The 57,671-nt window shown below is 35.3% G+C and carries 47 protein-coding genes, 1 tRNA gene and 3 rRNA genes (2 of these 51 only partly in view); 31 read left to right on the forward strand and 20 right to left on the reverse strand.

Translation table 11 applies throughout. The annotated features are described in order from the left end of the window. A protein-coding gene (locus WKK_RS03670) for a cation:proton antiporter (RefSeq protein WP_013989508.1) crosses the window boundary here: on the reverse strand, positions 1–615 show its beginning. 960 nt of this gene lie to the left of the window's left edge; 615 of the gene's 1,575 nt are visible here — the first part of the coding sequence; the start codon lies at positions 613–615; its stop codon lies beyond the left edge, outside the window. Between the two features lie 115 nt (positions 616–730). On the opposite strand from WKK_RS03670, the gene WKK_RS03675 reads away from it, so the two are divergent. After that, the gene (locus tag WKK_RS03675) at positions 731–1,627 is read left to right on the forward strand and encodes a LysR family transcriptional regulator (protein ID WP_006846177.1); all 897 of its coding nucleotides are present in this window, start codon (positions 731–733) and stop codon (positions 1,625–1,627) included. 125 nt (positions 1,628–1,752) lie between these two features. On the opposite strand, the gene WKK_RS03680 is transcribed toward WKK_RS03675, so the two are convergent. The 8 genes from WKK_RS03680 to WKK_RS03715 form a co-directional block, all read right to left on the reverse strand. Further along, positions 1,753–2,697: a DMT family transporter gene (locus tag WKK_RS03680; protein WP_013989509.1), complete on the reverse strand. Its 945-nt coding sequence runs from the start codon at positions 2,695–2,697 to the stop codon at positions 1,753–1,755. 431 nt (positions 2,698–3,128) lie between these two features. Beyond that, positions 3,129–6,986 carry a Cna B-type domain-containing protein gene (locus WKK_RS03685; protein ID WP_013989510.1) on the reverse strand — a complete coding sequence of 1,286 codons (3,858 nt, stop codon included), beginning with the start codon at positions 6,984–6,986 and terminating at the stop codon, positions 3,129–3,131. 304 nt (positions 6,987–7,290) lie between these two features. Then, positions 7,291–7,731 carry a MarR family winged helix-turn-helix transcriptional regulator gene (locus tag WKK_RS03690; RefSeq protein WP_013989511.1) on the reverse strand — a complete coding sequence of 147 codons (441 nt, stop codon included), beginning with the start codon at positions 7,729–7,731 and terminating at the stop codon, positions 7,291–7,293. Between the two features lie 3 nt (positions 7,732–7,734). Beyond that, complete coding sequence (locus WKK_RS03695) at positions 7,735–8,691, reverse strand: quinone oxidoreductase family protein (RefSeq protein WP_013989512.1); 957 nt, start codon at positions 8,689–8,691, stop codon at positions 7,735–7,737. 180 nt (positions 8,692–8,871) lie between these two features. After that, positions 8,872–9,987, reverse strand: a complete 1,116-nt coding sequence (locus WKK_RS03700; RefSeq protein WP_013989513.1) for an oxidoreductase — start codon at positions 9,985–9,987, stop codon at positions 8,872–8,874. A gap of 68 nt (positions 9,988–10,055) precedes the next feature. Then, positions 10,056–10,418, reverse strand: a complete 363-nt coding sequence (locus WKK_RS03705) for a DUF2255 family protein (RefSeq protein WP_006846183.1) — start codon at positions 10,416–10,418, stop codon at positions 10,056–10,058. A 5-nt stretch (positions 10,419–10,423) separates the two neighbouring features. Further along, complete coding sequence (locus tag WKK_RS03710) at positions 10,424–10,816, reverse strand: MerR family transcriptional regulator (RefSeq protein ID WP_006846184.1); 393 nt, start codon at positions 10,814–10,816, stop codon at positions 10,424–10,426. A 127-nt stretch (positions 10,817–10,943) separates the two neighbouring features. Then, positions 10,944–11,834, reverse strand: coding sequence for a LysR family transcriptional regulator (locus tag WKK_RS03715; RefSeq protein ID WP_013989514.1), 891 nt, complete (start codon positions 11,832–11,834; stop codon positions 10,944–10,946). Positions 11,835–11,940: 106 nt separating this feature from the next. Between WKK_RS03715 and WKK_RS03720 the strand changes: the two genes are divergently transcribed. Both WKK_RS03720 and WKK_RS03725 read left to right on the forward strand, forming a co-directional pair. Continuing rightward, complete coding sequence (locus WKK_RS03720; protein ID WP_006846186.1) at positions 11,941–12,900, forward strand: NmrA family NAD(P)-binding protein; 960 nt, start codon at positions 11,941–11,943, stop codon at positions 12,898–12,900. Positions 12,901–13,192: 292 nt separating this feature from the next. After that, positions 13,193–13,852 carry an MgtC/SapB family protein gene (locus WKK_RS03725; RefSeq protein ID WP_006846187.1) on the forward strand — a complete coding sequence of 220 codons (660 nt, stop codon included), beginning with the start codon at positions 13,193–13,195 and terminating at the stop codon, positions 13,850–13,852. Positions 13,853–13,930: 78 nt separating this feature from the next. Here WKK_RS03725 and WKK_RS03730 read toward each other — a convergent pair whose 3' ends face one another. The 3 genes from WKK_RS03730 to WKK_RS03740 form a co-directional block, all read right to left on the reverse strand. Next, positions 13,931–14,938, reverse strand: a complete 1,008-nt coding sequence (locus tag WKK_RS03730; RefSeq protein WP_013989515.1) for an NADP-dependent oxidoreductase — start codon at positions 14,936–14,938, stop codon at positions 13,931–13,933. A 2-nt stretch (positions 14,939–14,940) separates the two neighbouring features. Next, positions 14,941–15,531 (reverse strand): TetR/AcrR family transcriptional regulator, encoded by a 591-nt coding sequence (locus WKK_RS03735; RefSeq protein ID WP_013989516.1) that lies wholly within the window; start codon positions 15,529–15,531, stop codon positions 14,941–14,943. A gap of 187 nt (positions 15,532–15,718) precedes the next feature. Next, on the reverse strand, positions 15,719–17,041 hold the full coding sequence (locus WKK_RS03740; protein WP_013989517.1) for a replication-associated recombination protein A: 1,323 nt from the start codon (positions 17,039–17,041) through the stop codon (positions 15,719–15,721). A gap of 90 nt (positions 17,042–17,131) precedes the next feature. Between WKK_RS03740 and WKK_RS03745 the strand changes: the two genes are divergently transcribed. Together WKK_RS03745 and WKK_RS03750 are read left to right on the forward strand one after the other, a co-directional pair. Further along, a complete protein-coding gene (locus WKK_RS03745; protein ID WP_006846191.1) occupies positions 17,132–17,518 on the forward strand; it encodes a MerR family transcriptional regulator in 387 nt (128 codons plus the stop codon). Between the two features lie 84 nt (positions 17,519–17,602). Beyond that, the gene (locus WKK_RS03750; RefSeq protein WP_006846192.1) at positions 17,603–17,950 is read left to right on the forward strand and encodes a hypothetical protein; all 348 of its coding nucleotides are present in this window, start codon (positions 17,603–17,605) and stop codon (positions 17,948–17,950) included. A 41-nt stretch (positions 17,951–17,991) separates the two neighbouring features. Here the strand turns inward: WKK_RS03750 and WKK_RS03755 are convergent, their stop codons facing one another. Further along, positions 17,992–20,640: an adhesive domain-containing protein gene (locus WKK_RS03755; RefSeq protein ID WP_013989519.1), complete on the reverse strand. Its 2,649-nt coding sequence runs from the start codon at positions 20,638–20,640 to the stop codon at positions 17,992–17,994. Positions 20,641–20,903: 263 nt separating this feature from the next. Continuing rightward, positions 20,904–21,659, reverse strand: a complete 756-nt coding sequence (locus WKK_RS03760) for an ankyrin repeat domain-containing protein (protein ID WP_013989520.1) — start codon at positions 21,657–21,659, stop codon at positions 20,904–20,906. Between the two features lie 144 nt (positions 21,660–21,803). Here WKK_RS03760 and WKK_RS03765 point away from each other — a divergent pair, with 144 nt between their 5' ends. Both WKK_RS03765 and WKK_RS07210 read left to right on the forward strand, forming a co-directional pair. Then, positions 21,804–22,700 (forward strand): linear amide C-N hydrolase, encoded by an 897-nt coding sequence (locus tag WKK_RS03765; RefSeq protein WP_013989521.1) that lies wholly within the window; start codon positions 21,804–21,806, stop codon positions 22,698–22,700. A gap of 165 nt (positions 22,701–22,865) precedes the next feature. Next, on the forward strand, positions 22,866–23,033 hold the full coding sequence (locus tag WKK_RS07210) for a hypothetical protein (protein ID WP_013989522.1): 168 nt from the start codon (positions 22,866–22,868) through the stop codon (positions 23,031–23,033). A 118-nt stretch (positions 23,034–23,151) separates the two neighbouring features. Here WKK_RS07210 and WKK_RS03770 read toward each other — a convergent pair whose 3' ends face one another. The 3 genes from WKK_RS03770 to WKK_RS03780 form a co-directional block, all read right to left on the reverse strand. Then, positions 23,152–23,559, reverse strand: a complete 408-nt coding sequence (locus WKK_RS03770; protein ID WP_006846197.1) for a cupin domain-containing protein — start codon at positions 23,557–23,559, stop codon at positions 23,152–23,154. Between the two features lies 1 nt (position 23,560). Beyond that, the gene (locus tag WKK_RS03775; protein WP_006846198.1) at positions 23,561–23,887 is read right to left on the reverse strand and encodes a carboxymuconolactone decarboxylase family protein; all 327 of its coding nucleotides are present in this window, start codon (positions 23,885–23,887) and stop codon (positions 23,561–23,563) included. Positions 23,888–23,969: 82 nt separating this feature from the next. Further along, complete coding sequence (locus WKK_RS03780) at positions 23,970–24,353, reverse strand: DUF2255 family protein (RefSeq protein WP_006846199.1); 384 nt, start codon at positions 24,351–24,353, stop codon at positions 23,970–23,972. Between the two features lie 102 nt (positions 24,354–24,455). Between WKK_RS03780 and WKK_RS03785 the strand changes: the two genes are divergently transcribed. The 5 genes from WKK_RS03785 to lepB all read left to right on the forward strand — a co-directional run bounded on the left by WKK_RS03785 (position 24,456) and on the right by lepB (position 29,604). Beyond that, positions 24,456–25,334 carry a LysR family transcriptional regulator gene (locus tag WKK_RS03785; RefSeq protein ID WP_013989523.1) on the forward strand — a complete coding sequence of 293 codons (879 nt, stop codon included), beginning with the start codon at positions 24,456–24,458 and terminating at the stop codon, positions 25,332–25,334. A gap of 98 nt (positions 25,335–25,432) precedes the next feature. After that, positions 25,433–26,263, forward strand: a complete 831-nt coding sequence (locus WKK_RS03790) for a glycosyltransferase family 8 protein (RefSeq protein ID WP_006846201.1) — start codon at positions 25,433–25,435, stop codon at positions 26,261–26,263. Between the two features lie 233 nt (positions 26,264–26,496). After that, the gene (locus WKK_RS03795) at positions 26,497–27,168 is read left to right on the forward strand and encodes a potassium channel family protein (protein WP_006846202.1); all 672 of its coding nucleotides are present in this window, start codon (positions 26,497–26,499) and stop codon (positions 27,166–27,168) included. A gap of 336 nt (positions 27,169–27,504) precedes the next feature. Continuing rightward, a complete protein-coding gene (locus WKK_RS03800) occupies positions 27,505–28,860 on the forward strand; it encodes an amino acid permease (RefSeq protein ID WP_013989524.1) in 1,356 nt (451 codons plus the stop codon). Positions 28,861–28,977: 117 nt separating this feature from the next. Beyond that, positions 28,978–29,604, forward strand: coding sequence for a signal peptidase I (lepB, locus tag WKK_RS03805; protein WP_013989525.1), 627 nt, complete (start codon positions 28,978–28,980; stop codon positions 29,602–29,604). 90 nt (positions 29,605–29,694) lie between these two features. Here the strand turns inward: lepB and WKK_RS03810 are convergent, their stop codons facing one another. From WKK_RS03810 to rpmH, 3 genes are all read right to left on the reverse strand, one after another. Next, entirely contained in the window at positions 29,695–30,546 is an 852-nt protein-coding gene (locus WKK_RS03810; RefSeq protein ID WP_006846205.1) for a YidC/Oxa1 family membrane protein insertase, read from the reverse strand. A gap of 14 nt (positions 30,547–30,560) precedes the next feature. After that, positions 30,561–30,935, reverse strand: a complete 375-nt coding sequence (gene rnpA, locus WKK_RS03815; RefSeq protein WP_006846206.1) for a ribonuclease P protein component — start codon at positions 30,933–30,935, stop codon at positions 30,561–30,563. 169 nt (positions 30,936–31,104) lie between these two features. Next, positions 31,105–31,239 (reverse strand): 50S ribosomal protein L34, encoded by a 135-nt coding sequence (gene rpmH, locus WKK_RS07090; RefSeq protein WP_002828338.1) that lies wholly within the window; start codon positions 31,237–31,239, stop codon positions 31,105–31,107. A gap of 633 nt (positions 31,240–31,872) precedes the next feature. Here rpmH and dnaA point away from each other — a divergent pair. From dnaA to WKK_RS03910, 19 genes are all read left to right on the forward strand, one after another. Beyond that, positions 31,873–33,267, forward strand: a complete 1,395-nt coding sequence (dnaA, locus tag WKK_RS03820) for a chromosomal replication initiator protein DnaA (protein ID WP_013989526.1) — start codon at positions 31,873–31,875, stop codon at positions 33,265–33,267. A 201-nt stretch (positions 33,268–33,468) separates the two neighbouring features. Beyond that, positions 33,469–34,599 (forward strand): DNA polymerase III subunit beta, encoded by a 1,131-nt coding sequence (gene dnaN / locus WKK_RS03825; RefSeq protein WP_013989527.1) that lies wholly within the window; start codon positions 33,469–33,471, stop codon positions 34,597–34,599. Positions 34,600–34,806: 207 nt separating this feature from the next. Then, complete coding sequence (yaaA, locus tag WKK_RS03830; protein ID WP_006846209.1) at positions 34,807–35,046, forward strand: S4 domain-containing protein YaaA; 240 nt, start codon at positions 34,807–34,809, stop codon at positions 35,044–35,046. Then, a complete protein-coding gene (recF, locus tag WKK_RS03835; protein ID WP_013989528.1) occupies positions 35,046–36,188 on the forward strand; it encodes a DNA replication/repair protein RecF in 1,143 nt (380 codons plus the stop codon). The genes yaaA and recF overlap by 1 nt, the downstream gene beginning before the upstream one ends. Positions 36,189–36,234: 46 nt before the next feature. Then, the gene (gene gyrB, locus WKK_RS03840; RefSeq protein WP_006846211.1) at positions 36,235–38,211 is read left to right on the forward strand and encodes a DNA topoisomerase (ATP-hydrolyzing) subunit B; all 1,977 of its coding nucleotides are present in this window, start codon (positions 36,235–36,237) and stop codon (positions 38,209–38,211) included. 29 nt (positions 38,212–38,240) lie between these two features. Continuing rightward, positions 38,241–40,808 carry a DNA gyrase subunit A gene (gyrA, locus tag WKK_RS03845; RefSeq protein WP_013989530.1) on the forward strand — a complete coding sequence of 856 codons (2,568 nt, stop codon included), beginning with the start codon at positions 38,241–38,243 and terminating at the stop codon, positions 40,806–40,808. 356 nt (positions 40,809–41,164) lie between these two features. Continuing rightward, complete coding sequence (locus tag WKK_RS03850; RefSeq protein WP_013989531.1) at positions 41,165–43,339, forward strand: LTA synthase family protein; 2,175 nt, start codon at positions 41,165–41,167, stop codon at positions 43,337–43,339. 261 nt (positions 43,340–43,600) lie between these two features. Continuing rightward, the gene (locus WKK_RS03855; RefSeq protein WP_006846214.1) at positions 43,601–44,080 is read left to right on the forward strand and encodes a MerR family transcriptional regulator; all 480 of its coding nucleotides are present in this window, start codon (positions 43,601–43,603) and stop codon (positions 44,078–44,080) included. Further along, the gene (locus WKK_RS03860; protein ID WP_013989532.1) at positions 44,073–45,326 is read left to right on the forward strand and encodes a hydroxymethylglutaryl-CoA reductase, degradative; all 1,254 of its coding nucleotides are present in this window, start codon (positions 44,073–44,075) and stop codon (positions 45,324–45,326) included. The genes WKK_RS03855 and WKK_RS03860 overlap by 8 nt, the downstream gene beginning before the upstream one ends. A 2-nt stretch (positions 45,327–45,328) precedes the next feature. After that, positions 45,329–46,285 (forward strand): hypothetical protein, encoded by a 957-nt coding sequence (locus tag WKK_RS03865; protein ID WP_006846216.1) that lies wholly within the window; start codon positions 45,329–45,331, stop codon positions 46,283–46,285. A 495-nt stretch (positions 46,286–46,780) separates the two neighbouring features. Further along, positions 46,781–48,361: ribosomal RNA gene (locus WKK_RS03870) — 16S ribosomal RNA — on the forward strand. A gap of 78 nt (positions 48,362–48,439) precedes the next feature. Then, a tRNA-Ala gene (locus tag WKK_RS03875) sits at positions 48,440–48,512 on the forward strand. A gap of 256 nt (positions 48,513–48,768) precedes the next feature. Further along, positions 48,769–51,683, forward strand: a 23S ribosomal RNA gene (locus WKK_RS03880). Between the two features lie 95 nt (positions 51,684–51,778). Continuing rightward, positions 51,779–51,895: ribosomal RNA gene (gene rrf, locus WKK_RS03885) — 5S ribosomal RNA — on the forward strand. Together the 16S, 23S and 5S rRNA genes with 1 tRNA gene alongside form the textbook arrangement of a ribosomal RNA operon. Before the next feature lie 228 nt (positions 51,896–52,123). Then, complete coding sequence (gene metG, locus WKK_RS03890; RefSeq protein ID WP_013989533.1) at positions 52,124–54,148, forward strand: methionine--tRNA ligase; 2,025 nt, start codon at positions 52,124–52,126, stop codon at positions 54,146–54,148. 512 nt (positions 54,149–54,660) lie between these two features. Continuing rightward, the gene (locus WKK_RS03895) at positions 54,661–55,473 is read left to right on the forward strand and encodes a TatD family hydrolase (RefSeq protein WP_006846218.1); all 813 of its coding nucleotides are present in this window, start codon (positions 54,661–54,663) and stop codon (positions 55,471–55,473) included. After that, positions 55,463–56,011 (forward strand): ribonuclease M5, encoded by a 549-nt coding sequence (gene rnmV, locus WKK_RS03900; protein WP_006846219.1) that lies wholly within the window; start codon positions 55,463–55,465, stop codon positions 56,009–56,011. The genes WKK_RS03895 and rnmV overlap by 11 nt, the downstream gene beginning before the upstream one ends. 23 nt (positions 56,012–56,034) lie before the next feature. After that, on the forward strand, positions 56,035–56,928 hold the full coding sequence (gene rsmA / locus WKK_RS03905; protein WP_013989534.1) for a 16S rRNA (adenine(1518)-N(6)/adenine(1519)-N(6))-dimethyltransferase RsmA: 894 nt from the start codon (positions 56,035–56,037) through the stop codon (positions 56,926–56,928). 163 nt (positions 56,929–57,091) lie between these two features. Beyond that, positions 57,092–57,671, forward strand: partial view of a hemolysin family protein gene (locus WKK_RS03910; RefSeq protein ID WP_013989535.1) — the 5' portion only. Its footprint extends 797 nt past the window's final position; the window shows 580 of its 1,377 coding nt (coding positions 1–580); the start codon lies at positions 57,092–57,094; the stop codon falls past the right edge of the window.

Consider the following 57,671-nt stretch of genomic DNA (forward strand, 5'->3'; position numbering starts at 1 on the left):
AATTATAATTACTAAATTACTTAAAATGATTCCAATTATTGCCCCACCAATGGTCATAAACAAAAATTGGACGAAGTTTTGACTAAAAGATATGGTTCCCGTTGCAAACCATAAAAATCCTGCTTGTAATAAAATAATTCCAGAAGCGTCATTAAATAAAGCCTCTTCACTAATTCGATCAGAAACACCCGAGTCAACTTTCCGACTGGTAATTATCGTTTCAAATCCAGTCGCATCTGTCGGTGTGCTGATGGCAGCAATAATTAAAGCAAATGCTACATTTAAGCCCAGCAATACATGGGTTGAAAATGTCACAATTAATGCTGAAATAAGAACTAAAACGGCTGAGCTACCAACTATTTCTTTTAAACGTGTTTCAATTTTAATTATCGGTGTCCGCTGACCATCGAAAAAAAGTAATGGTGCTAGAATAACTAGCATAAAAACTTCATTATTCAGTTGCGGAAATATATTTCTTACCCATGGTAACAATCCAATACCAAAACCAAAGATTGTATTCAAATAAGTATTCGCAATTTGAGGGAAAAGTTTAGAGATAAAGTTACTAATGGTGATTGATGCTAAAATAATGACTATAATGCTGATTAGATTCATAATTACTACTCCTTTAATTATTCTATATAAGTATACAATTAAAGTTGACAAAGGATCATCTAAGAAGATAGTATTGCGTTAATTATAGGTTAATACTTAGGAGGAATATCTTTGCATGTATGACGCGAAACTAGATACATTTATTCAAGTAGTGGAGTCAGGTAGCTTTACAAAAGCTGCGGCTCAATTATTTATTTCACCCGTTTCAGTTATGAAACAAATTGAGTCTTTAGAGAATGCTACCAAAGTTAAATTATTCAATCGTTCCACCAAAGGAGTAACACTAACTGCAGCCGGAAAATCTATATATAACTCAGCTTTACAATTAATTAAAGCCTCAGAAACAGCAGTTGAGCAGGCTCAAAATATTTCTAAAAATGAAAAACAAGTTATCCGAATTGGCACTTCACTATTACGTTCAGGAAGTCTCCTAATTGATCTGTGGTCAAAAGTTAACAGTGGTGAACTTCCATTCAATTTAAAGATTGTTCCTTTTGGTGATGATCCAAGTAGCATGCAAAAAATGCTTACATCATTAGGCGATACTCTTGATTGCTTTGTTGGTCCCGGTGATTCGTATGAAATTTTAAATGGTCCATACAAGATGGCGGTACTTGAAAATAAAATTTGCTATTGTGCCGTTCCACGTCGAAATCACTTAGCTAAAAAAGAAAGTCTTGATTGGTCTGATTTGGACGATGAGTCATTGCTTCTTGTTAGAAGAGGTCAATCTCCCGAACTAGATCAATTACGTACAGAAATTGAAACCAGCCATTCTAAAATAAACATTGTGAATACCGATAATTTCTATGATATTGATGCTTTTAATCTAAGCGAACAAGAAAATTATATTATGGAAACTTTAGATATTTGGAAAGACCTTCATCCAGCTTTGGTCACTATTCCGATGAAATGGGATTATAAAATGCCTTATGGAATTATTTATTCTAATAATGCATCTAATCATGTGCGTGATTTTATTAAAGAAAGTGAAAAATTATATCAAAATTAAAAAAATAATCCTATTAAATTTTAAACAATTTAATAGGATCATTTTTTATATACTTAATCAATATTGATTGAAAATATTTTTTTCGAAATATCAAACTTTAACAAGATGTATAAAATTAATTTAATTTATACAAAATAAACAATTACGATTCCTACAAGCATAACAGCAGCGCCAATAATTTGAAGCCGCGTCACCGGAATCTTTGAAGACCTGAAAAATGCAAATTGATCAACTAAAATGCTAAATCCTAACTGACCAAAGAGTGAAATAACTACAACCGCCCCTGTTCCAATTTGTGGTGCCAACCAAGCAATAAGAATAATATTGATTCCACCAAGAATACCGCCAATTAGGACCCACCAATCTTTTTTACCCAGTTTATTGCCATTATTATTGAATTTTAAAACAGGAGCTATTGTAATAAAACTTATAATAATTAAAACTATAGTTCCTACCGTAAAGGTAACTAACGCCGCATGAATTGGTGAATGAAGTACTACTCCTAATCGCCCGTTGGTTGCTGTTTGAATAGCAAATAATACTCCACTAAAAATCCCTAATAGTTCCCAAATAAATTGATGGGGAACCCTATTTGTAGATAAGTTAGAATCTTTTTTACTAGATTCAAAAATCCCAACGATACTTAACAAGCCTAAAATAACAAAAACAAGACCGATTATTTTAATCAATGTTAATTTTGTAATTGGAGAAGAAAATAGCCCAAATTGGTCAATCACAATCCCCATCATAATTTGTCCAGAAATTGGTAAAACAGCTGCTAATTTGCTTCCTAATTTAGCAAAAAGTAAAATATTAACCGTCAGACTAAATGCACCAGTAATACTTCCCAACCATATCCACCAAGGATTATTACTAAATACAGATGCTGGGATTGCAATAGTATGTTTAGTGATAAAAGTTAAAACGATGAGCAATAGCATACCAATAAAGAAAGAAATGGCTGATGCTAAATATGGTGATTTAGTGTAAGAACGCAACTGTGCATTGATAGCTGTCTGACTAGATACACCAATTCCAATCAAAATAGGTATTAAAAATAGTAAAAACATTTAGTTTTCTCCTTATAAATTCGTATTAAAAGATCGTTTCTCAATCTTTAGAGTCTTTGCATATATTTGATTTAATAACTCCTATTGTGTTTCTTTTAATCACTATGTCCCGATTTAATTCCATCGCTTCCAAGTAACTAAATGTAGTATACCTAGAAATACGCAACCGGAGAATGTGTTAATTTATTCAGACAGTATTAACCATTGGTTAATACTAAATATTTAGACTACTTGTTATTGAATGACTAATCCATCTAAAAAAACATTCCCTGGCGTTAACCAGCTTGAAATGCTTTTCATTAATTTACTTTAATTTTTGCCCACCAAGACAAACAATATTTAATATCCTATTTTTTATATCAATACAATAAAACCACTACTGTAATATCAGTAGTGGTTTTAATCGAATTTGTCCAATCCTTGAATAAATATTACTTACGCTTCTTCCAAACAATCATTCCAGCTAATAATGTTAACACTGCACTGATTAAACCAGTTACTGTAAGTTTTTGTGATGCCGTATTGGGCAATAGAGTTTCTACGTTCTTCGTAATGTTTTCAACAATATCGTCATTTTTATCATTTCCATTTGAAGTATCTTTATTATCTTCTGGATTATTATTATCTGGTATAACAGGTAACTCTGGGGTATTAGGAATTTGTGGTAAGACTGGTGTAATTCCCTTCAACAATGTATTCTTCACATTGTAGCCCTCGACTTCACCCGTATAACCATCTACATCATCTTCACTAATGGTATAAACAATCGCTTTGCCTGCGGCATCATTTTTGTTTAAGTTACTAAACTTATACTTCCAATCTTCCGCAGCTGAAACCTTCTTAGATTCTACTTGCTTTCCATTTGCCAATAAGTTGATCGTTATACTTGCTGGGCGAGTCTTTTTAGCGTTATTTTCATCTACCCAGGTCTTACTTCCTGAAACTGATGTCTTTTGTGGTAATACCGGTGTAATTCCCTTCAACAATGTATTCTTCACATTGTAGCCCTCGACTTCACCCGTATAACCATCTACATCATCTTCACTAATGGTATAAACAATCGCTTTGCCTGCGGCATCATTTTTGTTTAAGTTACTAAACTTATACTTCCAATCTTCCGCGGCTGAAACCTTCTTAGATTCTACTTGCTTTCCATTCGCCAATAAATTGATTGTTATACTTGCTGGGCGAGTCTTTTTAGCGTTATTTTCATCTACCCAGGTCTTACTTCCTGAAACTGATGTCTTTTGTGGTAATACTGGTGTAATTCCCTTCAACAATGTATTCTTCACATTGTAGCCCTCGACCTCACCCGTGTAACCTTCTACATCATCTTCACTAATGGTATAAACAATCGCTTTGCCTGCGGCATCATTTTTGTTTAAGTTACTAAACTTATACTTCCAATCTTCCGCAGCTGATACCTTCTTAGATTCTACTTGCTTTCCATTCGCCAATAAGTTGATCGTTATACTTGCTGGGCGGGTCTTTTTAGCGTTATTTTCATCTACCCAGGTCTTACTTCCTGAAACTGATGTCTTTTGTGGTAATACTGGTGTGATTCCCTTCAACAATGTGTTCTTCACATTGTAGCCCTCGACTTCACCCGTATAACCATCTACATCATCTTCACTAATGGTATAAACAATCGCTTTGCCTGCGGCATCATTTTTGTTTAAGTTACTAAACTTATACTTCCAATCTTCCGCGGCTGAAACCTTTTTAGATTCTACTTGCTTTCCATTCGCCAATAAGTTGATCGTTATACTTGCTGGGCGGGTCTTTTTAGCGTTATTTTCATCTACCCAGGTCTTACTTCCTGAAACTGATGTCTTTTGTGGTAAGACCGGTGTAATTCCCTTCAACAATGTATTCTTCACATTGTAGCCCTCGACTTCACCCGTATAACCATCTACATCATCTTCACTAATGGTATAAACAATCGCTTTGCCTGCGGCATCATTTTTGTTTAAGTTACTAAACTTATACTTCCAATCTTCCGCGGCTGAAACCTTCTTAGATTCTACTTGCTTTCCATTCGCCAATAAATTGATCGTTATACTTGCTGGGCGAGTCTTTTTAGCGTTATTTTCATCTACCCAGGTCTTACTTCCTGAAACTGATGTCTTTTGTGGTAAGACTGGTGTGATTCCCTTCAACAATGTGTTCTTCACATTGTACCCATTGATCTCACTCGTATAACCTTCTACATCATCTTCACTAATGGTATAAACAATCGCTTTGCCTGCGGCATCATTTTTGTTTAAGTTACTAAACTTATACTTCCAATCTTCCGCAGCTGATACCTTCTTAGATTCTACTTGCTTTCCATTCGCCAATAAGTTGATCGTTATACTTGCTGGGCGAGTCTTTTTAGCGTTATTTTCATCTACCCAGGTCTTACTTCCTGAAACTGATGTCTTTTGTGGTAAGACCGGTGTAATTCCCTTCAACAATGTATTCTTCACATTGTACCCATTGATCTCACTCGTATAACCATCTACATCATCTTCACTAATGGTATAAACAATCGCTTTGCCTGCGGCATCATTTTTGTTTAAGTTACTAAACTTATACTTCCAATCTTCCGCGGCTGAAACCTTCTTAGATTCTACTTGCTTTCCATTCGCCAATAAGTTGATCGTTATACTTGCTGGGCGGGTCTTTTTAGCGTTATTTTCATCTACCCATGTTTTGTTTCCTGAGATAGAAATATCAGGATTAAAAGTGTTAGTCACATCATAACCATTAACATCACTTAAATAATTAGGAACTCTATCTTCACTGACAGTATATTCGTATTTTTCTCCATCTTTATCGTTTAAAGATAAATTATTAAATTTATATTGCCAATTAGTATCTGCGCTAACAACTTTAGAATCAATCTTATTTCCATTTTGTAATAAATTAATCACAATTGATGATGGCCGCATATATTCTGAATTATTATCATCTTCCCAACTCTTCGTACCGACAATTGATGTTTTAATATCATTATTCAAAGAATTCTCTATGTTAAATCCATCATCCGTTTCAATGATTTTACTTGTATAGTTAGGAATACCTTCTTCTTTAACTTCATACTTATAGGGATTTCCATCCGGATCCATGATAGCTAAATTTGTAAAGTCATAATTCCAATCATCACTAGCTAGTGCCGATCTAGTAAGGAATTGTTCACCATTTCTCAGAAGATGAATAACAACATGATCTGGACGTAATTGATTGGCATTATCATTATCCTTCCAAATCTTTTTACCTTTAAGATCTTTAGCATTATTATCGCCACTACCGCCACCATCTTGACCACGCCAGCTAGCAGTACTATTAGCCTTCGCTAATTCATCATTACCATCAAAAGAAATAGCATGGTTTGCATATCTACCTAATACACCATTATCTATAATACGTGATTTATACGTTATTAAAATTGATGTAACAGCATTTGGATCTTGTGAAGCTTTAGAAGTTAATTCACCAAAATTAACGGTAACTTGTGTGGAACCATCACCCTGCTTAATAAAGTTTAAATCTGAATTATCGACCTTTAAAACTTCAGAAGATCCTTTATAATTACGATACTTTATAACAGTAGATCCTGCGATATATTCCATACCTGGATCCATACGATCCACAAAAATAGAATTGTTAACAGCATTACCAACGTTATTCACTGTGATTGACCAATCAATAATAGTTGGATCCTCTTTATCATATGTTAAACTCTTCGAAATAAGGCTTTCACCACTAGACCCCCCACTACTATCCTTAGAAAATTTTAAATGAATTTTATTATCTGGATTGTCCGATGTTGGTAATGAAATATCATTTCCGTTTTCATAATCGATTTGTGACTTATCAAAATTTGACCAAAAACTAAATTCACCCTTAATGTTAGTTAGCGTTTTAACACTATCATCAAAAGTAATAATCGCTTGCCCATTAATAATATCTACTGTTCCCATTGAAACTCCATTAAATTTAAGATCAATGGGCTTAACTCCAGTTCGATATTTAATGATATTATCAATATTCATAATATATTTTTCGCCAGGGACTACTGTATAACTATTTGGTACTTCAAAATCCATATTAAATTGAACTTTTGTACTTTCACTGACAGTACTGCCAGCTAAATTTTTTCCACTACCATCGGTAATTGAAACATTTTTTATGAAATTTATGTTTGTATCTTGTGGACTAGCTATCGCCTCTGCTACCACTATACTCGGATTTAAAAATACACTAAATAATAATATTATTATGCTTAATATAGTTGTTTTTTTCATACTTATTCCTCCTTGAATTGAATATTTAAAATTCAATATTTAATTTACATATATATAGTTAAATAACATAAAGATTAATTTTATTCTAACAGAATTATGACAATTCTAGTTGATTTAAATTAAATAATTATATTCATCTAACTAATAACAGCAATTCTTTTAATTTTCATCTAATAATCGTTAGTTAATACAGATAACTCACCCATTTTGTTATTTACAATTTGACTATCATTATCTTCTTTATAGACAAAAAAGAGCTAAGCTAATTAGGCCTAACTCTGTTTCAATCTTATTAAGATATACACTATTCTGGAATATTACTCATAGTTTCAGCTAGATGATTTAAATTAACTTTTAATTCCAACTTTTCTTTATCAGACCAATCATTCAAGGCTTCGCGCATTACCTGTCGTCGAGTTTCATTAATGAGGTCATTAAAACGTTTACCATGTTTAGTTAACTCTGTTAAACGAATTCTTGCATCATCTACTGAATAATACGTTTGTACTAAACCTTGTTTTTCCAATTTATCAATTTGCCGACTCACACTGGAATGATTCTTTCCCACCGTATCAGCTAAATTTCCAACACTAGTTGGTTGCATTCTAGCAATACCGACAAAAATTGGAAAGGCTGTAGGGTCTAAATTAATGTGTGCATTTTCAACCATTTTTTTATCACGACTAGGTTTATTAAAAAATGTTACCAAGGCGATCAAGCTTGTAAAAATATCATCTTCTAACATTATTTACCGAACCTTAACTACAGCTCTAGGAGCCGTCGGTGCTACCCAAGCCTCTTGAATCTCAGGTAATGAAAATACTGTTGTAGGAATTTTAAGTCCTTCTTGAGCAACCATGTGGTAAACCCCTGCTATAGACTCTAATAAGTTCAAGACGGATACGCTGTTAATCCCACTTCCAATTAATTCCAACTTTGATGATCTGAAGAGGGCAGATGGTAAGGCAACTTCTTTTTTACCTGCAGCACTTCCAATCGTTATAAATTTAGTTGGTTGTTTATAATCGCTTTTCGCTACTGCTATCATAATTGCCAATGCCGAATCACCCCATAAATAGTCTAATACAATATCTATTCCTGCTGAAGCTAATGGTTTTAAATCCTTAATCATTCCTTCTTTATCAGCTTTTTTAGTTGAATCAAAAGAAACAAATTCATCAGCTTCCAATTCTGACAACTTTTTGTCATCACGACCAGTAACGATAACTTTACCAGCACCTAAATAACGTGCTATTTTTATCGCTAAGCTTCCTGCTGATCCCGTTGCGCCATTTATTAAAACAGTTTGTCCAGGCTTTAAACCAGCCCGGTAAACTAAAGCTGCCCAAGATGACATTCCTGGGTTAGCAATAGCTGCTGCCATAATGTCATCAACTTCATCCGGAATCGGAACGATCATCCTTTCATCCACTACGGTCTGATTGGCTAGTCCTCCATAAGGTGCTTCAGTCATAGCAAAGTATACTCGTCGACCATCAAGGGTATTCCCAACACCATCAACTCCTGGAATAAAATTACTTTGATTATCTACCGAATAATGTTGACCCATAGCTCGCATCTTAGTGAGGTTACTCAATGCCGAAGCATTTACATTAATCAACACTTGGCCCGCTTTAGCCACTGGTTCTGCATAGTCACCATAAGTTGGTATCTGTCCAACTTCATTTATAATTGCTGCTTTCATGATTATTAACCTTCTTTGTTAGTTCAAATTGGTGCATCTTGCACTAAATTAGATTATATTCCTTTTGCGTGCAAAATGCACTTAAAAATAAATACATTAGTCTTTTTGATTTGATTATTACAATTTTTAATTTTGTACAACAAAAAAAGAGCTTTAAATTTAAAGCTCTTTTTAATTTAATTATTCATCTTTGGCAAACCGAACAAAATCCTTTAATCCACCCTCTAGCCACATTCTAACTGCAGGTTCAGGAATATTTAAATCATCATAATCAGCCGGAGATAAGATATAGCGCACGGCACTTTCTTCATGCCGCTCATGTTTTTCAACCCATTTAGGATCAACCATCAGCTGAATACCCATAGCAACAATATCAGTGCCTGCATCCATGGCCTTTTCAGCTTGCGCAGCATTTCGAACTCCACCAACCGTAATCAATGCAACATCATCATTCAAAGCTTCATTAAACATAGTTACTAAAGGCGTTTTTATATCTTGATCTACAAAAGGCGTTCCAACTGCTTCAAATTGAGACAAATGAATATAATCAAGCTTTCCACCTTGACTGATAGTTTTAGCTAATTCTATTGAATCATTATAATGATATCCACCCTCAAAGGTTTCTTCTGGGCTCATTCGATATCCAATAATAAAATGATTCGTTGCCATCTCAGATACAATTTCAGATATTTTATCGATTAATTCTAAAATAAATCTGTATTTATCTCCCCATTTATCCTGACGTTTATTTGATTGACGTGAGAAAAATTGTTGCGGTAAAAATTTATTCGCCCCATGAATTTCAATCCCATCAAATCCGGCCTCAATTGCTCTTCTTACGGCCTGAACATAAGATTCTATTACTTGCTCAACTTCTTCACTTGTTAACGCTCTTGGTAACTCACCTCCATTGGGATCTGCAATTGGAGAAGGACCAACGGGTTGTTTTCCGTTTAATAAATTATGATTAGTTAGACGACCAGAATGATGTAACTGTAAAACTGCTTTTGATCCACCATTTTTTATACCAGTTGCAATCCTTGATAATCCTTTAATCAGACTATCATCAGCAATACTTATTTGTCCTGGAAATCCCTTACCTAATTCCTCTATATAGGCTGCTTCAACAATTATCATCCCTGGTCCACCAGCTCGAGTTGCGTAATATTTAATTTCATCCTTAGAAACATGCCCATCATAAAAAGATGAATCCAAAGTTGTCGGTGCCATAGCGATTCGATTTCTAAGATTTGCACCATGCTTTAAAGTAATCGGGTTTAAGAATTTATATGTCATAATTATGTTCCTCTTTTTATTTAATATTTACATTAAATACCCTCGCCCTAACTATAAGGCAAATTTTTTTAATTTATGGGAATCATTTTCACAGTCGCTGCTGAAACAGCTTCACTTGTCATTAAGTCTAAATAGGAATTATATTTTTGTCTAAATGCTTTATCAACATTTATTTTTGTTTTAATGTCTGTTGGGAACTCCAAAATAACATCTTTTTCAACACTACCAATAACTATATGTGCTTTTTTAGCTACCAATGCTGCTTGGTACCATTTACTGGTTACCCCACTGGCACCTCTAGCATAGAAACTTCCATTTGATGACACACCCCAAATGTATGTTGGTTTATGCATCTTTCCTTCAGCATTTGGAATTGAAATAAATAACGAATCTTCTTGATCAATCGCATCTAATTCTTCTTGAGTCCACATAATTTCTAATTCTCCATTTCTTCATTCATTAAATTTTTTTCAATTTTAATCATATGCGAGTCATAGTTATCTATTTTAAATTGTATATGTTCACGTGTCTGTTTTAATTCAGATATTTTTTCATCTAACTCGTCTTTAGTTTCTTCCAATAAATTAATTCTACCTTTAATTGATGAATCACCTTGTGAAACAAGTTTTGTATAATCAATTATTTTTTCAACATGTACGCCAGCATGCCTTAAATCCCGCGCAAAGTTAAGCCATTGTATTTCCAAATCGCCAAAAACTCTATTTCCATTTTTATCTCTCGGAATTGGAGGAATTACACCTAATCGTTCATAGTATCGAATAGAATTTGGCGTTAGGCCTGAAATATTTGCTACTTCTTTAATATTCATAATTACCTCTCTTTTATACAACATATAACACCTTTGCCCTGACTATAAGGCAAGTAATTTTATTTAAATATGTTTCATACTAAATTAATAAAAAATCTAACTAATGTTTAGCTAGCTTTAATTTCGATTAATCATGTTCATTTAAAATAACTTCTTTCATTAAATGAATTAAATCATGAAGAAATAATCGATCATCAGACTTCAAATAAGCAAGACCATAGGTTATTTTCACTTCACTCTCAAGTGGAACGCTAGCAATTTCAAGATCATTTTGATCAATTACAAAACCTGGAAGAATCCCAATTCCTTGTTGACCTTTAACCATTGTGACTAAGGTATTTGCCGTCTCAGCTACATTGAATTTACGTTTTGGACCTAAGTCTTTCAATGTCATTTGTACCTGATCAATTGCTGGTGGGGATTGACGAGGATTGAAATAAATAATATCACTATTTATCAAATCATCAATTGTTAAAACCGACCTTTTTGCCAGACGATCAGTTACCGGTAATAATACTTTGAAATTTGATTCTAAAATCGGTTCAAAAGCAATATTTTTATTGATTCCAACATTATCATCCGTTGTTAACAGTAAATCGAAACGCTTGCTTAATAAAGCATCCACACTACTATTTAAATTAAAATTATGAAGAGCCAGATTAACATTATCTAAATCGGTGGCCATCCTTTTTAGTAGTTTTGGCAAAAACATTTTTTCGAACGGAGTATTTGTATATCCCAAAGTAATATTATCAAAAAAATCCTGTTGCTTAACTTGCGTGACTGTTTGCTCAATTCGCAACATAATATCACTAATATTGTGATAAAAAAATTCACCTTCTGCCGTTAGTGAGACTATTCCTTTGTTTCTGTTAAATAATTTTTTAGTCAATTCTAATTCTAGTTGCTGAATATTTTTAGTAATAGATGGTTGGGTCATATGCATTTTTTGCGCTGTTTCTGAGAAATTCAGGGTTTCTGCCACATTGATAAATACATTGATTTGTGTAAAATTCATATTCGTCATTCCAATCAGTTATAGGTTATAACAAGGAGTAATTTATTAAATCGAGTTCATTGTGATATTATTAACTTATAAATTAAAAATAAAAGAGGTTATTATTATGCGTTATATCGTTACTGGTGCCGATGGAAAATTAGCAGGTCGTGTTGCCGAAATTATGTTGAAAAACGTTAGTGGTGATCAACTTACTTTCACTTGTTATGACATGAACCGTCTTCCTGCTGATAAATTAAAACGTTGGCAAGATGCTGGTGTTCGCGTTGTTGAAGCTGATTATAATGATAAAGAATCATTAGTAAAAGCTTTTGCTGATGGAGATCGACTCTTCTTAATCTCTGGATTAGATGTTGGTAAGCGTGTTCAACAACACAAAAATGCAATTGATGCAGCAATTGAAAATGGCGTTCAACATATCACATATACTTCATTCGTTGGAGCTACGGATCCAGCTTATGAACATGTCTTTGTAACTCCAGACCATACTGCTACTGAAGAATACCTTGAATCTACTGGGATTCAATATGCCGCCCTTCGAAACAATCTCTATCTTGAAACATTCATGACAATGCGCGCCATGCTTGCATTTATGTCTGATGGACGTTGGGTTACAACTGCCGGTGAAGGTAAAGCAACCCTAGTTCATAAGGATGATTGTGCCGCTGCCGCTGCCGCTGCTCTTCTTGGTAAAGGTGGAGACCGTAAAGTATTTAACATCGTTGGTTCACAAGCAATTTCAGTTCGTGAGCTTTGCGAAATCATCGCTAAACGCTCTGGTGTAGATCTTGAATATGTTCCCGCAACCCAAGAAGAATATTATTCATATCTTGAGAAATTAAATATTCCTCATGACATGAGTGGTGACTTTTCAAAATCTCCTGCTCCATTCAGCGCTAATGATGTTGTAGATAACGATCAAGCTGTTGGTGATGGTTTGTTTAATGTCGAATCTAATGATATCGAATTCTTAACAGGTAACAAGCCTAAAACTGCCATGGATATTGCCGCTAATTTTGACTATATCTGGCGTGATAACATTACCAACTGGCGACAAATGAAGTAATTCAATTAACCTTTAATGCTCATCAATTTAAAATTGATGGGCATTTTTAATTACAATATATTTTAACTATATTCCAAGTAATTTAAAACATCAAATTAAGTTAATCAACCAAATATTATTAAAGTTATGATTACTCATATCTTACTTTTATATCAAATATAAAATTTTGTATTAATTTAAAAAATCATCCTGAAAAAAAATTTAATGATTCACGTGAAACATTAAAAGCTTTATTTTCTATTTATTAAAAATTACTGCTATACTTATTTTTAATATAAAAAAGGAGTGTTTTATGGAATTTAATTTTATCATTAAACTATTATTATCTGTCGTTTTAGGTATAGCTATTGGCTTAGAGCGTCAAACTCGCTTTAAATCAGCTGGGGTTAGAACCCACGCTCTAGTTTCCTTGGGCGGCGCTTTAGTGATGATTATTTCAAAATATGGATTTATGGATCTTTTAAATCTAAATAACATCGCTTTAGACCCATCACGAATTGCTGCTCAAGTTGTTAGTGGAATTGGATTTTTAGGGGCTGGACTAATCATTGTTAAAGGTGATAAGTTTCTCAGTGTCTCTGGTTTGACTACAGCCGCTGGTGTCTGGGTTACTTCTGGAATTGGAATGGCTGTTGGTGCAGATATGTATATCTTAGCAATTAGTGGTACTGTTATTATTATTATCTTGCAATTGATTTTATATAAATTTAAAGATTTTAATCTTCATACTATCTACCATGTTCGTATGACCAGCTCTATCGATGATGAACAGGTCAATGAATATCTAAGCCAAATTAGATCAAATAAATTCAACCCAGTTATTGATGCAATCAAATTGGAGCACAAACAAATTAGTACTGAATTAACGGTGGTTCTATCAAATACTGATGATTTGATTGATCTAAAACAATCAATGCCAAATAACATTTTTATCGAAATTACTGGTGAATAATTCAGTTATTTATATCAAAATAAAAAAACGTTAATCTTTAAATAATTAAGGGTTAACGTTTTTTTAGTTATTAGATATTTATTTATCAAAACTTATGACAACTTTACCAGAAGTCCCACCGGCAGCTACTAATTGAAGAGCTTCTTGTGCTTGATCTAACGAAAAGACCCGTTCATCAATTGCAGGTACAATTTGACGATCTTCTATAATTTTTGTAATTGTCTTTAATTGTTGACCACTAGAGCGAACAAAAATAAAACGATATTCCACTCCATACTGCTTAGCTAATTTATCAAGCTTAGATCCCACCAAACTAAATAATATTTGCTTCCATTTAGAAAGATCATGTTCCACAGCAAACTTTTTATTAGGTCCTCCAACCAGGCTTAATATCTTTCCACCTTTTTTCATAATTTTCATTTCACGTTCAATTTCTTTAACACCCAAAGTATCAATAACGTAATCAATTTCAGAAAGTATTTCCCAATAGTTTTCCTTCCTAAAATCTAAATACTGATCAGCTCCTAAATTCATAATGTGATTACGAGCTGCTTCATTCCCTGACACTATTACTTTTAATCCCATTGATTTTGCTAAAGGAACTGCAATTTGACCAAAACTACCTGAGCCTCCTGGAATAAAAATAGTTTTTCCTGATTCAACTTTCAGCTCCTCATTCAAGGCTTGATATGCTGTCAATCCTGTTAGTGGAAACGCTACCGCCTGTTTCGCTGACAGATTACTTGGCGTATGCCAAATTGCATCTTCAGTAATAGAAACATATTCACTAAATGCCCCAATTTTATTTAGTGGTAAACGACTATAAACTTGATCCCCAATCGCAAAATTTTTAACTTCAGATCCTACTTCAACGATTTTTCCGACAACTTCATTCCCAAGCGTTAAAGGCATCCGATAATTTTGAATTAACTTTACACTACCATTAATATTCATGATATCCAAAGGATTAACTGCTGCATATAAAGGAGCGATCATAACCTCATCTGGTTGTAAGCTAGGGCGATCAATTTCATTAATTTCAATTTTTATTTCTGAACTATTTTTCTTTATTTGTGCCGCTTTCATATTTAATCCTCTATAGTTTTCCATGGCAATGTATCAATAATATCTTCAACGATCTTAGTTAATATTTCTGATTTTGTGTCTAATTTGATTGATACGCGAATTCCGATTAATGCTAATTGCAATCGATTAGCTAATGTTTCAAGTGAAATAGATGGCATTAATTCATAAGTAGCCTTTTTTAAAATTTTCAATATTAAGTTTGTCTCTTGTTGCATATAATCATTAATAATTGCATTAACATCTGGATCAACCTGTGCTAACTCAGTTGCTGAATTAACGATTAAACATCCTTTTGGTTGTTGTTCATCATGGGTTTTTAGAAAAAATGAAAACACTTCATTTAATTTAGTTCTTAGATCCTTTGAATCAGTTACCACATCAATAAATTGTTCTTCTAGATATTGGTGATAATACTCCAAGACACGCAAGAAAAGACTGTGTTTATCACCAAATGTAGTATAGATACTTCCTCGATTAATCTGCATCACATCTACTAATTCTTGCATCGATGTATTAGTATAACCTTGCTCCCAGAATAAGTTCATAGCTTTTGTTAGCACATCATCTTGATTAAATTCTTTTACTCGACTCATCATGTCCTCTTTCTGGAATGTTCGTTCAATTATAAATCAGACTCTCTAAATCGTCAATTTTTAATGCCTCATAATTTATATTATTTCATTTAACCGTTTAAAAATACACCTATAAACATGCTTAAACGCTTGTTAAAAGATGTATAAGATTTGATATTAGATAAATATTATTCTTTTAATATGACTTTTATTTATCGTGTTGGTTATGCCAGTCTTTTATTTGAATTAATCTATCTTTAAAACGTCCTTCTCTTCCCTTATTTGTAGGAATATAGTATTCATGACCTTCTAAAGAATCTGGCATAGTTTTCATAGTTGTTAATTTATCTTTAGCATAGTGTGCTAATTCGTAACCTTTACAATATCCTAAATCCTTCATAAATTTAGTTGGCGCATTTCTGATTTGTACTGGAACTGGTTCGTTTTTAGTTTGTTTAACATCTTTTGCTGCGGATAAACGGGCCTTATAAACTGCATTTGACTTTGGTGCCAATGATAAATAAGTAACTGCTTCAACTAAATGAACATCACACTCTGGCATCCCAATAAATTGACAAGCTTGAAAAACATTTACAGCAATGTTCAACGCATTAGTATCTGCTAAACCAATGTCTTCGCTTGCAAATATCAATAAGCGCCTCGCGATATAGATTGGATCCTCACCACCTTCAAGCATTCTTGATAACCAGTATATTGCAGCATCAACATCACTATTACGCATTGATTTATGTAGGGCTGAAATAATATTATAATGTTCTTCCCCATTTTTATCATAAAGTACAAACTTTTTAGTAATTAATTGGCTTAAATTGTCCATGCTAATAGTAATAACGTTTTCATTTTTATCACCATTCAGCACTGCCATCTCTAACGTATTTAAGGCCATCCTAGCATCACCATCAGAAAAATTAGCAATTGTTCTCATTTCATCTTCGCCAATTTTAATTACCTGTTCCCCATAACCATTGGGGTTAACAACTGCATTTTTAATTAGTACTACAATATCCTCTTGTTGTAACTCTTTCAGAATAAATACTTTACAACGTGATAGTAAGGCTGAATTGATTTCAAAAGATGGATTTTCCGTTGTTGCTCCAATTAAGGTAATGCTACCACGTTCAACATATGGTAGAAAAGCATCTTGCTGAGCCTTATTGAATCTATGAATTTCATCCACAAAAATCATGGTTTTTTGTCCTATTTCTCGATCTAATTCAGCCTGTTTCATAATCTTTTTAATATTGCTAATGCTACTATCTACTGCACTAAATCTCAAAAAATTAGATTGTGTTTTTAGAGCTATAATTTCAGCTAATGTTGTTTTTCCAACTCCTGGTGGGCCCCAGAATATCATTGATGAAACCTGATCATTTTCGATGATTTCACGTAAAATTTTATCAGGCCCTAACAAATGACCTTGACCCACAAAATCGTCCAGGTTACGTGGGCGAACTCTATTGGCCAAAGGCATATTTTCAAATTGATTAGCAAAAAGCGACCCTTGTTGCATGAATAAAATACCTCCTTTAGATAAAATCGTTATATACTAAATGATATTCTGTAACGTATGGTTACAGTCAAATGAGAGGACTTTATTAATATGTTAAAAATCAGTGAAATGGCCAAATTAGCTAACACTACCCGCCGCACCCTCATTTTTTATGACCAAATCAATATTTTCAAACCTGCACAAATTAGCAACGCTGGATACCGTTATTATGATTATAATCAACTATATGATCTTTTATTTATTTTAGGACTTCGTAGTTTAAACATATCTCTTGATGAAATAAAATTAATTAGGTCAGATTCACCAGCATCTACCACCTCTCAATTATTAAATACCCAAATAAAAATAGACGATAAGATTACCGAACTTTTACGCATTAAAAAAGTTATTCGTAATAGAATTAACATTAAAAATTCAATTAATGTGAATGAATTATATCAGCCCTTAATAGCTACTAGAGTCACCCATGTATTTTGATGTTCTCGTCAATCCGTTGACTGTACTGAAGAAGTTGCCCAACTATTTTCAGAATTCTACAAGCAACTTGATTATTTAACAGTTATGGATACTAAACATTTGGGATTATTAACTAATCTATCGCTTGATAATCCCACTGGATACATGGATGCTTCATTTCTAATTCTCAAAGAATCATCTAATGATGATAATAAAGTTTTGATGCCATTAATAGAAAAAGAAGCTGGTCAATATGCTAGCATTTTAGTAGAAAATACTACTGATGGTATTAATCTAGGTTTAAATAAATTAAAGCTATTCTGTCAAAATAAAAAAATTCAAACTGACGATCATTTATGGCAAATTAATTCAGATGATACTTTGATTGAAAATGGGGCTTCTAAATATGGTTGGCTAGAATTTCGTACTATTAGCAATACAGAAAAAAATTAAATAAAAAATAGGACTATAAATTTATAGTCCTACTTTATTAATTATTTACGCTTTTTTTCTAATAAATATAATAGTGATAGCATACTAGTTAATACAATTGAAACTACTACACCCATCGTCAACTTATTATTTGCTTCTGTCTGTGGTAAGTTTACACCTTGCATAACTTTATCTAGATCTGCCCCCGTTTTGGCGTTATTAATTCGATTAGTATAGTCTTGCTTCTGGTCCTTATCAAGATTATTCAAGTCATTTATCTCTTCAATCGCATTCTTCTTGTCGTCAGCTAGCTTATCTGCCGCTGCCTTCTCATCTGCAGCCTTCGCTGCATCTACGATCTTTGTGATTTCATCGGCTGCCTTAGCCCCATTTACTTGATCTATATAGTCTTGCTTCTGGTCCTTATCAAGATTATTCAAGTCGTTTATCTCTTCAATCGCATTCTTCTTGTCGTCAGCTAGCTTATCTGCCGCTGCCTTCTCATCTGCAGCCTTCGCTGCATCTACGATCTTTGTGATTTCATCGGCTGTCTTAGCCCCATTTACTTGATCTATATAGTCTTGCTTCTGGTCCTTATCAAGATTATTCAAGTCGTTTATCTCTTCAATCGCATTCTTCTTGTCGTCAGCTAGCTTATCTGCCGCTGCCTTCTCATCTGCAGCCTTCGCTGCATCTACGATCTTTGTGATTTCATCGGCTGTCTTAGCCCCATTTACTTGATCTATATAGTCTTGCTTCTGGTCCTTATCAAGATTATTCAAGTCGTTTATCTCTTCAATCGCATTCTTCTTGTCGTCAGCTAGCTTATCTGCCGCTGCCTTCTCATCTGCAGCCTTCGCTGCATCTACGATCTTTGTGATTTCATCGGCTGTCTTAGCCCCATTTACTTGATCTATATAGTCTTGCTTCTGGTCCTTATCAAGATTATTCAAGTCGTTTATCTCTTCAATCGCATTCTTCTTGTCGTCAGCTAGCTTATCTGCCGCTGCCTTCTCATCTGCAGCCTTCGCTGCATCTACGATCTTTGTGATTTCATCGGCTGTCTTAGCCCCATTTACTTGATCTATATAGTCTTGCTTCTGGTCCTTATCAAGATTATTCAAGTCGTTTATCTCTTCAATCGCATTCTTCTTGTCGTCAGCTAGCTTATCTGCCGCTGCCTTCTCATCTGCAGCTTTCGCTGCATCTACGATCTTTGTGATTTCATCGGCTGTCTTGGCACTATTAACTTGATCGATATATCCTTGCTTTGTCTCGTCATCCAAGTTTGGCAATGCCGTAATCTTTTCTATCGCGTCTTTCTTTTCTGCTGTTAAGTCATCGACTTCTTGGTCGGCATTTCGCGCCTTTTCTAGAATATCGTTTACTTCACCTACTGTTTTAGCTCCATTTACTTGATCAACATATCCTTGCTTTTCTTCTGCAGTAAGATTATTCATATCATTAATTTCTGTTACTGCATTTGTTTTCGCGTCATCCAAGATCTTCTTATCTGCAGCTGTCGCTGCGTCCACGATCCCTGTAATTTCATCCGCTGTCTTGGCGCTATTAACTTGATCGATATATCCTTGCTTTGTTTCGTCATCTAAGTTTGGCAACGCTGTGATCTTTTCTATCGCATCTTGCTTTTCTGCTGTTAAGTCATCGACTTGTTCTTTTCCAATAAAGACATTACTTGATCCTGAACTATTTGTGAAAAGATCAACCGTGATAAAATTTGGATTAGCCATCGTTCCAACGAACTTTTCAGTATTCACCTTACCATTATCCAAATTATCAGCTGTTTTAATTGTTACTGGCATCACCACAGTAGTGGATCCAAATAATGATATATTAGCTATTTGATTAAATAAATCACCACCAGACTTCAAACCAGTCTTTGAAACTTCTAAGGCATCTATTGCTAATTTCTTCGGTACAGCTAAGGCCGTATTAGCCAAGCCGGAACTAAGTCCTCCAGTAAATGTCGTATTATTAACAGCCGTCTCCAATTGACTCAATGCAGTTACTAAATTATTAGCAATAATTTCACTACTACCGGTCCCAATATCAGCTGATAAATATGTTCCATTATCTTGAATTGAGGTATTATAACTACCCGTTGTGGAATTCAAAGCTGTTTCAACTGCATCTAAAGCATTATTAACACCAGTCAAATCAGCATGTACTCCTGGATACAATCCTTGTAATCGATTAACTTCATTTACCAATGTATGAATTAAATCCAAATTTGTTTTTAACAAAGCAAATTTATCCAGAGGGACAGTTATATTAGTTGTAACTTGAGCTGGCCCATTGGCAACAACTTTCCCTTGTAATTCAGTAGGAATCCCCAAAACCGCATATTTTTTATTATCACCTAATAGTGAAACATCAACGGCACTTCCCCCGCTGATTGTGAAATTAACATTATTATCTTGTGAGGGATCCAACCCACTTTGCGCACTCGTTCCGCTATTATTACTTGTATTAATATCAGAAAACAATTCACCATGGACAACTGCAGCCTCAATAGAATGACTAATATTATTATTAAAGCCCAAAATATCATTAATTGGACCTACTGCCCCACTAGATCCAATGATCGCTCCTATCATTAAAGAAGCTACCCACATTTTTTTAGATTTATATAGTTTTTTTCTAGTAATCCGATTTTCACCTACTACTAAATTTTCGAGAGTCTTTTTCATAATTTATTTACCTCCAAGTTAGGAACATCCGTTAGTTGTATAGTCATTTATTTATAGATGTGAAAGCTTTTAGTATCAATTAATCCGAGATTTACCTATATTTTAACATATAAATTAAAATTTTTTAATCTTATTTAAATCCACAAGCAATACTTTTTTAATAAAACATCATATATCCTTATCAAACCGGCTTTTTATCCTTTTTTGTTTATTGTAAATAAAAAACGAAATGAAAATAAATATTTTCATTTCGTCATAATTTTTTAATGAAATTGATTTAAAATATTCAAAATCTCAATACTGTTTTTTTGCATTGCATAATCTGCTGCAGTCCGCCCTGAATTATCCGTAATTGACTGGTCTGCACCATGCTGTAATAATATGCGTGTAATATCTTGATATATTTGATTATTTTCTCGAAGCCCCACAACCTCAATTAAAGCAGTATATCCAAAATTATTTTGATAATTTATATTTTCTTGTCCATAATCTAAAAGTAATTTAACGTTATCAATATGTCCCTTTTCTGCTGCTGGAATTAAAGCATTGCCACCATAACGATTATGCTTACTTAAATCTGGTTGCGAATTTTTTAACATCTCTCGTAAAATTTCCGTTCTTCCCTCAGCCCCAGCATATAAATAGGGACTGTCTTTCATATCATTTTGAAGGTTAATATCAGCACCTTTATTAATTAATACTTTAGCAATTTGGACATCATTATTATGAACAGCTAAATTTAATGGGGTATTTCGGTTGGAATCTAATTCATCAATTTTATAATATGGTGTATTCACAATTAAATTAACTTTTTTTAAATTATGTTGATTCACAGCTAAGATTAAATCTCCTGTTCTATACTCATTTCTTTGACGACTTGATTTATTATCAATTTTAGAAACTTTAGTTGAACTTTCATTATCCTTACTAATTGTCACTTCTTTTAACTGAAAAAAAGTATATATTACGCCACTTAATAAAAAAACACCTAAAACCACTAAAAACACCTTTTTATTCATATTATGTCTCCCTTGTTATTTAATTTATTACGTATACAAAAGATATTTAATTTTTTTCATTAATATCAATTCAAAAAAATTAAATCCATCTTTATGTTAGCAATGAGTATAATATTAATTATAAAGATATGGGGAGGATTTAAAATGTGCACTAGTATCAAAATGCAGGCTAAAGACGGTAGTTTAATCTTTGCTCGGACAATGGACTGGCATCCATTCAATCCCCAAGTTTTAACCATTCCCAAAAAATATCAATGGGTTAGTACTACTGACACTAGCAAAATTTTAATAAATAAATTTAAAGTCATGGGCGTTGGACATGATATTCCTAATATTCATGTTGATATTTCAGATGGCATTAATGAACACGGATTAGCTGTCCAAAAGTTAACTTCTAATCAACAATTTAATAATGATACAAATATTTTTAAAAATGACCGAATTTCTCTAGCTCCTTTTGAAGTAGTTACTTGGATCTTAGGTAACTGTACATCAGTAAATGATGTTATAGATAAAATAAAGAACATTCAAGTCATTCCTGATATAGATAAAGATCACGCTATTCTAGGTCAAAACCTTCACTACGCCTTAACTGATCCAACTGGAAAATTAATTAATCTTGAAACAATAGGCGCTCAGTTAAGAGTTGTCAAAAATCCAATTGGCGTTGTGACAAATTCACCCAATTTGCAACGAGAAATAGCTAAATTAGATCAATTTTTGGATTTTTCAAAACCTGCAACTCATTTAAATGCCATAGCCAGTGATGATTTTAATGGAAAACATACCATGCCTGGCGGATTTAATCCTTCCGCACGTTTTATTCGGGCCACTATTTTAAAAGAACACGCAATTACTCCTGAAAATCGTGATGAAAATATTATTGAAACATGGCATATTTTAGACAGTGTTAACGTCCCAAAAAGTCATAATCGTTCTGATACATACACGATTTATCAAAGTGCGGTTGATCTAACTTCTCACCGTCTTTATTTTCAAAAATATGATGATTTATCTATTTCAATTTATGACTTTAACTAAATAATAAGCATCTAATCAATAAGATAATATTTTTGTCAGTTATAATTAACATTTTCTACTTAAAAAATAATCCAGACGTATCAATAAAATTCATCAGAGAGGCTAACTTGATTTCTAATTAATGATAAAATTATGCAAGAACATTTATATAAAGAGGATCACTATATGGCAGAACATACTAAAGCATTTTATAAAGCACATAAGAATGACCCTAAATGGGCCCAAGAATATAAAAAATTTCGTCAAAAGCAGATGGACACTTTTGCCTCACGTCTTCTCGTCTCTTTAGTCGTATTGGACTTGATTTTAGCTGTAATAAGCATCATTAAGTAAAAAGAATTAATTAATTTTGAAAGCATCGACATCAATGTTGATGCTTTTTATATGAAAAAAACCGTAAGCATTGAACTGCTTACGGTATTATCATCTTATTAAGACTTAATTTAAATAACTAAACTAATGTATCATAAATTTCATCACTAACTGGTTCCAGCCATTCTGGTGTTCCAGTAGTAATCGCAATATGTTCAAACCAGCTATCTTTTTTAGCACCGTGCCAATGCTTAATTCCATCAGCTGTAACAATTCGATCACCCTTCTTCAAGGATACTGCCGGCTTACCTTCTTCTTGATACCAACCTTCACCAGCCGTTACCAATAAAATTTGATATCCATCATGATGAATATGCCAATTATTTCGTGAACTTGGTTCAAATGCAACGACACCAACACCTAAGTCCCCTGTGGGAGCTTGAATTAAGTTAGTTAAAAATGTGTCCCCAACAAAATATTCCCCATACGGATTTGGTTGTCCAGCTTCAAAAATAGTTCCATCTTTAATTTCATTATTTTTAATCATCTTATTTTTCCTCCTGATAAACTTCTTGAGCAACCTTAAAAGCTGACCATGCTTTAGGCCATCCAACATAAAATGCCAATTGTGTAATTACTTCAGAAATTTCATCTTTTGTAATTCCATTTGCTTTTCCTTTTTGCATATGGAAACTCAATTGTTCAAAGGCTCCCGTTGAAATTAAAGCTGTAATAGTAATTAAACTTCGATCTCGCCCAGCAAATTGTTCTTCACGTGACCATACTTGACCAAATAGAACATCATCATTTAATTCGGCAAATTTAGGCGCAAATTCACCTAAAGCATCATGTCCCGCAGTTACTTTTTCACTCATTTTTATTCCCCCATTACTTTTTCTATTCATTAGAATTAATTTAGCTCATTATCTATAATAAATAAACTTTTTTGTATCTAAATTAATCCACTAACTTAACGCGAAAAGTTGCATTTTGTGGTCCTTTTGCAATCATTGGCAAAAGATAACGACTATCCGCATATTTTAAACGATAACCTTCATCGATTTTATGGATTAATTTTTTATTTTGTTCTATTGCAATGTATTCAAATTCAGCTTGATATTTTTCCCCGCCAATTTGTACAATACCTTCTTTTTGTTGACGTGCAGATTTAAACCATCTGGAGTTTTCTCCATTCCAAGCTCGAATATAAAGGTTATCATCGGCCACTACAAACCAAATCCACGTTAATTTACCAGTCGTTTTACCGTCTTCATAATACGGAGCAACATGTAAATCATCAAGTTGCATAAATTTATCAACCTGTTGTTGCGTTAATGCCATAAAGCTAACCTCCCTCGCTCTATTTTTAGTCTAACGCATTCATATAATCATTACCAATGATTAGTTTTTATAGTAAACTATTCCTAGAGGTTATAATCAATTATGGAAATTAGAGTCCTGAAATATTTTTTAGAAGTAGCCAATTTAGGTACTATAACTGCTGCAGCAAATAAATTAAATATAACGCAACCTGCGCTTTCAAAACAAATTAAGGTCCTAGAAAATGATTTAGGCGTTAAATTACTTGATCGTGAAAAAAAGCCTTTACGTCTTACTAATGAAGGAATTTATTTAGCTAAACAAGCTGAAACTATTTTAAACTTAACCGAAAAAACAATTTTAAATATAAAGAGTAATGATGTCATTACCGGAGAAATTACTATTGGGGCCGCTGAGACTCCGTTGTTTTCAATTATAATTGCGGCTATAAATACCATGCAGAATGTATATCCCAACGTTACCATTAATCTAGTCTCAGGAAGTTTAAATGATTTACTAGATAGATTAAATCATGGATTACTTGATTTTCTATTTGCGCTCGATTTTAATGTAAAAGGTCAATATGATTTTATTGATTTACCTCAAAAAATTAGGCGGGGAGCTTATTTGAATCTAGATCATCCAGAATCAAATCAAATTAGTATGCCCACTAATAAATTATTACAATATCCATTAATTATTTCCAGAAATCCAATCTGGAAAGATTATCTAGGAGCACTTACTAATAAAACGATCAATGAACTAAACATTAAAATGACCTTTAATTTGATCGGTAATGCTATTCTATACCCTAAATTAAATTCTAATGTTATGCTAATTGGCATTGAAGGATTAATTGAAAGCCCCGAAATAAAATTTATCCCCCTTGATGAAAAAACTACATCAACTGGAACTATCATTTGGAATCACACACCCTTTTTATCTGCATTACATGAAGAATTTATATATTATTTAAACCGACAAATTGATGATTTAAAATAATGTTTATTCTTTACAATGTTTCACATGAAACATTTATCTCAACACTACTATCCCTAATTTTAAAATAAATATATCTTTCATATTAAAGGAGCTTATTCATGCCTGAAAGCATTAATTTACTCGTAACACTTGATGAAAATTATCTACCCCATCTAAAAGTAATGTTGTTTTCATTACATCAAAATAATTTAGAACAACTTTTTGATCTATGGCTCCTGCACGAAAAGATTCCTGATCAAAAATTAATTGAACTAGAAATACTACTTAAAAAATTAAATATCAACCTACATTCCATTAAAATTACAGATCAACTCTTTGCAAACGCGCCAACTGTTGAACGTTATCCTCGAGAGATGTATTTTCGTCTTGCCTGTGGTATTTTGTTACCAGATAATGTTAAACGTGTCATTTATCTGGATCCTGATATCCTAGTAATTAATTCCATCAAGCCGCTATGGGAACTAGATCTAGAAGGAAATGTTTTTGCTGCTTCGGTCCACGCAGGTTTAACTAATATTTCAAAAGGCATAAATAATATTCGTTTACAAACAACTAACAATTATTTTAATTCTGGGGTCCTTTTGATTGATGTTGCTAAAGCTCGTGAAGTCGTTAAATTAGATGATATTTATCGCACCATTCAAAAATATGGTGACTATCTATTACTTCCAGATCAAGATGTAATGAATCATCTTTATAGTCATGTAACACTCGAAATTAGTGAAGAAATATGGAATTATGATACTCGTCGCTCTAATATATATTTCACACGTAATATCAAAAATTTCAATATGCAATGGGTTGCTCAAAATACGGTTATTTTACATTTTTGTGGCAAGCCAAAGCCATGGACCGGGAAAAATAATACCCGTTTTGGTTTAATTTATTCTCATTACCAACAACTTCTCAATCAACTTGAATTAAATTAATAAGCTAAAAATAACGATCAACGGTTATTTTTCCTCCAAATGCTTTATACGCATTTTTCTTGAAAATAATTTATTAATTTAAAATAAACAATGATTACGTTTAACCTAAATTAGACTTATTTAATGATCTTTATCCGACTTATAAGGTTTAAAACATAACCCTCTCTTTATAATTTAAAAATTAATCAGTATAATAAGCATAAATACATTCAAGAAGGTGGAGATAAACAAAAATGGCAGAGACATACGCAGTGGTCGGACTGGGACGTTTTGGTAGTTCATTATTAGAATCACTAATCAGCGATGGTCAAGAAGTCTTAGCAATCGATAATAATACTGAAATGATTCAAAATTATATGGGATTAGCTACGCATGCTGTTATTGCTGATGCTCAGGATGAAGAATCTCTCCGTGAATTAGACTTAGCTTCTTTTGATCATGTTATTGTAGCCATTGGTCATAATCAACAAGCTTCAATTTTAGCAACAATTATTTTAAAAGATATTGGATGTAAGCATGTTATTGCTAAAGCAGAAAATAATCTACATGCCCGCGTCCTTAATAAGGTTGGTGCTGATGAGGTAGTTCGGCCTGAACATGAAATGGCTCAACAAGTAGCCAATCGCTTAGTATCACCTAACTTATTGAATTACATTTCTTTGAGCGATGATTATTCAATTGGGGAAATTAAAATCACTAATTTTTCATTCATTAATCAATCCTTAGCTGATTTAGATATTCGATCTAAGTATGGATTAAATGTCATTGCAGTTAAAGCCCATGATCAACTATCAGTTTCACCCGAAGCCGATTATGTCTTAAATATTGGTGATGTTTTAACGGTTATTGGAACCAGTGAAGACGTTCAAAAATTCGATCGATTAGTTTCTGGAATCAAACAATAATTTTAATCACCCCCGGCATTACTTGACGCTTCTAAATAGGATCGCTATAATAATCTAATTAATATCAATCTTATGAAGAAATTATTAAAGATATCAGCGTATTGTTTTAGCGAACTTGTGGGTGGTGTAAACAAGTACATACCGATATTTAAGGAAAATAATGGAGTAAGATTGTAACAAGTAAATCAATTAAGTTGCTTAAATCAAGTCTATTGATTTAAGAAATAGGGTGGAACCGCGTTTTTAAGATTGATCCAATAACGTCCCTATGTCAAAAATATTTTTGGCAAAGGGTTTTTTTTATGCCCCTTTGTTTCATATGAAAAAGGAGTAAATATGTCTGAACAACGTGAATTAACCCGAGCACTTTCAGCTCGTCATGTCCAAATGATCGCTCTAGGTGGGTCAATTGGGACAGGCCTTTTTTTAGGATCAGGAACTGCAATCCATTCAGCTGGACCGGCCCTAATTCTAGCTTACCTAGTTACCGGAATTTTTGCCTTTTTAATGATGCGTGCCGTCGGTGAACTTCTTTTATCAAATTTAAAAATTCGTTCATTTATTGATTTTGCAAAAATATATCTTGGAACAAAATGGGAATTTGCTATTGGTTGGGCCTATTGGTTAGCTTGGGCTAGCTTAGCTATGGCCGACCTTACCGCCACTGGTATTTATATACGTTACTGGCTACCCAATGTCCCGCAATGGTTAACGCCACTTATTGTAGTCTTAGTCTTAGTGGCACTCAATTTAACCACCGTCAAACTATTCGGTGAAATGGAGGCTCTATTTGCATCAATTAAAATCATTGCAATTTTAGCTTTGATTGCAAGTGGTTTAATCATGATTATGACTGGTTTTCATCAAGGTCATAATGTGGCTTCTTTTCAAAATTTAATTAGCCATGGTGGTTTCTTCCCAAAAGGCCTTAAAGGTTTTATTCTAGCTTTCCCAATGGTTATCTTCTCTTTTACCGGAATTGAAATGATTGGTTTAACCGCTGGTGAAACAAAAAATCCTAAAATTGATATTCCTCGTGCGATTAATGCTGTCCCTATTAGAATTGCACTTTTCTATATCGGTGCCATTACTATTATCATGGCAATTTTTCCATGGAATCAAATTACAACAACTCAATCCCCATTTGTGCAAGTTTTTGCCAGCTCTGGGATTAATTTTGCTGCTGGAATTATTAATTTTGTCGTTTTAACCGCCGCACTATCAGCCGCTAATTCAGCCATTTTTTCAACATCACGAACTCTCTATGTATTAGCAAAAAATCGTTTAGCCCCTCATTCTTTAGCACACTTATCAAAAAACAATGTACCGATTACCGGAATGCTTGCTTCAGCCATTGTTTTCCTAATTGTCGTTTTACTTAATTATTTTTTCCCCAGTCAGGCTTTTAATTTGATTACTGGTGTTGCTAATACTTCATTCATCTTTGTTTGGATACTTATTTTAATCACTCATTTGAAATATCGTAAGACAAACGCTCAATTAAATTCTTTCAAGATGCCTTGGTTTCCATATACAGACTACCTCACGATTATTTTTTACATATTTATTATAATAATTTTAATTATTAATCCTTCAACTACATTATCAGTGATACTAACTTTTGTTTTCTTTGCTATCATGCTCGGTGGATATCAAATCTTAGACCGTCGAAATAATAATTCGAGCTTTTAAACTTTCTTTTTATTAATTATTTATAATATTTACTAGCCTATCTGATTGCTTAGTTCTATCAAGCCCATAAATTGTGCTACAATAACAAAAAACAGTTAAGAAATGGGGAGTTTATTCATGAAAACTTTTAAATCGATTATAACATCATGGGTTTTACCAATTTTAATCGGTTTGGCATTGGCCTTAATCATCCGGCAATTTTGGTTTACGATTGTTCGTGTTGATGGGACTTCAATGGAACCTAACTTAGTTAATAATGAACGGGTCCTAGTTTTACGCCCATCAGAAATTAAACGTGGTAGTGTCGTAGTTTTCAATGCTCAAGGCGTTGATCCAGCTGTCCAAAATAAACTTGATTATGTTAAACGTGTTGTTGGATTACCTGGAGACACGGTTTCTGCTAAAGATGGTAATCTCTATGTTAATGATAAAAAAGTTGATCAATCTTACCTTCCCAAATCTGAACGTGAAGCAACAAATAGTGTAAACAATGTAGGAAATTGGGATAATTTATCTGAATTAGGTCAACATATGAACTGGGTTAAAGATAGTCAAACAATTACTGTTCCAAAAGGAAAATATTTTGTTCTAGGTGACCATCGTTCAGTTTCAAATGATTCTCGTTATTGGGGATTTGTTCCCAAAGATAAAATGTTTGGAGTCGTTAAAGTTGGTTTCTGGACCAAGGCTGAACCAAAAGATGCAATTAACCAACAATATTTACATTTCTTTGATACCAAATAAATCAAAAAAACGCATCGTTTAGGAATTAATCCTAAAACGATGCGTTTTTTATTAAAATTAGCAAAAGCATCAATATTACTTAAGCATGAATTAGTTGCGTTTCTTTGACCGCTTAGCTTTATTAATTGCTCGTTCGCGGTCCTTAATAGCTTTCTTCTTAGCTTCACGTTCGCGACGAATCTTGAATGGATTTTGAATTGTCCAAGTTTGGATCGCTTGGAATGCATTTGAAACAACCCAATAAAGAGACAAAGCTGATGGAACGTTAATCGCAAATAAGAAAATCATAACTGGCATGGCATATGTCATTGTCGATGTCATTGAATTTCTCTCAGGCTGACCCAACATCACCAAATATGATGATACAAAGGTAAATACGGCTGCCAACAAAGGAATAATATAAGTTGGATCATGTTGTCCCAATTGGACCCATAAGAAGGTTCCAGTTTGTAATTCTTTTGTATTGAAAATAGCTTGATACAATGCAATCAAAATTGGCATTTGAACAATTAATGGGATTAATGAAGTAAAGGGACTAACACCCGCTTCTTTGTACAAAGCTGTGGTTTCCGCTTGCATTTTCTGCATTTGATCCGTATCACGTTTATTAGGGTACTTTTCTTGTAACTTCTTAATGGCTGGTGCAATTTCTTGCATCTTAACCATTGAACTAGTTTGGTGTACCATCAAAGGTAAAATCAAGATTCGAATTAATAATGTAAAAATAATAATTCCAAATCCATAACTATTTCCAAACCAACTTGATACACCCATAATTGAACGAGCAAAGTTACCAATAATGGTACCCTTCCAGAATCCATGACCAATTGCTGGACCTTGGTACATCAATGCAGCTATTACCATAATGATAAGGGCAACTAATGCTGCAAGTACTGACTTTTTATAATTCATTAAAAAAGATTTGATTTTTGACAAATTCATCTTGTTCTCCATTATTAATCTTTAGTATCGGTTTCAGCAACAGGCACTTCTGTAAATAGATCTGCTAATTTAAACACATGGACAATATTATGCTTAATTACATCCATTGGTTGATCATGCGCAGATGGTCGAGCAATCACTAAGATATCAACATCAGTTTTTAATTGGGGTTTTAATTCCAAAACACTTTGACGAATTCGGCGTTTAACCCAAACTCTTTCATGACCACGTAAACCAACTTTTTTTGAAATCGAAATTCCTAGTCGCAAATGTTTTTGAGCTGGCTTTTCCATAACATAGACAATAAACATCTTATTAGCAACTGAATTATGCTGTTCAAAGACGGCTTGAAAGTCCTTTTCTGTTTTAACGCGAAAACTCTTGCGCATGTTGTTCTCCTTAATTTCAAAATGATTTAATTTCTCGATCGAATTGGTGTTTCATCGATCCAAATAAATTTTTTCTTTTTTTAAATAAAAAAACACGGGTGATCCCAGCCAAATAGCCGGAATCACCCGTGTTAGTTATTATCAGTTTCCTAATAAAGGCGCTGCCGAATTAGGCTGACAATACCTTGCGGCCCTTTTGGCGGCGACGTGCAAGCACTTTGCGCCCGTTACTTGTGCTCATGCGCTTGCGGAAGCCGTGCACGCGTTCGCGGTGACGCTTCTTTGGTTGATATGTGCGCTTCATGTGATTACACCTCCCATTCGTAGTTAGATTTTTTCTGCTTTTTTCAATATCAAAAACAATTCAAGGATTATAATACCATTTCTATAAAAGTAAGGCAAGCTCAAAACCTTCGTTGTAATTTAAATTAATTTAATTGAAAAATATAGTTATCCAAAATGTAACTTTCCGTTATGTTCATAAAAAAATAAAAATCACAGAGAGTTATGTAGTTTTCCACAAAATCCACAGTTTTTCCACAATATTAACAGGGTGTTTACAGGTGTTCCTATTGTTCCTGTGGAAATGTGGAAAACTCTGTTGATAACCTGCCATGCCCACATAGCTTTTACACAAATGGCTCTGTATAACACTTTATTTTTATACTTTTTTCACATCATGTAACTTTTTGTGAGTATTTTTTTAAACAACCCTGTGTATTCTTGGATAACTTTTTCAACAAACTGTTAATATCTCAATGTGTTATTTTATTCGTCAAAATTTTTATTTCGCACAATTTTAACCTGTGGAAAACTACGCTAAATCCTGCTACAATAACATATGTTTTGAGCGAAACGATTTCGATTATTTCGCATTTTTTATTTAAAAGATGAATTTTTAAAAATACTTAATACTTATACTAAGGAGGAGCACATAATGGACCACACTCAACTCTGGGATGCGATTAAAACTGAACTACGAAAAAGTATCGGCCCGGGGATGTCTTTTGATAATTTTGTTGAGGGTCTGACGCCGATTCGATTAATTCAAACTCCCAATAACTCCGACCAGCTATACCTTTCAACGACACACAAAAACGTCGCAAATGAATGGAAACCAAATGGTCAATATTATAATCAATTCCTCAGTGCTTCAATCCAAGTCACCGTGGACTTACTTGGCAATCCAACCTTAATTTTACCGGTTGTCAGCTACATTGAAGTCACAGCTGAAAAAATAGTCCCCACCCAATCCACTACAGCCGAACAACTTGATCTAAATCTTTCTGATAATATAGGGTTAAATTCAACTGAATCACGGCTAAACCCTAAATATCGATTTGATAGTTTTATTGCTTCAACGCCCAATCGTGAAGCTAAATCCGTTGCTGAAGCAGTTGCTGAACACCCTGGTCAAGAGTGGAATCCCCTTCTTTTATATGGAAATTCTGGTCTAGGCAAAACTCATTTAATGCAAGCAATTGGAAATGATCTTCTAATAAGAAACCCTAAAGCAAGCGTTAAATTCATTACAACAGATGATTTTATGAATGATTGGACCGACGCTTTACGATTTAATAAAACCAACGAATTCAAAAAAGAATATCGTAATGTCGACCTACTACTTGTTGACGATATTCAATTATTGGCTGATAAAGAAAACGTTCAAGAAGAATTTTTCAATACTTTTAATGCCATTACACGTGATGGTCACCAGATCGTTTTGACATCTGACAAATTACCAAAAGACATTAAAGGAATCGAAGAACGTCTTGTTTCACGCTTTGCGATGGGATATTCAGCCAATTTGACACAACCAGATCCAGAGACAAAAATTGCAATTCTAAAAAATAAAGCTGAAGAATCTAGTATTGAAATTTCATATGATGTTCTTTCTGAGATTGCCAATGCCGTTAACACCAACGTCCGTGATTTAGAAGGTGTTTTCAAAAAAGTAGTTGCTAAAATTAAAATTAGTAATTCTGAAGTAACAGTTGACGCCATCCGTGAAATTTTGAAAGATCTTAATTTTGAACGTTCAAACATAATAACAATCCCATTAATTCAAGAAGCGGTTGCCTATTACTTTGATTTAAATATCAGCGATTTAACTGGAAAAAGTCGTGTGAAAGAAATTGTTATTCCTCGTCAAATTGCTATGTATCTTTCTCGCGAGATTACCCAAGAATCATTACCAGCCATTGGCCGAGCCTTTGGTGGTAAAGATCATACAACTGTTATGCATTCAACTAATAAAATTGAAGAAAATATGCTAGATGATGCTAAACTGGAACAACAAGTACAAAAAATTAGAGCCTTAGTTCAACACTAGCCTGTGGAAAACTAAAAAGTTATTATTAATTTATCCACAGATTTTTAAACATGCTTTAACTCTAGATATTACTTTAGTTATTATACTTTTACACAGTTTCCACAGGGCCTACTACTACTACTACCTCTAATTAATATTAATTAATCATTAAAAATAACAGCGCCTTACCCATATTAATCCCACAAAAGGAGTTTTTACGTTATGCAATTTTCAATTAACCGCCAAATTTTAATTAAAGCCCTAAATAATGTAAATCGAGCTATTTCAGCTAGAACTGCAATGCCCATTCTTGCCAACATTAAATTAGTTTTAACCGAAGAAGGATTGACTTTGACGGGTTCAGATACAGATATATCAATTGAAACCACGATTCCCAAAAATGATGATCAAGCTCAATTAAAAATTGATTCAATTAGTGGAATTACATTACCAGCTACTTTTTTCACAAATATTGTGAAAAGAATGCCCGGAGAAGAAATAAAATTAGCTAATATTGACGGTTTTCAAGCTAAAATTAGTTCTGGCTCAGCTGAATATGATATCCATGGTCAAGATGTCAATAGTTATCCTCATCTTCCAGAAGTTGATATTAAGAATCAATTAACATTACCTGCTGAAACTTTGATTGAAGTTATTCGTCAAACAGTTATTGCAGTTTCAAAACAATTAAGTCAACCAATTTTAACTGGAGTTCATTTTATTTTGGGTGGTGGTAATTTAACTGCAGTTGCAACTGATCGCCATCGTTTAGCACAACGCACAGTCCCATTTGAAAATGAAGAAGTGAACGCTGATATTATTATCCCAGGGCCTTCTTTGTTACAACTTCAAGGAATGCTTGAAGAAGTCGAAACTGTTGAAATTCGCGTTGCTGCAAATCAAGTTATTTTCCAACTTGGACCAAATACGCTCTTTTATTCACGTCTCTTAGAAGGAAATTATCCTGATGCTTCACGTTTAATTCCAACAGAAAAAAAGACGACTTTGACAATTAATGCGCGTGAATTGTTGCAAACTATTGATCGGGCAGCATTGCTGTCACATGAAGGGCGTTCAAATGTAATTCAATTTGATATTTCTGGTGAACATTCAATTATTTCATCAAATTCTCCTGAAGTTGGAAAAATTGAAGAAGAAATTTTTGCGGCTGAAACAGCTGGAGAAGACCTTACAATTTCATTTAATCCCGATTATATGCGAGACGCTTTGAAATCATTTGGGGATGAAGAAATTCAGATCGGGTTTAAGACCGCTTTAGACCCATTTACACTTGTTCCTACTAATAATGCGACGAATTTCATACAATTAATAACACCTGTTCGTACTTATTAATTGATTTAATTATCGAAATAAAAAATTAAGAAGAGCCGAAATGAGCGTTAAACGCTTAATTTGGTTCTTTTTGTCAAAATGGCGTAAAAGTCCATAGAGGTCTTATTAAAGCCAAATAGATAAAAAAATGGTATAATTAAAAGTAACTAATTTTGGAAATAAAAAATTATTTTTATCGTATTATCCGCGTGATAGAAAGGACTTGATTTGGCAAAAGAAGTGTCAATCACAACCCCTTATATAACTTTAGGGCAGTTGTTAAAAGAAACGAGTACTATTGGCACTGGTGGCCAAGCAAAATGGTATCTTCGTGAAAATGAAGTATTAGTGAACCAAGAGATTGATATGCGCCGTGGTCGTAAATTATATCCCGGAGATGTTGTTGCATTACCAAATGGTGACCGTTTTGTGATCAATGGTGAAGGGGCAACTCCTAAGTTTGAATAATGCGATTATCATCATTAGAGCTTGATAATTTCAGAAATTATCAAAACTTAGAAGTCGAATTTTCGCCTGGGGTAAATGTTTTTTTAGGATCAAATGCTCAGGGTAAAACTAATTTATTAGAGGCGATTTATGTTTTAGCATTAGCTCGATCTCATCGAGCACACAGCGATAAGGAATTAATTGGTTGGAGTCAAAAAACGGCTAAAATTAAAGGTGTTGTGGAGCGAAGAACAGGTAAAATACCTCTTTCATTAGCTTTTAGTCCCAAGGGTAAAAAAGCCCGAATGAATCATTTAGATCAAGCCAAACTTGCTAATTATATTGGGCAAATGAATGTGATTTTATTTGCTCCAGAAGATTTAAATTTGGTAAAAGGGAGTCCACAAATTCGTCGGCAGTTTATTGACCGTGAATTTAGTCAGATGAGCCCTAAATATCTCTATATTGCTAATCAATATCGAGGAATTTTAAAACAGCGAAACCAATATTTAAAACAATTAAGTCATCATGAAAGTTCAGATGAGTTATTTTTAGAGGTGCTGACAGAACAGTTAATTGAATATGGGAGTGATTTAATTTGGAGACGGTTGCAATTACTTAAACGTCTCGATAATGCTGCTTCCCCAATTCAGGAGGCAATTACAAAGGATCAAGAACATTTAAAAATTGAGTACGTTTCTCAATTAAATGTTACAGATTTAACCGATCTAACTATGATTCAAAAAGGCCTAAAACAGCACTTTAATAAATTAAAAAAACGTGAGATTCAAATGGGGACAACCCTCTTAGGACCGCATCGGGATGATCTCCAATTTATGGTTAATGGTCATGATGTGGCTACTTTTGGTTCACAAGGTCAACAACGTACAACAGCTTTGGCTGTTAAATTAGCGGAAATTGATCTTATGAAGGAAGAGACGGGGGAAGAACCAATTCTATTGTTAGATGATGTTTTGTCTGAATTGGATTCAACTCGACAAACGCATTTATTGACGGCAATGCAAGATCGGGTTCAAACGTTTATTACGACCCCGTCATTAAGTGATATAACCCAAAAGTTGATCAAAACACCACGCGTCTTTAAGGTTGAATACGGAACACTAACATTACAATCAGAAATCGATGAAGCGCCTAATTTATAAAAATAAGAATTAGGTTGCTGCAAGCTATGTGAGAGGAGTTTTTTAAATGGCTGATGAAGAACAAGTAACATCAATCAATTCAGAAGAAGTGGGGGTTATGCACACGGAGGCTGGAGCTTATGATGCTAGTCAAATCGAAGTGCTTGAGGGTCTTGAAGCAGTTCGTAAGCGACCTGGAATGTATATTGGAACAACTTCTAGTCAGGGACTCCATCATTTAGTTTGGGAAATTGTTGATAATGGAATTGATGAGGCCATGGCTGGCTTTGCAGATCATGTCACTGTTACAATTGAAGCTGATAATTCGGTTACAGTAACTGACAATGGTCGAGGAATCCCAGTTGATTTACAAAAGAAAACTGGGAAATCAGCCTTAGAGACAGTCTTTACGGTTCTACATGCTGGTGGAAAATTTGATGGTGGTGGTTATAAGGTTTCTGGTGGATTACACGGAGTTGGGGCTTCTGTAGTTAATGCTCTTTCAACACGCCTAGATGCTATAGTAGTTCGTGATGGAAAAGGTTATCAAATGGCCTTTGAACGTGGACGAACGGTACAGACTATTACTGAAATTTCAGCAGAAGGATTGGAAGTTGAACGTGGAACGATCGTGCACTTTGTTCCGGATGCTGATATTTTCCAAGAGACCACAGTCTTCAATGCTAAGACTTTAATTGATCGAGTTCGTGAATTAGCCTTTTTGAATAAGGGCTTGCGCATTTCATTCACTGACAAACGAAATGATGAAAATAAAACTGAGACTTTCTATTATGAAGGTGGTTTGAGAGAGTATGTTGAATACTTGAACCGAAATAAGACTGTTTTGTTTGAAGAACCAGTTTATGTTGAGGGAACTTCAAATAATATTGAAGTTGAAGTTGCCTTGCAGTATACCGATGATTATCGATCAAATGTGTTGCTTTCTTTCGCTAACAATATTAATACTTGGGAAGGTGGAACGCACGAGACCGGATTTAAAACAGCAATGACGCGGGTAATAAATGATTATGCTCGTCAAAATAACATCTTAAAAGAAGATGATGATACACTTACAATTGATGATTTAAGAGAAGGTTTGACGGCAATTGTTTCAGTAAAGCATCCTGATCCATTATTTGAGGGTCAAACGAAAGCTAAATTGGGTAGTTCAGATGCTCGGACTGCTGTTTATCGAATGTTTAATGAAACATTTAAACGTTTTATGTATGAGAATCCGGTAATAGCTAAGCAAATCGTTGAAAAGGGTCAATCAGCTAAAAAAGCTCGAATGGCAGCCAAAAAGGCCCGTGAAGAATCTCGAAAGAAAACTGGATTAGAAATTTCAAACTTACCTGGTAAGCTAGCAAATAATACCTCTAAAGATCCAGCTATATCAGAATTATTTATTGTTGAGGGTGACTCTGCCGGTGGTTCTGCTAAGCAAGGTCGAGAACGATTAACTCAAGCTATTTTGCCAATTCGAGGTAAAATTTTGAATGTTGAAAAGGCTCAAATGAAAACTATTTTAGCCAATGAAGAAATTCGTTCATTGTTTACGGCGATGGGAACTGGCTTCGGTGAAGAATTTAATATTGAAAAAGTTCATTATCATAAATTAATCATCATGACTGACGCCGATGTTGATGGAGCTCACATTAGAACTTTGTTATTAACATTGATTTATCGCTACATGCGTCCGCTGCTAGAAGCCGGATTTGTTTATATCGCACAACCACCTTTGTATCAGGTTCGACAAGGTAAGTTTGTTAAATACCTTGATACTGATCAAGAATTAAATGAACTGTTACCAACTTTGCCAGCTAGCCCTAAGCCAGTTGTTCAACGTTATAAGGGACTTGGTGAAATGGATGCCGAACAACTTTGGGAAACAACCATGGATCCTACTCAACGTCGGATGCTGCGAGTTGAATTAGATGATGCCGAAGAAGCTGATCAAGTATTTAGTATGTTGATGGGTGATAAGGTTGAGCCTCGACGTGAATTTATTGAACAAAATGCGCGTTATGCCGAGTTGGATGTTTAATTTAAATTATTGATTGAAGGGAGTTAAAAATGACTGAAGAAATAGCACAAAATGACGGGCGGATTAGTAATGCCCCATTAAGCGCGCAAATGAAGAATTCATTTTTGAATTATGCCATGTCAGTTATTGTGGCGCGAGCATTGCCTGACGTACGAGATGGATTGAAACCCGTTCATCGTCGTATTCTATATGGAATGCATGAATTAGGGGTGACCCCGGATAAACAACATAAAAAGTCAGCTCGTATTGTTGGGGATGTTATGGGTAAATATCATCCACACGGTGATTCAGCAATTTATGAAGCAATGGTTCGAATGGCTCAAGATTTTAGCTATCGAAATATGTTAGTTGATGGGCATGGAAATTTTGGATCAATTGATGGAGACCCAGCTGCCGCTATGCGATATACCGAGGCTCGGTTGTCAAAAATTGCAGTTGAAATGTTACGTGATATCAATAAAGATACGATTGATTTTGTAGATAACTATGATGGAACTGATCGTGAACCAACTGTTTTACCAGCACGTTTCCCTAATTTATTGGTTAATGGAGTGACTGGAATCGCAGTTGGAATGACTACCAATATTCCACCACATAATTTGGGTGAAGTAATTAATGGACTTCACATGTTGATGAATAATCCAGAGATTACAACAACTGAATTGATGGAAGCAATTCCTGGTCCTGATTTCCCAACTGGGGCAATCGTAATGGGAAAGGCTGGAATTCGTCGAGCTTATGAAACTGGTGAAGGTAAAGTAACCGTTCGAGCTAAGGTGGAAATTGAGACAGATAAGAGTGGACGTGAAAAAATTGTAGTGACTGAGTTGCCTTATATGGTTAACAAGGCTCGTTTGATTCAACGAATTGTTGAATTAGCACGGGACAAGCGAGTTGAAGGTATTTCTGGAGCGAACGATGAATCTGATCGTGAAGGTTATCGGATTGCAATTGATGTTCGTCGAGATGCTTCAGCTTCAGTAGTCTTAAACAATTTGTACAAGAATACCCTTTTGCAAACCACTTATAATTTCCATATGTTGGCGGTTAAAAATGGTGAGCCAAAGTTGATGGGCATAAAAGAAATTTTAGTTTCATACTTGGAGCATCAACAAAATGTTATTCGTCGTCGAACAAAATTTGAATTGAAGAAAGCTGAAGCGCGTGCGCATATCTTAGAAGGTTTGCGGATTGCACTTGATCATATTGATGCTATTATTTCAATTATTCGCAATTCAAAGACAGCAGAAATTGCTAAAGATCGTTTGATCAATGAATATTCACTTTCTGATAAGCAGTCACAAGCAATCTTAGATATGCGTTTGGTTCGATTGACTGGCTTAGAACGCGATAAGATTGAAGGCGAATATCAAGCTTTGATGACTCAAATTGCTGATTTGAAGGATATTTTGGCTAATCAATCTCGGTTGGATCAAATTATCTATGAAGAATTACTTGAAATTCAAGCTAAGCATGGTGATGCCCGTCGAACGGAGTTACAAATTGGGGATGTTACAAACCTTGAAGATGAAGATCTAATTGAAGAAGAAGAAATCGTGGTAACTCTTACGAATGGTGGCTACATTAAGCGAGTCCCAACTTCTGAATTTAGAGCACAAAATCGAGGTGGTCGTGGAGTTCAAGGAATGGGTCTGAACGATGATGATTATATTGACCAATTAATTGGGACTTCAACTCACGATACGCTTCTCTTCTTTACAAGCTTAGGTAAGGTTTACCGAATGAAGGGATATGAAATTCCTGAGTATGGTCGGACAGCCAAAGGAATTCCAGTTATTAATTTGTTAGGTAAATTAGATTATAATGAGCAAGTTACCAAGATCATTAATGTCCGAGGTGACACCGCTGAATCAAATGATTATCTCTTCTTTGTGACTCAACAAGGTGTGGTTAAGCGAACTTCAGTATCAGAATTCGGTAATATCCGTACAAATGGTTTGAAAGCCTTAACTCTCCATGATGAGGATGAATTGATTGCAGTCTTAACTAGTGACGGCGAACAAGAGATCTTTATTGGAACTCATGATGGATATTCAGTTTCATTTAGTGAAACTAATGTTCGTTCAATGGGTCGTTCAGCGGCCGGAGTTCGTGGGATTCGTTTACGTGAAGGTGATTATGTTGTTGGAGCGGATGTACGTCATGATGGCGATGAAGTTCTAGTAATTACTGAAAATGGTTATGGTAAGCGAACTTCAGTATCAGAATATCCTGTTAAGGGTCGTGGCGGTAAAGGAATTAAAACTGCTAATATCACAGATAAAAACGGATCATTAGTGGGAATTTCAATTGTTTCTGGTGATGAGGACGTGATGCTAACAACAGATCAAGGGGTTATGATTCGATTCACCGTCGATTCAGTTTCACAAACCGGTCGAGCTACGCAAGGAGTACGATTGATGCGTTTGGGATCTGAAACTAAGGTTGCTACCTTCACAAAGATGGATGCTGAAGAAGTGGTTGAAGTTAATGATGATGAAGAAAATCAAGTAGGATCAGTTACGGATAATACCAATGATGAAATTGGAACTGATGCTGTTAATAAATTATTAGATCGAGCTGAAACTGATCAATAATTATTGTGATTTTATTTAGTTAATTAATTTTTAAATTAAAAATATAAAAAGAAACCGTAGTATTAAATTTGAGGTATACTCTGATTTGATGCAGTTAAGTAATGTTTATTTTACTTATACGGCTTCTTTTTTTAAGCCAAGAAGATGGTAAATGTTATATAATGGGACGGTTATAAAAAATTAAAAGTAGATTTAGATCGCCTGAATTAGGGATTTGATACGATCTTAAATTAATTTAAGAAATAAATTGACCTGTGATATCGACCGGTTAATTTTAATTATGGCTTTTATAAATTTAGCAAACTCACCATTTTGTAAGTTTAAAAATTACTAATTGGCTTGAAGGAGGAGCAGTTTTGAGACATTATGGTCGATTTGATTGGATAAAATCGCGTCTTGGTTTTATTATTTTGTTGGTATTATTATTTTGGCTGAAGAGCATGATGGCCTATGTATTGGATTTTAATTTATTTAGTGGGTCAAGTGTCATTCAAGTGATTACGATTATTTTGAATCCATTGCCGTTGCCATTATTATTTATTGGATTAGCCTTTTATTTTAGAAAAAGTCGTTATTTTTATCCAATTGCAATTGTAATGGCATTTATCAATACATTATTACTTTATTTAAATGTTATTTATTATCGTGAATTTACTGATTTTATGTCCGTTTCTACGATGTTGGGTTATAACAAGGTTAACCAGGGACTAAGTGCATCAGGACTAGCTTTAGCTAATTTTCATGATATCTTTTTCTGGCTTGATTTTGTAGTTATTATTGGTTTATTTTTATTTAAAAAAATTAAGGCTGATAATGAAGCACCAAATAAATTTATGAGTTTTGCCTTCTCAACATTAGGGATATTCCTCTTTATGTTGACTCTAACTTTGGGTGAGATTGATCGCCCTCAATTAATTGGACGGCAATTTGATTCAAACTATATGGTGAAATATTTAGGAATTGATGCATTTACTATTTCTGATGGTGTTCGTCTCCGCAATATTAATCGTGAACGAAATTCGGTTAAGAAAACCGATGTACAAAAGGCTTTGGATTATATTGATGATCATAATTTATCTGATGTAACGAAGTATCAGGGGGTGGCAAAGGGTAAAAATGTCTTTGTTATTCATTTGGAATCATTTCAGCAATTTGTCATTGATATGCAGTTAAATGGACAAGAAGTGACACCATTCCTGAATAGTTTGTATCATTCTGACTCAACTTTAAGCTTTAGTAACTTTTTTAATCAGGTTGGTCAGGGTAAGACATCAGATGCGGAAAATATGTTGGAGACTGGAACTTTTGGTCTGCCATCAGGTTCATTGTTTGCTTCGCACGGTTCAGATCAAACTTTCCAAGCGATGCCAGCAATCCTACATCAAACACAGAATTATTCTTCAGCAGTGTTCCATGGAAATAATGCTAGTTTTTGGAATCGAAATAACGTTTATAAAAATATGGGTTATCAGTATTTCTTTGATGCTAGTTATTACGATACATCTGGCGACAAGGCAATGGGATATGGGCTTAAAGACAAATTATTGTTTAATGATTCCATTAAATATTTGGAAAGACTTCAACAACCGTTTTATGCTAAATATATTACGGTGACGAACCATTTCCCTTATGCTCTTGATGACCGAGATAAGGATGCTAATTTCCAAACGGCATCTACGGATTCAGATGTAGTGAATGGATACTTTGAAACTAATCATTACTTAGATCAATCAATCAAAGAATTTTATGACTATTTGGATAAGTCTGGATTAGCTGATAATTCAATGATTGTTTTATATGGTGATCATTACGGAATTTCTAATTCTGAAAATAAGAGTTTAGCACCAGTTATCGGTAAGTCTGCTGATGATTGGACGGATTGGGATAATCAACAATTGCAGCGAGTTCCGTTTATGGTAAATATGCCGGGCTGGCATGGTGGTGGAATTAAGGATACTTATGGTGGTGAAGTTGACGTAATGCCAACTTTGCTTCGTCTCTTAGGTGTTAAGAATGCAAAGCAATATGTGAATGTTGGTCAGAATTTGTTGGATTCTAAAAAGGAACAAATTGTGGCATTCCGTAATAATAATTGGATAACACCTGAATACAGTAGGGCTGGAGATGAAATTTACGATAGTAATGGGAAGGTGCTTAAGAAATTAACGACTAAGCAACAAGCTAAAGTAGATAAAATTCAAGAGAAGGTTAATAAACAATTATCGGTTTCTGATTCAATAAATCAAAAAGACCTCTTACGTTTCTATACTCCAAAGAAATTTAAACCAATTCAAGCACAGAAGTACAATTATGCGCATGGCTTAGGAAAGTTGGAAAACTTGTCAGTCAAGTTAGGAGATAATGCTACTGACCTTTATCATAAGAACGGAGATAAGAGTACAGTGGACCTTTATCAGACCGACGCGCCAGAAAAATCGGAGCCGCGTTCAGATACTTCAAGAATTACGCAACAAAATCCGGATGATGTTGATAAGCATGATGCCGGAGCGGATAATGAACCAAATCCATAGTATTAAATTTAGGAAGCTATAGATCATAGTAGACTTTGTGGTTAGATTATTAAATCTAAATCATAGTCGTGCTAGATTAATTAGCTTCTTTTTTTATTTAGTTTCATAAATACGTTATAATTACGCTGAACGTTAATTTTATTTTTAAAGTTGATGAGGATTTATTTTTAAATAGAATGAATAATTAAGTTTGAAACAGAAACTATTAAGTAGGTGAAAACTGGCCTAACCAAAAATAAAAAGGGAGGCGGGAATAGTAATATGAAATATTTATTTAAAAAAGAACAGTTAAAATTTGGATTTAACATGTCACAATATGTATTTAGAATTGGCGAAATTGAATCAATGTCTGGAATATCAGCACGCCAATTAAGGTATTGGGAAAGCAAAGGGATTATTATGCCTTTGGAACGGGAAGATGAACAGTCTGGAAGAATCTACCCGTTTAAAATGTTTATTAGAATTATGATGATAAAAACCTATTTGGATCAAGGGAATACATTAAAAAATGCGGTGATACGTGTTGATGAGACACAGAATTTTATGCGACCAACGCATGATATTTTATCCAGTGCATTCCATGGATTAGTTTATGAAGAAGATATGGTTTATATTGATCTTGGTGATTTTGATACAGACGGAAATCAACGTTTATTGGCATATCAAAAAAAATCAGGTGAAAATCAGAAAGTTAGTTATCGAATAGTTGATAAAGAGGACTTGGAGGAAAGTGATGAATAAGTGGTCGGGCTTTTATCATTTAGATCAAGCTCAACGTATTAGGCGGCTACAAGAGGATTATAAATTTGATCAGAATGAATTAGCATTGTTCCAAGCACATTATGATCTCGTCGGAGAGGCTCAAGTCGAGAATTATATTTACCAATTTGGAGTTCCTACAGGCTTATTGTTTAACTTAAAAGTTAATCAAAAAGATTGGATTGTTCCAATGGCGACTGAAGAACCGAGTGTCATTGCGGCAGCAAATTATGGAGCCAAAATGATTTCAGCTGGAACGGGAATTAAGACAATTCGACAACAGCGTTTAATGATGGGACAAATTATTTTAACGGAGATTGATGACTTTGGGTCCCTACAAAAGTTTATCGAAACTAATCAAATTAAAATCTTGGAAATTGCTAATGATGCACATCCTTCAATGCTTAAAAGGGGCGGTGGAGCGCAGATAGTTAAACTAACAAAACTTGATGCACAAACTGCGGAAATTAACATATTGGTTGATCCCAAGGCAGCAATGGGAGCTAACTTAACCAACACAATGGTTGAGGCTGTGGCTGATTATTTGCGTAAGGTGGGCTATCAAGTTTTGATGGCTATTTTATCTAACAATGCTAAATATGCAGTGACTGATGCTCAAGTTCGTATACCGTTTGAGGCGTTGGTCGGTAAGTCTGATTTGGATGGGTCAACGATTGCGAAGAAAATTGTGCAAGCTAACAAAATTGAACAAATATCGGTTAATCGAGCTGTTACAGCAAATAAGGGTATTATGAATGGGATTGAAGCTATAGTATTAGCCAGTGGAAATGATACACGTAATGTTAATGCGGCTTTGCATGCATTTGCGGCTCGAGATGGTCAATATAAAGGGCTTATTCAATGGAAAGTTCAAGATGATCAACTTGTGGGGACTACTTCGATGCCAATCTTAGTTGGAATTGTTGGAGGATCAATAGGGATTGTTCCTTTAGTTCAACTAAATCATAAAATAATGAAAAACCCTACAGTGGAAGAACTAACAGATTTAATTGTCTCAGTTGGGATAGCTCAACATTTAGCAGCACTTCGTTCTTTAGTAACCGAAGGAATTCAACGCGGACATATGGGGTTACAAGCAAAATCTTTGGCAGTTCAGGTTGGTGCAGTTGGATTAGAAGTTAACCTTTTAGCTGACCTAATTAAGCAAAGTTCAATTAAAGATAGTCAACAAGCAGTGAAATTATTAAAAAGAATAAGAGGAAAATAATAATGGGATTTTCAAAGGAAACACAACAATTGTTAGATCAATTGAATCAAATTTACCCCGGATCAATTGTTTTACGGACGACGGGAACTAAAACTAATATGATTTTACCTGAACATGTAACGACTGACGCTCTTGGTAGTCGTTTAATGATTGAGGTGAATGATCTAACGGCGCCTGATTTTGAAGCTACTCGTGAAATGTTAAAAATGATGCTGACTTTAAATGGATACCCACAGGTTTATTTCCAATTGCGGACTAAAGAAGAAAAAATTGATGAGCAATTGATGATTATGATGACCTATTTGTATCAGCCAGCGTTAAATGCAATTATCTATCGAGAACAAGCCAAGCATGGTCAATTAACGAATGAAGTGGTTAAAGCTTATATAAATGGTGTTTTAAATACATTAACACCTGAAGATGGAAAGCAAGATGAAGCTGCTCTACGGTTGCTAACATTAATTGATACTAAAGTGTTTTTATCTGCTGTTTCAGAGGATGTAGATGAAATCAATAATGAATTAAAGAGTAAATTTCCTGAATCTTTTGCTGCAGCTGAACTACTCTTTGATCAAATGATAGTTGAAAAGATTAAAGATCCATTTACTGTTGGTCAAGCAATTCAAACTTTGTTTAAGGGCTTTGATGCTCAAATGTTGGCATGGGATTTACCTGAAATACATGCTCAAGAATTTGCAACGGTTACACCAGTGCTTTCAGCTGAACAATTAGAACAACCGGTCTCAAGTAATTATGGAATTCGTCATGTTGATTTCAATCAATTTGGGGATGACAACAATAAGAATGCCGTCTTTATTGGTGAAGATAAAACTTCTGGTCAAAATAGTTTCATATTAAAAGCTCCAGGAACTAATACTGCAGAATTCTTCAAGGAACTTTATGCTTTGCCCACTAAAGAATTATTCGAACAATTAAAACAACCTTATACAGCCTATTAATCAAATTGATGATTTAAAAAGATTGATTGTTATGAAGCAATCAATCTTTTTAATTACTAGAATATTGCTTGAGGTAGGCATGTTAATAGCTGTTTACAGGTAATTTATATCGCATTAATTTATAATAAAACTATCGGATATAATTAATTTTAAAAAAAGTAAAAAATACTATTGACGAAAAGTAGTTTTGCTAGTAATATTAATAAATGTTGTTGGAACGAAACAAATAAGGCAACAAACAAGTTTAAAACTAATTAAAATTAGTTGTTGACATCAAATTAATTACTTGTTATACTAATTAAGTTGTCTCGTGAGAGGTGACGAGTAGAACATTGAAAACTAAATAACGTTTCGATGAAACAAATGTGCAGGTGTGTCTCATATTTATAATATGGAAGATACAAACATTTGCGAAGTCAATTTCGCTAGTAAATTCGTTTAACAACTGTTAAACAACAACAAAAAAGATTGAGTTATACTCAAGCTTTTCAATTTTAAATTGAGAGTTTGATCCTGGCTCAGGATGAACGCTGGCGGCGTGCCTAATACATGCAAGTCGAACGCATTGTGGTTGAAATGATATGAAGAACTTGTTCAGATTTGATTTTCAACATTGCAATGAGTGGCGAACGGGTGAGTAACACGTGGGAAACCTACCTCTTAGCAGGGGATAACATTTGGAAACAAATGCTAATACCGTATAATAATTAAAACCGCATGGTTTTAGTTTAAAAGATGGTCTTGCTATCACTAAGAGATGGTCCCGCGGTGTATTAGTTAGTTGGTGAGGTAATGGCTCACCAAGACAATGATACATAGCCGAGTTGAGAGACTGACCGGCCACAATGGGACTGAGACACGGCCCATACTCCTACGGGAGGCAGCAGTAGGGAATCTTCCACAATGGACGAAAGTCTGATGGAGCAACGCCGCGTGTGTGATGAAGGGTTTCGGCTCGTAAAACACTGTTGTAAGAGAAGAATGACATTGAGAGTAACTGTTCAATGTGTGACGGTATCTTACCAGAAAGGAACGGCTAAATACGTGCCAGCAGCCGCGGTAATACGTATGTTCCAAGCGTTATCCGGATTTATTGGGCGTAAAGCGAGCGCAGACGGTTATTTAAGTCTGAAGTGAAAGCCCTCGGCTCAACCGAGGAATTGCTTTGGAAACTGGATAACTTGAGTGCAGTAGAGGAAAGTGGAACTCCATGTGTAGCGGTGAAATGCGTAGATATAAGGAAGAACACCAGTGGCGAAGGCGGCTTTCTGGACTGTAACTGACGTTGAGGCTCGAAAGTGTGGGTAGCAAACAGGATTAGATACCCTGGTAGTCCACACTGTAAACGATGAGTGCTAGTTGTTCGAGGGTTTCCGCCCTTGAGTGACGAAGCTAACGCATTAAGCACTCCGCCTGGGGAGTACGACCGCAAGGTTGAAACTCAAAGGAATTGACGGGGACCCGCACAAGCGGTGGAGCATGTGGTTTAATTCGAAGCAACGCGAAGAACCTTACCAGGTCTTGACATCCTTTGACCACTCCAGAGATGGAGCTTTCCCTTCGGGGACAAAGTGACAGGTGGTGCATGGTTGTCGTCAGCTCGTGTCGTGAGATGTTGGGTTAAGTCCCGCAACGAGCGCAACCCTTATTGTTAGTTGCCAGCATTTAGTTGGGCACTCTAGCAAGACTGCCGGTGACAAACCGGAGGAAGGCGGGGATGACGTCAAATCATCATGCCCCTTATGACCTGGGCTACACACGTGCTACAATGGCAAGTACAACGAGTCGCCAACCCGCGAGGGTGCGCAAATCTCTTAAAGCTTGTCTCAGTTCGGACTGTAGGCTGCAACTCGCCTACACGAAGTCGGAATCGCTAGTAATCGCGGATCAGCACGCCGCGGTGAATACGTTCCCGGGTCTTGTACACACCGCCCGTCACACCATGAGAGTTTGTAACACCCAAAGTCGGTGAGGTAACCTTTTATTAGGAGCCAGCCGCCTAAGGTGGGACAGATGATTAGGGTGAAGTCGTAACAAGGTAGCCGTAGGAGAACCTGCGGCTGGATCACCTCCTTTCTAAGGAAAATCGGAAACCTGCATATTCATTGAAACGTTATTTAGTTTTGAGTGTTCTACACTCAATTTAATTTTATTGGGGAATTAGCTCAGCTGGGAGAGCGCCTGCTTTGCAAGCAGGAGGTCAGCGGTTCGATCCCGCTATTCTCCATTAACACTTCGGTGTTAAATTAGTTCTTTGAAAACTGAATCATATATATAAATTTTAAAAATTTCAATTTTATTGAATACAATATAAATTGAACCGAGTAAATCAATAGTTGATCATCGCAATGATGATTGACAGTGAATTACACCGCGTTATTTTTTGAGTTTTTTAATTAGTTCATCACAATATTTATATTGTGGTAATCGCAAGCGACCGTTAGGTCGCATACTCAAGCTTGAATCATCAACGAAAGTTGATCGGTTAAGTTATTAAGGGCGCATGGTGAATGCCTTGGCACTAGGAGCCGATGAAGGACGGTACTAACACCGATATGCTTCGGGGAGCTGTAAGTAAGCTTTGATCCGGAGATTTCCGAATGGGGGAACCCAACTTGTTATGCAAGTTATCACTAGTTGAATATATAGACTAGTTGAAGGTAGACGTTGTGAACTGAAACATCTCATTAGCAACAGGAGTAGAAAGAAATATCGATTCCGTCAGTAGCGGCGAGCGAACCCGGAAGAGCCCAAACCAAAGTGCTTGCACTTTGGGGTTGTAGGACTACCGTTGTGGAGTTACAAAATTGTATGTTAGTCGAAGTGGTTGGGAAACCACGCGAAACAAGGTGATAGCCCTGTAGACGAAAACGTACAATCTCCCGTGTAGGATCCTGAGTACGGCCGGACACGTGAAATCCGGTCGGAATCTGGGAGGACCATCTCCCAAGGCTAAATACTACCTAGTGACCGATAGTGAACCAGTACCGTGAGGGAAAGGTGAAAAGCACCCCGGAAGGGGAGTGAAAAAGTTCCTGAAACCATGTGCCTACAAGAAGTCAGAGCCCGTTAATGGGTGATGGCGTGCCTTTTGTAGAATGAACCGGCGAGTTATGATTACATGCAAGGTTAAGGTGGAAAGACCGGAGCCGTAGCGAAAGCGAGTCTGAAATGGGCGACATAGTATGTAGTTGTAAACCCGAAACCAGGTGACCTACCCATGTCCAGGGTGAAGGTGTGGTAAGACGCACTGGAGGCCCGAACCTGTGCATGTTGAAAAATGCTAGGATGAGGTGTGGGTAGAGGTGAAATTCCAATCGAACTTGGAGATAGCTGGTTCTCTCCGAAATAGCTTTAGGGCTAGCCTCGGAATGTAGCGTATTGGAGGTAGAGCACTGTTTTGGTGCGGGGCCCATCTCGGGTTACCAAATTAAGATAAACTCCGAATGCCAATTACGTATGTCCGGGAGTCAGACAGTGAGTGATAAGATCCATTGTCGAAAGGGGAACAGCCCAGATCGTCAGTTAAGGTCCCTAAGTGTGTGTTAAGTGGAAAAGGATGTGGAGTTGCATAGACAACTAGGATGTTGGCTCAGAAGCAGCCACCATTTAAAGAGTGCGTAATAGCTCACTAGTCGAGTGATTCTGCGCCGAAAATGTACCGGGGCTAAACACACCACCGAAACTACGGGTGCCACGTAAGTGGCGCGATAGGAGAGCGTTCTATGGGCAATGAAGTCAGACCGTGAGGACTGGTGGAGCGCATAGAAGTGAGAATGCCGGTATGAGTAGCGAAAGACAGGTGAGAATCCTGTCCACCGAATGACTAAGGTTTCCTGGGGAAGGCTCGTCCTCCCAGGGTTAGTCGGGACCTAAGGCGAGGCCGAAAGGCGTAGTCGATGGATAACTGGTTGAGATTCCAGTACCAGGTGAACATGTTTGAACGATGGAGGGACGCAGAAGGCTAATGGATCCCAGCGACTGGAAGTGCTGGGTTAAATCACAAGTTTTGGGAGTAGTTAAATGCTTATCCCTTTAAGAACAAGTGATGATGAGGATCGAAATAAAGTAGAGAAGTCCATGATGTCACGCTGCCGAGAAAAGCTTCTAGTTAGTGTTTACCTGCCCGTACCGCAAACCGACACAGGTAGTCGAGGAGAGAATCCTAAGGTGTGCGAGTGAACTCTCGTTAAGGAACTCGGCAAAATGACCCCGTAACTTCGGGAGAAGGGGTGCTCAGCGCAAGCTGAGCCGCAGTGAATAGGCCCAGGCGACTGTTTATCAAAAACACAGGTTTCTGCAAAATCGAAAGATGACGTATAGGGGCTGACGCCTGCCCGGTGCTGGAAGGTTAAAAGGAGTGCTTAGCTTCGGCGAAGGTGCGAATTGAAGCCCCAGTAAACGGCGGCCGTAACTATAACGGTCCTAAGGTAGCGAAATTCCTTGTCGGGTAAGTTCCGACCCGCACGAAAGGCGTAACGATCTGGGCACTGTCTCAACGAGAGACTCGGTGAAATTTAAATACCCGTGAAGATGCGGGTTACCCGCGACAGGACGGAAAGACCCCATGGAGCTTTACTGTAGCTTGATATTGAGTGCTTGTGCAGCTTGTACAGAATAGGTAGGAGCCGTAGAAATCGGAACGCTAGTTTCGATGGAGGCAATAGTGGGATACTACCCTCGTTGTATGATCACTCTAACTCACACCACTAATCGTGGTGGAAGACAGTGTCTGGCAGGCAGTTTGACTGGGGCGGTCGCCTCCTAAAAGGTAACGGAGGCGCTCAAAGGTTCGCTCAGAATGGTTGGAAATCATTCGCAGAGTGTAAAGGCATAAGCGAGCTTGACTGCGAGACTAACAGGTCGAGCAGGTACGAAAGTAGGACTTAGTGATCCGGTGGTTCCGCATGGAAGGGCCATCGCTCAACGGATAAAAGCTACCCTGGGGATAACAGGCTTATCTCCCCCAAGAGTCCACATCGACGGGGAGGTTTGGCACCTCGATGTCGGCTCATCGCATCCTGGGGCTGTAGTCGGTCCCAAGGGTTGGGCTGTTCGCCCATTAAAGCGGTACGCGAGCTGGGTTCAGAACGTCGTGAGACAGTTCGGTCCCTATCCGTCGCGGGCGTAGGAAATTTGAGAGGAGCTGCCCTTAGTACGAGAGGACCGGGGTGGACGTACCACTGGTGTATCAGTTGTTCCGCCAGGAGCATCGCTGAGTAGCTATGTACGGATGAGATAAACGCTGAAAGCATCTAAGTGTGAAACTCGCCTCGAGATGAGATTTCCCATTCGAAAGAAGTAAGACCCCTTATAGATGATGAGGTAGATAGGCTAGAAGTGGAAGTACCGTGAGGTATGGAGCGGACTAGTACTAATGGTTCGAGGACTTAACCAAGTTGAATACGACGTGGTGGTTCAAGGTGTATTGTTAAAATTTATAAATATATATGATTCAGTTTTGAGGGAACTAACTCTCAACAATTTAATACGTGTCGTGACGATAGCACTGAGGTCACACCTGTTCCCATCCCGAACACAGAAGTTAAGCTCAGTCACGCCGAAAGTAGTTGGAGGATCGCCTCCTGCGAGGATAGGAAGTCGCGGTGCATATTTAAAGCTCATCATTTTGATGGGCTTTTTTGTTATGTTTTTTGAAAATCAGGTTCCTTTCTAGCATGGAATTCAATAAGTTATTAAAGCCAACAAATCTTATGATATTAAGGCGTCAATTGATAAGGGTTCTGATATAATTAATGAAGAGTTATATTAGCTATTATAGGTAAGAAACAAAAAATTTATAACGAATACTCATTTGTATTTTGAAAGTAGGAAAACATGACAGATAAAAAGACTTTTTATATTACAACGCCAATCTATTACCCATCAGGGAAGCTACATATTGGTAATACTTATACAACTGTTTTAGCAGATGCAGCAGCTCGATATCATCGCTTATTAAACGAAGATGTTTATTATTTAACGGGAACCGATGAGCATGGACTAAAAATTGAACAAAAAGCTGATAAAATGGGTGTTACTCCTCAAGCTTATGTTGATAGTATGGCTGATGATATCAAAAAATTATGGGCTTCTTTAGATATTACTAATGATGGATTCATTCGTACAACTGACGAAATTCATGAAAAAGCTGTTACTAAGATTTTTAACCAATTGCTAGAACAAGGGGACATCTATAAAGGCGAATATGAAGGATGGTATTCTGTAGATGATGAAGAATACTTTACCGAGTCACAATTAGCTGAAGCATATCGTGATGAATCTGGAAAAGTGATTGGTGGTAAGGCTCCATCTGGACATGAAGTTGAATTAGTTAAAGAAGAGTCATATTTCTTTGCTATGTCTAAATATGCTGATTGGTTACTTGAATATTATCAAGCTCATCCTGATTTTATCCAACCTGTAACGCGAATGAATGAAATGATTAATAACTTCATTAAGCCAGGTTTGGAAGACTTAGCAGTGACACGAACTTCATTCAAATGGGGTGTACCAGTGGAATCTGATCCTAAGCACGTTATTTATGTTTGGATTGATGCACTATCAAATTATATTACGGCTCTTGGATATGATTCTGAAGATGATAGTAAGTTTAAAAAATATTGGCCTGCTAACGTTCAATTATTAGGAAAAGAAATTGTTCGTTTCCATACAATTTACTGGCCAATTATGTTACACGCTTTAGGATTAGAATTACCAGAAAATGTTATTGGTCATGGTTGGTTGACCATGAAAGATGGTAAAATGTCTAAGTCAAAAGGAAATGTTGTTTATCCTGATGTCTTAGCTGATCGTTATGGCGTTGATGCAGTTCGTTATTATCTTTTACGAGCTATGCCATTTGGTAATGACGGAATATTTACCCCTGAAGATTTCGTTGGTAAATTGAATTCTGATTTGGCTAACGATCTTGGAAACTTATTAAATCGAACTGTTGCAATGATTAATAAGTACGAAGATGGAGTAATTCCAACTTTGGAAACAGGTGCGACTGAATTTGATGAAAATTTGATTGAGATAACTGATGAAGTAATTGCCAAATATAACGAAAATATGCAAATTCTTCATGTTTCAGATGCATTAGCAGAAGTTTGGAAGTTAATTTCTCGAGCAAATAAGTATATTGATGAAACACAACCATGGGTATTAGCTAAAAATGAAGAAAATCAATCAATTCTAGCCTCTGTTATGGCTCATTTAGCTGCCTCATTGCGAGTAATTGCTATTTTACTTCAACCGGCTTTGTCACGAACACCAGCAGAAATATTCAAACAATTAGGATTATCTAAGTCTAATTTAGCAATTGATCAATTGAAATTTTCTGATTTGCCAACTGGTGGTAAAGTTATATCAAAGGGAACACCAATTTTCCCAAGAATTGATGTTGAAAAAGAAGTTACGTATATTCGAGACTCAATGATGGGGGGCGGAAAAGAAACCGCTTCTGTTAAAAAGGCTAAAAATGCTGAATCTAAGGTGCAAAATGTTGATCAAAAAGAGATTAAGCCGAATTTTATTGAATTTGATGATTTCGAAAAAGTTTCTCTAAAGGTTGCTGAAATTAAAAATGTTTCAGAAATTGAAAATTCAAAGAAATTATTAAAGTTTGAATTAGATGACGGGACTGCAAAAGGTCGGACAATTTTATCAGGAATTAAGAAATGGTATCCAGAATATCAACAATTAATTGGTAAAAAAGTAGCCTTTGTTGCGAACTTAAAGCCACGTACAATGATGAAGAAATATGTTTCAGAAGGTATGTTGTTATCAGCTGAAAAAGATGGAAACGTCACGTTGTCAATCTTGCCAGATGAGATTGAAGCTGGTTCTGAATTAGGTTAAAAAATAAAAAATCTTATTATTAATTTAAGGTAGAAAAGTTATGATTAATTGTGTTGAGAGGGGAACACCTAAACAACAACATATTCATACTACCTACTCCTAAAAAAGAAAATGGTGTCGCTCTCTGAGTGACATTATTTTTTTACCTCAAAATAAAATATGTTAAAAAACTTATTATTAATTTAAGGTAGAAAAGTTATGATTAATTGTGTTGAGAGGGAATGCCTAAACAACATATTCATACTACCTACTCCTTAAAAAAGAAATAGTGCCGCTTCCTGGGTGGCATTATTTTTTTGCCTCAAAATAAAATATTTTTAAAGAACTTATTATTAATTTAAGGTAGAAAAGTTATGATTAATTGTGTTGAGAGGGGAATACCTAAACAACATATTCATACCTACCTACTCCTAAAAATATATGAATTATATGAAAGGCTTGCGCTTAACCACCGTAAGCCTTTTATTTTGTTATAATATAATAAAGAGTAATAAGAAATTGAGGAGTTCAATATGGCAATCTATGATCCAACCAAGCGTCCCACTGATGCTTATGACACACACACACATTTAAACGATGAGAAACTTTGGATTGACCCAGAGGCGTACTGGGCACGTGCACGCGAATATCGTGTAATGGAAATGAATGTCGTCGGTTATAATAAGCTTGGAAATGAGCGAGCAATTGAGCTAGCTAAAAAACTTGAAGGGGTTCATGCTACTGTTGGTTGGCAAACGGAAGATCTTGTTAATTTTAATAGTCAAGAAATGGCCATTTTGGAAGAACAATTAGCTGACCCCAATGTAGTTGGAATTGGTGAAACTGGACTAGACTATTATTGGCCTGAAAATCCAGGACATGAGGTTCAAAAGGGAGCATTGAAGAATCAACTTTATCTAGCTAATTCAATGCATAAACCAGTTACTATTCATTCACGCGATGCCTTTGATGATACATATGATATTTTGAGTAATAGTAATGTTAAAGATTTTGGTGGAGTGATGCATTCCTTTACTGGAGGACCTGAAGAGGCTAAACGATTCCTTGATTTAGGAATGTATATTTCGTTTTCTGGAATTGTAACCTTTAATAATGCTCAAGATATTAAAGATGCAGCTAAAGTTGTGCCATTAGATCGTATATTAGTAGAGACTGATGCACCATTCTTAGCACCAGTCCCAATGCGTGGTAAAACTAACGAACCAATGTTTGTAAAATATGTATTGGAAAATTTGGCAGAACAATTAGACATGCCATACAATGACTTAGCTAAAGTTACAACCGAAAATGCTCATCGTCTTTGGAAAACAAATAATGAGAATTAATGAAATTATCGTAGTTGAAGGTAAGTCTGATACTGCTAAAATTAAACGAGCGGTTGATGCTGATACGATTGAAACTAATGGATCAGCACTCGATGAGTTAACGCAAAAAACGATTGAACGTGCAGCTAAAACGCGAGGGGTAATTGTTTTTACTGATCCTGATTTTAATGGTGAACGTATTCGTAAAATTGTCACACAAATTGCACCTAATGCAAAGCATGCTTTTTTAACTAAGGATCAAGCTGGTGCAAATATTAAACATCATAGTTTAGGTATTGAGTATGCAACATTGAATAATATTCAAACGATCCTAGCACAAGTAGCTGGTAATGATATTGTAGAAATTTCATCCAATATTACTAAACAGGATTTATTAGAATGGGGTTTAATTAATGGACCACAGGCAGGCGCTAGACGAACTTATTTATCAGAGCGTTTAAATTTAGGGTATGTTAATGGTAAGCAATTTATGAAAAGAATCCAGATGTTCGGTATTCAAAAAGAAGAACTATTAAAAATTTTGACCGAGCTAGATTAATTTAATTTTAAAGGAGCAGAAGAATGACAGCTAATTATCCCGATATTGCGACACCATTGCGAACGCAAGCCATTATGAATCAATATGGCATCAATACTAAAAAGTCCTTGGGGCAAAATTTTTTAACAGATTTAAATATTTTAAAGAACATTGTTTTAGCTGGGAACGTTACTAAAGATGATAATGTAATTGAAATTGGGCCTGGAATTGGGGCTTTAACCGAACAATTAGCTCGAGCAGCTAAAGAAGTAGTTGCTTTTGAAATTGACGAACGGTTAATTTCGGTGTTAGGTGATACATTATCACCATATGATAATATTAAAATTATCAATCAAGATATTCTAAAAGTTGATCTAATGTCAGCAGTGCAAGAAAATTTCACTGACCCTAGTGCTCCTTTAAAGATTGTTGCCAATTTGCCTTACTACATTACAACTCCCATCCTAATGCAAATTTTAGAATCAGGAATTGAAGTTGATGCCATTGTAGTAATGATGCAAAAGGAGGTTGCGGATCGCTTAGCAGCTGAACCAGGTACGAAAGAATATGGATCATTGTCATTGACTGTACAATATCGTGTTCAGGCGCGGGTTGCTTTTTATGTCGATCGAACTTCATTTATTCCAAATCCAAATGTTGATTCAGCAATCGTAGTACTTGAACCTAGAGAACCGTTAGAAATTTTGCCTGATAATGAACAACGTTTATTTAAGTTATTTAAAATCGGCTTCGCAATGCGACGCAAAACATTATGGAACAATTTAACGACTGCTTTCGGTAAGAATGGTGGGATGCAAGATAAATTATTAGATGCTTTAGAAATATCGAAAATTAATCCAAAAATTCGGGCGGAAAAGTTAACGTTAGAAGAGTTTATTACATTACAAAATGCATTAACTGAAGTTGGTGTGTATTAAAAATTGTTTGAAGATGTTAAAATAAAACAAATTTAATGTGGAGTTAATCTAATCCTTTAATCCATTAAATTTATGGATTAAGGTTGTGTAAATAGTATTAATTCAGTATAATTGTTGTACTTGAAATGAAAAGAACATAAAAAAGAAAGAGGTATTTTATCCTATGGATTCTGCGTCCATTATCTATAATTTAATTGCAATTGTTGTGATCTTATTATTGGCGGTCTTATTTACTTTGACCGAATATTCGTTGGTGAAAGTCCGGCCAAGCGCTTTGAAAGCAATGGCCGAAGCTGGAGAAGGTAAACCAAGCCGTAATTTGGTCGGAGCGCTTCATATGACGGAGCATCTGACTGAATATCTTTCAACGGCCCAGGTGGGAATTACGTTGACGAGTTTGATTTTAGGTTGGATTGGTGAGGCTTTTATTGCTTCTTTGATCCTTTCAACCCATATCTTACCAAAAGAATTAGCCCACCCAGTCGCATCAATTGGTGCAATTTTGATATTTACCTTTATTCATGCGGTCTTTACAGATTTGGTACCAAAGAATATTGCGATTGACAAACCAGTTCGAACACTGTTATTGATTGTTCGTCCGGTTCGGTTCTTCCACGTGATATTATATCCCTTAATCTATATCTTCGATCGTGCTGCTGCGTCAATCACTAAATTATTAGGTTTCAGTGCGCATCCAGATGAAGATATTTATTCACAAAATGAAATCATATCTTTATCTGAGG

Origin of the sequence: Weissella koreensis KACC 15510 (assembly GCF_000219805.1) — a bacterium.
Lineage (GTDB): Bacteria > Bacillota > Bacilli > Lactobacillales > Lactobacillaceae > Weissella > Weissella koreensis.

Coding starts and splice junctions, on each gene's coding strand:
- WKK_RS03675 (WP_006846177.1), top strand. CDS start 731: ATGTATGACGCGAAACTAGATACATTTATTCAAGTAGTGGAGTCAGGT.
- WKK_RS03680 (WP_013989509.1), bottom strand. CDS start 2,697: ATGTTTTTACTATTTTTAATACCTATTTTGATTGGAATTGGTGTATCT.
- WKK_RS03685 (WP_013989510.1), bottom strand. CDS start 6,986: ATGAAAAAAACAACTATATTAAGCATAATAATATTATTATTTAGTGTA.
- WKK_RS03690 (WP_013989511.1), bottom strand. CDS start 7,731: ATGTTAGAAGATGATATTTTTACAAGCTTGATCGCCTTGGTAACATTT.
- WKK_RS03695 (WP_013989512.1), bottom strand. CDS start 8,691: ATGAAAGCAGCAATTATAAATGAAGTTGGACAGATACCAACTTATGGT.
- WKK_RS03700 (WP_013989513.1), bottom strand. CDS start 9,987: ATGACATATAAATTCTTAAACCCGATTACTTTAAAGCATGGTGCAAAT.
- WKK_RS03705 (WP_006846183.1), bottom strand. CDS start 10,418: ATGTGGACTCAAGAAGAATTAGATGCGATTGATCAAGAAGATTCGTTA.
- WKK_RS03710 (WP_006846184.1), bottom strand. CDS start 10,816: ATGAATATTAAAGAAGTAGCAAATATTTCAGGCCTAACGCCAAATTCT.
- WKK_RS03715 (WP_013989514.1), bottom strand. CDS start 11,834: ATGAATTTTACACAAATCAATGTATTTATCAATGTGGCAGAAACCCTG.
- WKK_RS03720 (WP_006846186.1), top strand. CDS start 11,941: ATGCGTTATATCGTTACTGGTGCCGATGGAAAATTAGCAGGTCGTGTT.
- WKK_RS03725 (WP_006846187.1), top strand. CDS start 13,193: ATGGAATTTAATTTTATCATTAAACTATTATTATCTGTCGTTTTAGGT.
- WKK_RS03730 (WP_013989515.1), bottom strand. CDS start 14,938: ATGAAAGCGGCACAAATAAAGAAAAATAGTTCAGAAATAAAAATTGAA.
- WKK_RS03735 (WP_013989516.1), bottom strand. CDS start 15,531: ATGAGTCGAGTAAAAGAATTTAATCAAGATGATGTGCTAACAAAAGCT.
- WKK_RS03740 (WP_013989517.1), bottom strand. CDS start 17,041: ATGCAACAAGGGTCGCTTTTTGCTAATCAATTTGAAAATATGCCTTTG.
- WKK_RS03745 (WP_006846191.1), top strand. CDS start 17,132: ATGTTAAAAATCAGTGAAATGGCCAAATTAGCTAACACTACCCGCCGC.
- WKK_RS03750 (WP_006846192.1), top strand. CDS start 17,603: ATGGATACTAAACATTTGGGATTATTAACTAATCTATCGCTTGATAAT.
- WKK_RS03755 (WP_013989519.1), bottom strand. CDS start 20,640: ATGAAAAAGACTCTCGAAAATTTAGTAGTAGGTGAAAATCGGATTACT.
- WKK_RS03760 (WP_013989520.1), bottom strand. CDS start 21,659: ATGAATAAAAAGGTGTTTTTAGTGGTTTTAGGTGTTTTTTTATTAAGT.
- WKK_RS03765 (WP_013989521.1), top strand. CDS start 21,804: ATGTGCACTAGTATCAAAATGCAGGCTAAAGACGGTAGTTTAATCTTT.
- WKK_RS07210 (WP_013989522.1), top strand. CDS start 22,866: ATGGCAGAACATACTAAAGCATTTTATAAAGCACATAAGAATGACCCT.
- WKK_RS03770 (WP_006846197.1), bottom strand. CDS start 23,559: ATGATTAAAAATAATGAAATTAAAGATGGAACTATTTTTGAAGCTGGA.
- WKK_RS03775 (WP_006846198.1), bottom strand. CDS start 23,887: ATGAGTGAAAAAGTAACTGCGGGACATGATGCTTTAGGTGAATTTGCG.
- WKK_RS03780 (WP_006846199.1), bottom strand. CDS start 24,353: ATGGCATTAACGCAACAACAGGTTGATAAATTTATGCAACTTGATGAT.
- WKK_RS03785 (WP_013989523.1), top strand. CDS start 24,456: ATGGAAATTAGAGTCCTGAAATATTTTTTAGAAGTAGCCAATTTAGGT.
- WKK_RS03790 (WP_006846201.1), top strand. CDS start 25,433: ATGCCTGAAAGCATTAATTTACTCGTAACACTTGATGAAAATTATCTA.
- WKK_RS03795 (WP_006846202.1), top strand. CDS start 26,497: ATGGCAGAGACATACGCAGTGGTCGGACTGGGACGTTTTGGTAGTTCA.
- WKK_RS03800 (WP_013989524.1), top strand. CDS start 27,505: ATGTCTGAACAACGTGAATTAACCCGAGCACTTTCAGCTCGTCATGTC.
- lepB (WP_013989525.1), top strand. CDS start 28,978: ATGAAAACTTTTAAATCGATTATAACATCATGGGTTTTACCAATTTTA.
- WKK_RS03810 (WP_006846205.1), bottom strand. CDS start 30,546: ATGAATTTGTCAAAAATCAAATCTTTTTTAATGAATTATAAAAAGTCA.
- rnpA (WP_006846206.1), bottom strand. CDS start 30,935: ATGCGCAAGAGTTTTCGCGTTAAAACAGAAAAGGACTTTCAAGCCGTC.
- rpmH (WP_002828338.1), bottom strand. CDS start 31,239: ATGAAGCGCACATATCAACCAAAGAAGCGTCACCGCGAACGCGTGCAC.
- dnaA (WP_013989526.1), top strand. CDS start 31,873: ATGGACCACACTCAACTCTGGGATGCGATTAAAACTGAACTACGAAAA.
- dnaN (WP_013989527.1), top strand. CDS start 33,469: ATGCAATTTTCAATTAACCGCCAAATTTTAATTAAAGCCCTAAATAAT.
- recF (WP_013989528.1), top strand. CDS start 35,046: ATGCGATTATCATCATTAGAGCTTGATAATTTCAGAAATTATCAAAAC.
- gyrB (WP_006846211.1), top strand. CDS start 36,235: ATGGCTGATGAAGAACAAGTAACATCAATCAATTCAGAAGAAGTGGGG.
- gyrA (WP_013989530.1), top strand. CDS start 38,241: ATGACTGAAGAAATAGCACAAAATGACGGGCGGATTAGTAATGCCCCA.
- WKK_RS03855 (WP_006846214.1), top strand. CDS start 43,601: ATGAAATATTTATTTAAAAAAGAACAGTTAAAATTTGGATTTAACATG.
- WKK_RS03860 (WP_013989532.1), top strand. CDS start 44,073: ATGAATAAGTGGTCGGGCTTTTATCATTTAGATCAAGCTCAACGTATT.
- WKK_RS03865 (WP_006846216.1), top strand. CDS start 45,329: ATGGGATTTTCAAAGGAAACACAACAATTGTTAGATCAATTGAATCAA.
- metG (WP_013989533.1), top strand. CDS start 52,124: ATGACAGATAAAAAGACTTTTTATATTACAACGCCAATCTATTACCCA.
- WKK_RS03895 (WP_006846218.1), top strand. CDS start 54,661: ATGGCAATCTATGATCCAACCAAGCGTCCCACTGATGCTTATGACACA.
- rnmV (WP_006846219.1), top strand. CDS start 55,463: ATGAGAATTAATGAAATTATCGTAGTTGAAGGTAAGTCTGATACTGCT.
- rsmA (WP_013989534.1), top strand. CDS start 56,035: ATGACAGCTAATTATCCCGATATTGCGACACCATTGCGAACGCAAGCC.